Genomic DNA, 56,849 nt, shown 5'->3' with positions numbered 1-56,849 from the left:
GGCCACGGCGGCACCGTCGGCGAGTGCCGCGGCCTGGGCCGCGGCGTGGTCGCGGTAGCGGCCGGGCGGGGGCAGCTCCGCGCCCGCGTACAGGGCGGCCAGGTCGCGCAGGTAGATGCCGTGGGAGACCTCGTCGGACACGAGGTGCGGCAGCGGTGCGAGCAGGACGTGTGTGTACTCGTCGAGGGAAAGCAGCAACGCCCGGTGCGGTGCCGAGGCACCGACGTCGGCCGGGGTCGCCATGAGCGCGGCGGCCCGCGCCCCCGCCTCGGTCAGGTCGGAGATCGGTTCGACCGTCAGCTGTGCCCGCTCCGGCGGGCGGACCACCATCAGCGTGCTCGGCGAGAACACGAAGTGGGTGCGCAGCATCTCGTGCCTGGCGACCAGCGCGTCGAGTGCGGTGCGCAGTGCCGCGATGTCGACCGGCCCGGTGATCCGGGCGGCGACGAGGTCGACGTGCGGGGACAGCCCGTCCTTCGCCGCCGCGGCGGCGAGCATCTGCGACTGTGACGGCGCCGGGGTGGCCGGCACGCCGCCGAGGACGCGCAGCAGCCGGTCGCGCAGTTCCGCACGATCCTCGGCCGCGGTCACGACTTCCCCCGCCACGGCCGGGTCACGGCGTCGAGGCGCTGCGCCATCGTGTCGGTGAGCCGCACGCCGAGGCCCCGTGCGGCCTCCTCGGCCTGACGCCGGTCGTGCACACCGACGATGGGCACGGCGCCCTGGTGCCGCAACCACGCCAGCGCGACGCCCGCCGGAGTGGTCGCGAGCCGGTCGGCGTACCGGATCAGGAGCTGGATCACCGGATCCGCTTGGCGCAGCACCTGTTCGTTGAGCGGTCTGCGGCCGGGCATGACGTCACCCGCCCGGTAGCGCCCGGACAGCAGGCCCTGACCGAGGGCACTGTGCGCGAGCAGGACGATGCCCTCGGCCTGGCAGACGTCGGCGACCCCGTCGCGCTCGACGCGGCGGTCGCAGAGGTTGTACCTGGCCTGGTGCGTGCTCACCCGCTCGCCGTGCTCGGCCAGTTCGGCGACGGTCGCGCACAGGCCGGCCGCGGACAGGTTGGACGTGCCGATGGACTCGACGAGCCCGGCGCGACGGGCCGCGGCGAGGTACCCGGCCCAGCGGCGCAGGAGCGGGGCCGGTGGCTCGTGGTGGATCTGGTAGAGGTGGACACGGTCGGTGCGTAGCCTGCGACCGCTGCGTGCGACCGCGCGCAGGAACTGGCTTTTGGTCAGGCGCCACGGGTAGGGGAAGAACTTCGTCGAGACGACCGCGGTCCCGTCCGCGAACTCGCCGAGCAGCCGTTCGGCGTGCCCGCCGCTGTAGACCTCGGCGGTGTCATAGCACCGCACGCCGTGCGCGCCGAGCGCCTCGACCGCGGCGCGCAGGTCGGCGTCGCAGAACCGCGACCCGTACCCCCAGGTACGGCGGTTGCCCCACGACCAGCACCCGGCGACGAGCGGAACCGAGGACACCTCGGCGGTGAAAGTGGTCGTCTCCATCCGCTCAGCCATGACGCTCCCAGAAGGCCGGGTCGGGCTTGGGCAGTGCCGTGATCCTCGGTACCGCTGAGGTCGCCAGCACGACCAGGGACAGCGGCAGCGCGAGCAGGAAGACCACGAGTGCGGTACCAGGACCCCACGCGTTGCCCGCCGCGCCGCCGAGAAGCGCGCCGATCGGAACGGCACCGAGCACGAAGACCCAGCTGCCCGCCATCACCCGGCCAAGGAGGTGTTGCGGCGTGACCGACTGGCGGATGCTGAGCGACTGCACGCTGTAGGCGGCGATGGAGAAGCACCAGGCGACGAACACGGCGGTGCACAGCGCGACCGAGCCGAAGCCCGCGTCGCCGGGCAGGACCAGCGCGAACGGCAGGATCGTACCCGCGGCCTGCATGAGGGTCATGGCCCGGCCGATGCCGAGTGCCGACGCGAACCTCGACGACGCGAAGCTGCCCAGGATCGCGCCGACGCTGCCACAACCGAGCACCACCCCGATCTGGGTGACGGACATGCCAAGGTTGTTGGCGGCGTGCACGAGGAACACGGTGGTCGCGGCCGAGTCCAGGAGGTTGTACGTCGTCGCGGTGGCGATCGTGGCGCGCAGCACCGGGTGTGCCATGACCACACGAAGGCCCACCGTGATCTCGCGCAGCAGGTGACGCTCGGCCCGGTCGCGCACCGTCTCGACCACCCGGATGCTCATCAGGGTGATCGTGGCGACGAGGAAGCTGAGCGCGTCGATGACCAGCACCCACCCGAGGCCGACCCATCCGAGCATCACCCCGGCGATGCCAGGGCCCGCTGACTCGGCGATCGACTGGGCACCGAACAACCTGCCGTTGGCCCTGGCGAGGTCCCCGTCCTCCACGACCGAGGGGACCAGCGCGGGGTAGCCGACCTCACCGAACTGTGCGAGCACACCGAGCACCGCAACCCCGGCGACGAGCACGAACAGCCCGGCCTCACCGCTGAACGCGACGATGGCGAGCAGAGCGAGCACGGCCGCCTGCGCCGTGTTGACCGCGATGAGCACCGGCCTGCGCCGCAGTCGGTCGGTCCACACTCCGATGAGCGGCATCGCGACCATGACCGGCGCGAACGCGGCGGCGCGCAGCAGGCCGATCTGGCCGGAGGTGGCTTGCAGCGCACTGAGCGCGTACAACGGCAGCGCCAGCTTGGTGACCTCGCTGCCGACCTGGCTCACCAGCTGCCCGGACCAGAGCAGCCGCAGGTTGGTCACGGCACGCCGCGAATCAGCGGGGGCGGTCGTCATGTGCCTCCTAGCGGAAGTCCGGGGGGTGGCGGGCAGGCGACAGCCGACCCGCCACCGGCGAGTGCGCGGGGCGCCCCGGCTCACTCACGGGAGCTCGTCAGGTGACGAGCCCGGCTCACTCGTCCTCCTCCTCGAAGGCGGCGAGCACGGCCTCGGCCTCCTCACCATCGAGAATGGAGTCGTGGAACGTCTCGACTGGCATGTCTGATTCACCTCCCTCCGCTGTTTTTGGGCAGGCAACTACCGTGTGCCGATTTTCGACACACGGAGAACGTGGTTATCGGTCGAATTGCGACCCAGCCAATGGCCGCCCATCGGCTCCCATCTTGCGGATGTCAAAGCCGGACAACAACCCGAAAATTATGTGACGTGGATCACGTTGACTCTTTTCGCAGTCTGTCTATCCTCGGGTAATAGCTTTCGCGAAGGGTGCGGGCAGCGCGTTGACATGCGGTTACAGTCCCCCTTGCGCCGCCGCCGATTCCCGGCATGCGCCATACGCAACGCATGCCCGTCGCGCAAATCGCACCATTTCCCTCACAACAGGCGATTCAACACTTTCTTAATCGCAGTGCATGAGCATTTGACTAACACCGTTTTTACGCGAACCGGTTCCTGTTTCATACGATCAGCGGGTTGACACGTGAGACCAGGGAATCAACGCACATCGCCACCGAATCCGGGCAGGACAATCTGCTCCGCCCGGAGCAACCGGCTCCGCCATCAGGTGCAGCGATCATCGGGCGATACGCCGCACGAATGGGCCAACGTCAGCCCGGAGAACGAATCCGGGACGGCGTGCCGCGCTGCCCCACAGCGGTCACACTTCGACATGGCACGCCTCATCGGCACCGTCGTGACTCAGGGATCTTGACCGCCAATCTCTGATCCCGCACGCGGGCGACGCGTCGCCCGCCACCCCCGAAACCGTCACGCTCGCTCGCATCGGTTACATGCCGACGGAACCCTCCTCGGCCCACACGCAACTACCCTCACGGAACACCAACTCGATGCCCTGCTCGCCGCCACCGACCTGCCCACACACCACGAGCAACTACCGCAGAGGCGATCGCGCGTACAGACCGGCAGCCACCCGGTACTGCGCCGCCAGCGACGTGCGGCCCGCTACAGCACCAACGCTGGTCCTGACCGATTCGTTCGCGACTACAGAGAGTTACACGAGGCCAGTCCTGTCACCAGCCAGTGATCCAGGGTGCAGGCTCGGCGTTCCAGCCCCCCAACCTGGGCGATCGGTTCGCTATCTGCGATCCAGTCGCGTGACAGTACTTGTCACGGCAGAATCTCAGACCGCGACGAAGGCTCCTACCGCTGTGGTCCGTGCGTTCGTTCCCGCCGCCGAGGGCGAACCACAACCTCCGTTCATCATTCGAGAGACAACAACTGGAGCACGATCACCGCGTCTTCGGAGACTGGTCCCCGGCATCACCATCGTTGTCGGTCGGGGGTATTTTGCTAAAAGAAATCAGCTTCTGTGGGTCTACATGTCAGACCGCCGCGACCTGGAAACACAGCTCGGCATGGATCTAATCCATTACCACGAGACTCACGGCAACTACGTGTTGCTCCAATATAAGAGGATGCGCGCAGAGAACGGTGAAGAATGGGCCTATCGTCCGGATGAGCAGGCCGTCAAGCAACTAGCGCATGAAAGAGGTCGACGATGAATGCGATACCTAAATGACACCACGTTCACTGACCTCCTCAAGGACGGCTGGATCGGCACCAGTGGTGTAGCGAGTGATTACGTCAGACAACGAATAGAAGAGATCGAGAACACCGACCGCGCGCTTGTCGTGGCAGTACGCCGGGCGGGCTGAACGGCATTCCTCGCAAGGTCATCGCCGCCGAGGTGGTGGCAGTCGACAGGACGCACCGGGTGCCCCGGTTCGACTCAGCAACCCGGCGGTGGCCATTCGCCCCAATACGTCCCGTGCTCGGCTGTGGTCAGGCCGTAGTCTTCGGCCAACGTGTCCCGAACCATCAAGCAGGTCGACGTGATCGGTTTCGTGGTACGTACACCCGGGAACCATCACGTACAGCGACACGGCCGACACCAGGCAGCAAAACCCTTACACGTCAAGAACTTCATACAGAATCTCGCCAACCGGATCACTGCACTGTCCCGATCAGACGCACCACGACCCGGCGGACGGCCCACTACCCGACCGCCGCATGGTGGGTAGACAGGTTGCTCGCCCCGCACATTCCATGCGCAGGTCATGCATTCCCTCGCGGTCGACGACACCGCATCGGGGTGAGGATCAGGTTCCCTCGCACCGCGTGGTCCTCATTTGTGCCTGTAAACTGCCGTTGACAGTCGCAATCGCGGTCGACCATGCTGCACGACGCCCACCAGTACCGATGGGTCCATGACCAGGATGAAGGCCCTCGTCACCGAATGCGCAGAACACTGACACTGTCCGTGCCGTACTGTCGTTGGCCGTCGGCTCGACGATCGTTTTCGCGCAGGTCTACACGTAACGAAGGCCTCCGTTCCACCGACTTGGCCTACGGCGTCAAGCGGGAGAAGTTCGCGAAACGGCCGCTCGACACGACCTGCGTGCGTAAGGTTTCAGCGGCAGGAAGTTCGCGGTGCTGAGCATTCCAACTCGTGTTCTGCCTCAGGACATCAAACGCGACGATCCACCCTGCCCTCTGTCCCTGGTAAGAGCGAGGTTCCACCGTGGTTGCACCGACTGAGGTAACGGACGGTCTGACGGCCGGGCAGCCATCGGTACTGCGTGAGTTCGACGACCGGGTGCGGGAAAACCCGCAGGCACCCGCCGTTCTCACCGCCACCGACTCGTTCAGCTACACGCACCTCAACGCCACCGCGGACGCGCTCGCCGGCCGGCTGGCCGCCATGGGCGCCGCGCGAGGCCGCATCGTCGCCGTGGTCGCCGACCTCTCCGCCACGCTCGTCGCCGGGGAACTGGCGGCGCTGAAGCTGGGTTGTTCCTTCCTGCCGATCCTGCCGACCGACCCGATCCCGCGCACCAGCGCGACACTGGCCGAAGCGGACGTCGTCGCCGTGGTCGCGGACCGGCACCTTGACCTGCCCCGCGTACTCGTGCCGGACCTCACCGAACGGCCGGCGAACGGCTTCACCCACGACGCCCATCCGGAGCAGATCGCGTACGTCATCTACACCTCGGGGTCGTCCGGGCGGCCGAAAGGTGTGCAGGTTCCGCACCGCGGGCTGAGCAATACGACGACGTGGTCCGCGCGCGCGTGGCGGCATGGACCGGGCGACCGGGTCGCGTTGTTCGCGAGCCCCGCGTTCGACTACAGCATTCTGGAGATCTGGCGGACCCTGGCCAGCGGTGGTGCGCTGGTCGTCCCAGGCCAGGACGACCGTGGCTCCATGACCGCGTTACGGGACTGGCTGATCCGCCGGAGTGTCACCCACTGCGCCGTGCCCACGGCGGTCGGCGAGGCTCTGGTCAAGCTGGACTGGCCCGCGGTCACCCCGGTTCGCGTGCTGCGCACCGGCGGTGACCGGCTGACCACGTTCACCCCGCCCGGGCTGCCGTTCCGGTTCGTCAACGAGTACGGACCCGCCGAGTGCAGCATCATGTCCACGTTCGCCGAGGTGCCTGCCGCGGACTCCGGTGACCGGTTGCCGTCGATCGGCTCCGCTGTGGACGGTACCGAGGTGCTCGTGCTCGACGAGCACCTCGACCCGGTGGAGGAAGGCGAGATCTACCTCGGCGGCCCCGGACTCGCCAGAGGGTACCTCGGCAGGCCGGGCCTGACCGCGCAACGGTTCGTGCCGGATCCGCGTGGCGGCGGCGCCCGGCTCTACCGGACCGGCGACCGGGCCGAGCTGCGCGAGGACGGACACCTCGGCTTCCTCGGCCGCGTCGACAACCAGGTGAAGATCCGCGGGTTCCGGATCGAGCTGGGCGAGATCGAGACCGTGCTCAACGGTCACCCGCAGGTGCGCAAGGCGGCTGTGCTGGTCCGCGACGATCAGCCTGGGGACAAGGAGCTGGTCGGATACGTCGCGCTCGAGCCGGGCGCCGAGCCGGACCTCGCCGCCTACCTGCGCGCCGCGTTGCCCGAGTACATGGTGCCTGCCCGCTATGTGGTGCTGGACGAGCTGCCGGTGACCGTGAACGGCAAGGTGGATCGCAAGGCACTGCCCGCGCCGCCGAGGACCGGCGACGACGTGACCGCTGCCAGTACCCCCACCGAACACGCGCTGATTCGATTATGGTGCGCGGAGCTGGGGGAAGGCATCCTCGGCGTGCACGATGACTTCGTCGCGCTCGGCGGCCAGTCGCTGATGGCGATGCGCATCGCGACCCGGATCGAGCAGGAGCTGGGCAAGCCCGTCCGCGCGCACCACATCCTGAGCAGTCGGACCGTTGCCGCTCTGGCCGAGGTCGTCGACGGTCTGCCTCGCACCACTGTCACCGCTACCCCGGTCGCGGACGACCAGGTCGTGTCCTCCGCACAGCTTCGACTCTGGTTCACCGAACAACTGCAACCGGGCACGGCACGCAACACCGAGGCGATGGTCTTCGGGCTCACCGGGCCACTGGACCGTGCCACGCTGGCGGCGGTGGTGCGCGAGATCGTGCGCCGCCACGTTCCGTTGCGCACCGGATTCACCACCCGCGATGGTCGCCCGGTGCCGCTCGTCGTCGACGACGTGCACCCCGACCTTCCCTACGTCGACCTGCTCGCCGCGCCATCGACCGCGCGGGACGAGATGATCACGTCGTTCGCCGGCACCACGTTCGACCTCGGCCTGCCGCCCTTGATCAAGTTCGGCTTGCTGCGGTTGGCAGAGGACAGGCACGAGTTGCTGTGCGCCGTGCACCACATCGCTTTCGACGGATGGTCCGCGCGGGTGGTGGTGCACGAGCTCGCGGAGCTGTACGGAGCGTTCGCGGCCGGGCGCCCGTCGCCGCTGCCGCCGGTCGACGTGTCCTACCAGGACATCGCACGCCGCTACGCCGGGCGCGCGGAGACAACGCTGCACGAGGGTCTCGCCTACTGGCAGCGGCTTCTCGAGCCACCACCCTCGGCGCAGACGTTGCCGGTGGACCGGCCTCGACCGGTCGAACGCGGCAACACCGGCGCCCGTATGGACCGCGTAGTGCCCGCTGACCTGTGGGAGGCCATCGAACGGCTCAGCCGCGCACGGGGCGCGACGAACTTCATGGTGCTCTTCACCGTGTTCCAGGCGGTCCTGCGGCGCTACACCGGCCAGGACGACCTGGTGACGGCGATTGCCTCGGCCGGCCGGGAAGACCCGGATTCGGCTCCGCTGGTGGGCTTTTTCGTGAACACCCTGCCGATTCGCACCGACCTGTCCGCCGATCCGTCGTTCGACGAGTTACTCGGCCGGGTCCGGGACGTGCTGCTCGCGGCGACCCGGCACAGCGAGGTGCCGTTGGAGCGCATCGTCGAACGCGTCGGCGCCGACCGTGACCTGAGCACGCACCCGTTGTTCCAGACCATGTTCGTCGTGCAGGACACGGTGACGCCGGTGACGGCGGGCGAGCTGACGGTCAGCCTCGGCCCAGGAGCCGACAACGGCATGGCCAAGCTCGACCTGCTGATGAACGTCAACTTCCCCTACGGCAGGCCGACGTTGACCGCCGAGTACGCCACGGAGTTGTTCGACCCGGCCACGGCAGAACGGATCCTCGCGCACTACGAGGCCGCGTTGCGCGCGGTGACCGAAGACCCCGGTGTGCGGCTGTCGCAGCTCCCCCTCGGTCACGACGAGCTCGGTTTCCTTGTCCCGCAACCGGTCGAGTGCCTGCACACGCTCGTGGCGCGGCAGGTGACGAGCACCCCGGATGCCGTCGCGGTGGAATGCGACGGGGTCAGGCTCACCTACGCCGAGCTGGACCGGCGGGCGAACGCCGTCGCGCACCGGCTGACCGGCCTTGGCGTCGGACCCGACGTGCCGGTCGCCATCCATGTCCAGCGCACCCTCGATCTGGTCGCCGGTATCCTCGGTGTGCTCAAGGCGGGTGGCGCCTACCTGCCGTTGAGCACCACGGACCCGCACGCGCGACAGTCGATGATCCTGGCCGACGGGCACGCGACCGTGCTGCTGACCGACGGCTCGCACCACGACGGGATCACCCCGGCACTGTCCCATGTGGTCCACATGGACGATGTGCCAGCCGGCGTGGACCGGCCGCCGTCGGTCGCCGTGGACGCCGAGAACCTGGCCTGCCTGCTGTACACCTCGGGCTCCACCGGCAAGCCAAAGGGCTGCGCGATGCCGCACCGAGCGCTGGTGAACCTGCTGAACTGGCAGGCCACCGACGGCGGACTTGGCGCACCCGCGCGGGTTCTGCAGTTCACCCCCCTGACCTTCGACGTGTCCATTCAGGAGATCTTCTGCACGCTCGCGGCCGGTGGCACGGTGGTGATGGTCGACGACCAGGTGCGCCGGGATCCGGTGACGTTGCTGGACTTCCTGTGCTCGGCTCGGATCGAGCGGTTGTTCCAGCCGTTCGTCGCACTCAACGAACTCGCCGTGACCAGCACGCGCACCGCGAAGGTGCCGACCGACTTGCGGGACGTGATCACCGCGGGCGAGCAGCTGCAGGTCAACGACCACCTCGTCGCGATGTTCCGTGCCATGCCGGAGGCCAGGCTGCACAACCATTACGGCCCCACCGAGACGCATGTCGTGGTCGCACACACCCTGACGGAGGATCCGGCCGCCTGGCCGCCGCTGCCGCCGATCGGCACCCCCGTGGCCGGCGTGCGCGTGAAGGTCCTCGACGCCAACGGCGCTGTCGTGCCGACCGGGGTCGTCGGCGAACTCTGCGTCGGCGGACACGCGGTCTCCCGAGGGTATCTGCGCCGCCCGGGCCAGACGGCGCAGCGGTTCGTGCCCGATATCGACGGGGAACGGCTCTACCGCACCGGCGATCTCGCGCGCTGCGACGCCGACGGCGTGCTCTGGTTCGTCGGCCGCGCCGACGACCAGGTCAAGATCCGCGGCCATCGTGTCGAACTCGGTGAGATCGAGGTGGCGTTGACCGAGCACCCGGCAGTCGAGGCGGCGGCCGCGGTGTACGACCGGGAGACGGGCAGGCTGACCGGCTACGTGCTCGCCGAGGAGTCGGCCGGGTTGGTCGCGTCGGTACGGGAACTGCTGACCGAGCGGCTACCCGCGTACATGGTGCCGTCGGTGATCATGCCGGTGACCACCCTTCCGCGTGGCGCAACGGGGAAGCTCGACCGAGGGAGCCTCCCCGCTCCCGTCGTGGCGACCACGGCGACGCCACCGAGGACCGCACTGGAGGCGGTCGCGGTCGCCGCGTTCGCCGAAGCGCTGGACCTCGACGCGGTCGGCGTCGACGACGACTTCTTCGACCTCGGCGGGCATTCCCTGGTCGCCACCAGGCTCGTGGCGATGCTCGAGGAGGCACTCGGCGTCGCGGTGCCGGTGCGAGCACTGTTCACCCACCACACCCCGGGTGAGCTGGCGGCGTGGTTGCGCGGGAAACACGGGACCACTGTGGAGACGGCGGCGGCGGCACTGGTCGGCGCGAGCGCGGGAGAACTGGCATGAGTGTGGAAGACGGCGTCACCCCGATCAACCTGTCCGCGTTACGCAGGACGCTGGTGTCGAAAACCCCTGCGGCCAACCGGATCCCGCGGCGTGGTGGCACCGGCCCCGCGCCGATGTCGTTCGCGCAGCAGCGGATGTGGTACCTGGAGCAGCAGTCGCCCGGGTCCACGCGGTACCTGCTGCCGCTGGTGTACCGGCTCCGAGGCCCGCTCGACGTCGACGCGTTGCGGCGTGCGCTGACCACGCTCGCCGCCCGGCACGACAGCCTGCGCACCATCTACACCGGCGACGACGGTGGCGACGACGCGGGCAGACAGATCGTCGCCGAGCCAGGCGACGTGCCGTTGCCGGTCGACCAGGTGCGTCCGGAGGAGCTGTCCGCGCGGCTCGCCGAGGAACTGGCCCGCCCGATGGACCTGACCACCGCCCCGCCGATGCGGGCGAGGTTGTTCCGGCTCGACCCGGTGGACCACGTGCTCGCGATGAGCGTGCACCACATCGCCACGGACGCGCGGTCGATGGACATCCTGATCACCGAGCTGGGCGCCATCTACCGCGGCGACCGGGTGCTCGCCGCGCCCGCGCTGCGGTACGCGGATTTCGCGGTGTGGCAACGGGAACGGTTCGCGGGCCCCGAGCGGGACCGGCAGCTGGCGTACTGGCGCGAGACCCTCGACGGTGTGCCGACCGTGCTCGACCTGCCGACCACCCGGGTGCGCCCGGCGACCCAGTCCGACGCGGGCGCCATCCTGTCGGTTGACCTGCCGATCCCCGATGGGCTCGCGGACCTGTGCAAGCGGCACACGGCGAGCAGGGCGATGGTGTTGTTCGCCGCGTTCCAGGTGGTGCTCGGCCGCTACACCGGCCGGACCGATCTGCTCACCGGCATCCCGATCGCCAACCGGCAACGGCAGGAGACCACGGGACTGGTCGGGCTTTTCCTGAACACGCTGGCCATCCGGACCTCCCTTGCCGGCGGGCCGGACTTCGGCACCGTCGTGGACCGGGTGCGCGAGGCGATGCTGGGTGCCTTCGAGCACCAGGACCTGCCGTTCGAGCACGTCGTCGAGGCGGTCCGGCCGCGGCGTCAGCCGGGCAGGAGCCCGTTGGTCCAGGTGCGCTTCGCCTATGAGGAGGGCGAAGCGCCACTGCCCGACTTCGGCGACGTCGCGGCCGAGACGGTGGCCACCGAGGACCACACCACGAAGGCCGACCTCACCCTCATCATCCGTGGTGGGCAGACGTGGTGGCAGTACAGCACCGACCTGTTCGACGAGGCGACGATCCGCGGGCTGGCAGGGCACTTCGGCACGCTCCTGTGCGCCGCGGTCGCCGGGCCGGACCGGCCGGTGCACACACTCCCGATGGTCGCCGACGACGAGGTGACGCCCGGCATCGGCGCACCGGAGCCGCCGGACTCGCCGTCGCTGACCGAGTTGTTCGCGGCCGCGGTGGCCCGGGTGCCGGACGAGGTCGCGGTGACCGAGGGCGACCGCGCGCTGACCTACGCGGAACTGGCCGTCGCGACCGACGAGTGGGCGAGGGCGATCCGTGCCAGGGGCGTCGGCCGGGGCGATGTGGTCGCCCTGTGCCTCGACCGCGGGATCGACCAGGTGGTCGCGATGCTCGCGGTGGCCCGCACCGGCGCGGCGTACCTGCCGTTGGACCCGGCCCATCCCGCCGAACGGCTGCGCTGGGTCGGAGAGGACTGCGCGCCCGCGCTGGTTCTGGCGGGTCAGCGCGCCACTTCCGTCTTCGCGGGCGCGGTCGTCGATGTCGACGACCCTGGCTGGCCCGGTGCCGCCGAACCGTTCGAGCCGCCCGTCACCGGCCCTGAGGACCTGGTGTACGTGATCTACACGTCCGGGTCGACCGGCAAGCCGAAAGGTGTGCTGGTCACCCAGCGCGGCGTCGCCAACTACATCGGCTGGGCGCGGGGCAACTACCCGCTCGACGGCGGCTCGCCGGTGCACTCGTCGGCGGCGTTCGACATCACGGTGACGAGCCTGCTGGTGCCGTTGCTCGCCGGGCACGGGGTGCACCTGCTGCCCGATGGCCGGGACGGCACGGCGGCGCTCGGTGAGCTGCTGGCGCAGCGGCGGGAACCGTACGGCCTGATGAAGATCACGCCCGCGCACCTGGACCTGCTCGCCGGACAGCTGGACCCGGCGCGGGCGGCCGGACGGGTACGGGCGATCGTGGTCGGCGGCGAACAGCTGACCGCCGAGCGACTGCGGTTCTGGCGTGCACACGCACCGGAAACGAAGCTGTACAACCACTACGGCCCAACGGAAACCGTCGTCGGCTGCGCCGGTTACACGGTGCCCGCCGACTTCCCGGACGCGGGGCCGGTGCCGATCGGCAGGCCGATCACCGGTGCACGGCTGTACGTGCTGGACGGTGCGTTGCAGCCGTTGCCCGCCGGGGTGCCGGGAGAGTTGTACGTCGGTGGCGCGGGCGTGGCCCGGGGTTACCTGAACCGGCCGGGCCTGACCGCACAGCGGTTCGTGCCCGACCCGTTCGCCGGTGACGGGCGGCGCATGTACGCGACCGGGGACCTGGTGCGCAGGCGACCGGACGGGACGCTGGAGTACCTGGGCCGCATCGACCGTCAGGTCAAGCTGAACGGGTACCGGATCGAACTCGGCGAGATCGAGCACGCGCTGACCGCGCAGCCGTCGGTGACCGCGACCGTGGTGCGGGTCCGCGAGGACGAACCCGGCGATCGCCGTCTGGTCGCGTACGTCGTGTCGTCCGGCTCGGAAACCGTGCTGCGGGAGGCACTTGCCTCGACACTGCCCATGTACATGGTGCCCGCGAACTTCGTGTTCCTCGACGCGCTGCCGCTGACCGCGAACGGCAAGGTCGACTACCATGGCCTGCCGACGCCGGAGGAACGGGTGTCCGCGACTCCCCCGGCTGGCCGGGTCGCGGAGATGATCACCCGGATCTGGCGCGAGTTGCTCGGTCACGGCAACTTCGGTCCGCACGACAACTTCTTCGACGTCGGTGGGCATTCGTTGCTGTTGTTGAAGATGCACCGGTTGCTGAAGGCGGAGTTCGGCGACCGGCTGAGCGTGACGAACCTGTTCCAGTACACGACGGTCGGCGCGCTGGCCGGGTTCCTTGACGAGCCGGCGCCCCCGCCCGCGGCCGGTCTCACCGAGGTGATCTCGCGGATCTGGTGTCAGCTGCTCGGCCGGGATCAGGTCGGCCCGCACGACAACTTCTTCGACGTCGGCGGGCATTCGTTGCTGCTGTTGAAGATGCACCGGCTCCTCAAGGAGGAGGTCGGCGACCGGTTCACGGTCACCGACCTGTTCCGGTACACGACGGTCAGCGCGCTGGCCGCCTTCCTCGGCGAGCCGGCACCCGCCCCGAAAACCGCGCAGGTAGCGACACCGCCGGCCACGGTCGGCACCGGCGACATCGCCATCATCGGGATGGCCTGCCGCTTCCCCGGCGCCACCAACCCGGACGAGTTCTGGGACAACATCGCCGGTGGCACCGACCTGGTCCGCCGGTTCGGCATCGACGAGATGATCGCCGACGGCGCCGACCCTGCCGCGGTCACCGACCCGGACTACGTCGCAGCGGGCACCGTGCTCGACGGGATCGACCGGTTCGACGCCGCCTTCTTCGGGATGAGCCCGCGCGAGGCCGAGATCCTCGACCCGCAACACCGGTTCTTCCTCGAATGCTGTTGGGAGGCACTGGAAACCGCTGCCTACGCGCCGGAACAGAGCGGTCGCAAGGTCGGGGTGTTCGCGGGCGTGAGCCGCAGCGTCTACCTGACCGAGAACATCGCCTCCGCGCCGGAGATCGCCCGCGCGGTCGGTGACTACCAGCTGCAACTGGCCACCGACAAGGACTTCCTGCCGATCCGGGTGTCCTACAAGCTCAACCTGCGTGGCCCGAGCATCAACGTCAACACCGCGTGCTCCACCGGTCTGGTCGCGGTGCACATGGCCCGCCGCGCCCTGATCGCGGGCGAGTGCGAGGTCGCCATCGCGGGCGGGGCCAGCATCGACCCGCAGCAGCGCCGCGGCTACCGGTACGACCCTGGTGGTGTCGTGTCGCCGGACGGTCACTGCCGGCCCTTCGACGCCGACGCGCGCGGCACCATCGGCTCCAGCGGCGTCGGGGCGGTCGTGCTGAAGCGGCTGGCCGACGCCCTTCGTGACGGTGACCCCATCCGTGCGGTCATCCGTGGCTCCGCGGTGAACAACGACGGCGCCGCCCGTGCCGGGTTCAGCGCACCCGGCGTCGAAGGTCAGGTCGAGGTGATCGGCGACGCGCTGGCCGACGCCGGGGTCCCGGCCCGCTCGATCGGGTACGTCGAGGCCCACGGCACCGGTACCGCGCTCGGCGACCCCATCGAGGTCAGCGCACTGACCCAGGCATACCGGACAAGCACCGAGGACACGGAGTTCTGTGTGCTCGGCTCGGTCAAGGGCAGCATCGGGCACACCAACGCCGCCGCGGGCATCGCCGGGTTGATCAAGACCGTCCTCGCCATCGAGCACCGGGTGCTCCCGCCCAGCGTCAACCTGGTGACGCCCAACCCGGCCGCCGACTTCGCGGCAAGCCCGTTCCGGTTCACCACCGCGCCCGTGCCGTGGGTCGCGGACGGGCCGCTGCGGGCCGGGGTCAGCGCCTTCGGCATGGGTGGCACCAACGCCCACGTGATCGTCGAGCAGGCGCCGAGGACAGAGCCGCGACAGCGGTCCGGCCGACCGCAACTGCTTGTGCTGTCCGCCAAGACGACGAGCGCGCTGGACGCGATGTCGGCCAGGCTGGCCGACCATCTCGCGACGACGTCGACCGACCTCGCGGACGTCGCCGCGACGCTGCGGCAAGGCCGGACCCGCCTGCCATGGCGCCGGTTCGTCACCGGCGGCCGTGAGTCCGCGGTGGACGCCCTGCGCGGGCTCGACGACGCCCGCACCGGCGCCGACCGGGACGTCGCGTTCGTGTTCCCCGGTCAGGGCGCGCAGTACCGCGGCATGGGCGCCGGGCTGTACCGCGAACCCGGCGAGTTCCGGGACGTCGTGGACACCTGCGCCACGACCCTGCGACCACTGCTCGGCGTCGACCTTCGCGACGCCATCCACTCCGACGGCCGGCCCGTCGACGAACACAGTCTCGACCTCGACGAGACCTGGCTGACCCAGCCCGCGTTGTTCGTCACCGAGTACGCGCTGGCCCGCGAACTGATCGCGCGCGGCGTGACCCCGGTGGCCTACGCCGGGCACAGCATCGGCGAGTACGTCGCGGCGTGCCTGGCGGGGGTGTTCTCGCTGGAGGACGCCCTGCGCCTGGTCACGGCCCGCGGCAGGCTGATGCAGGATCTGCCTGGCGGAGCGATGCTCGCGGTCGCGCTGCCCGAGCGCGACGTCGTCGACCTGCTCGGTCCGGACGTGTCGCTGGCGGCGGTGAACGGTCCGTCGGCGTGCGTGCTCGCCGGCCCGCGCGCCGCACTGGACACCGTCGCGCGGCGACTGAAGGACCGCGACACGGCCTGCCGGTGGCTGCGTACCTCGCACGCGTTCCACTCGGCAATGGTCGAACCGGCGGCGGCGGGCCTGCTGGCCGAGGCACGCCGGGTGACCTGGCACGCACCTCGGCGGCCGTACCTGTCCAACACCACGGGCACGTGGATCACAGAACAACAGGCCACCGACCCGCACTACTGGGCGGCACACCTACGTGAACCGGTCCGCTTCGCCGACTGCGCGACCGAACTCGTGCGGGCCGGGCTGATCGCGGCCGAGGTCGGCCCCGGCACCACGCTGAGCAAGCTGATCCGGCGCGGCGGCGGCGACGCGGTGCCGACGATGCGCGCGAACGCCACCGAGACCGACGACACCACCACGTTGCTGTCGGGCATCGGCGGGCTCTGGGTGGCAGGCGCGACCGTCGACTGGGCCGCGTTCGGCGCTGGCGCACCAGGGCGGCGCGTACCGCTGCCGACCTACCCGTTCGAGCGCGAGCGGTTCTGGATCGCGGCGGGCGCGTCCCGTTCGGCCAGCACCCTGGATGCCGGAGTGCCGGTGACGCGCGGGACCGGGCTGACCGATGACGAGTCGCGCATCGCCGCCGTCTGGACGGAACTGCTCGGCGTCCGGGACGTCAAGCCGACGGCCGGCTTCTTCGAGCTGGGTGGCGATTCGCTGCTCGCCACCCAGTTGGTGGCCCGGCTGCGGGCCCGGTTCGGCATGACCGTGCCGCTCGAGGCGGTGTTCGAGCACCCGACCCTGCGCGGTATGACCGCGGCGGCGACACAGGACCACCCGGCGGCCGCACCCGCGCAGGCGCGACGTACGGGCCCCCTGCCGGCGACGCCGGTGCAGCGGCGGATGTGGTTCCTCGACCAGGCACACGGGCAGCCGGCCGCCTACACCGTGCTGAACGCCATGGACGTGCGCGGCGACCTCGACGTGACCGCACTGCACAACGCGTTGCGTGACGTCGTGCAACGGCACGAGGCACTGCGCACGGTGTTCCCCGCGCCCGACGGCGAACCACTGCAGGTGATCCGCGAGGAGATGCCGGTCGACCTGGCCGTCACAGAGGTCCCCGAGGCACGGATCGACGACGTGCTGCGGGCGGGTGCGCGCGAACCGTTCGACCTCACCGAGGGGCCACTGTTCCGGTTCAGCCTGCTGCGGGTGGCCGACGGGCACCACGTACTCGCGTTGTGCCTGCACCACATCGTGTGCGACAGCTGGTCGTTCTCGGTGCTGCACGCCGATCTCGGCGCGCTGTACGACGCCTACCGCGCCGGTCGGCCGTCGCCGCTGACGACCCCGCCGGTGCAGTACGCCGACTGCGCGGAGTCCGACTACCTGGTGTCCGATCTGGACTACTGGCGCAAGCAGCTGACCGGTGCGCCATCGGCTCTCGACCTGCCGGCGACCGGCGCCCGGCCGCCGGTGCAGACCTTCGACGGCGCCATCGTCACCCGCGTGCTGGACCCGGAACTGACGGGCAGGCTCCGCACGCTCGCGAGCGGCCACGGCGCCACCATGTACATGACCGTGCTCACCGCGCTCCAGACGGTGCTCTACCGGTACACCGGCGAGACCGACATCTGCGTCGGCTCCCCCGTGGCCGGGCGCACCCGGGACGAGCAGGCACGCGCGATCGGCTGCTTCCTGAACACGCTCGTGCTGCGCAACCAGGTCGACGGCTCCGCGACGTTCACCGACCACCTGGCCGCGGTGCGGGCCACCGCACTCGGCGCGTTCGCCCACCAGGCGGCGCCGTTCCAGCGGATCGTCGAGGAACTCGACCCCCGCAAGGACCCCAGCCGCAACCCACTGTTCCAGGTGCTGTTCAACCTGCTCAACACTCCTGGCGATGGGCTGGCGCTCACCGGGGCGTCGACCACGCACCGGACCGTGCACCTCGGGGTGTCGCAGCTGGACCTGAGCCTGATCGTCGTCGACACCCACGGCGGGTTGGAGTGCCGTCTGGAGTACAACACCGACCTGTTCGCCGCCCCGACCGCGGCCAGGATGCTCGGCCACCTGGAGCGGGTGCTGACGGCCGTCACCGACGACCCGGCGAGCACGCTCGACGACATCGACCTGCTCACCGAGGCCGAGTCGCGGCCGGTGGCGAGCGCCGAGGAGCACTCGCCACCGGACCTCCCGATCCACGAACTGGTGCGGCGCCAGGCGCTCGCGACCCCGGACCAGGTCGCGGTGACCTGCGAATCGACGTCGTTGACCTACCGCGAGCTCGACGACCGCGCCGAACGCGTCGCCGCGTCGCTTTCCGCCGTGGGCGTCGGGCCGGAGTCACTGGTCGCGGTCGCGCTGGAGCGATCGGTGGCGTTGCCGGTCGCGTTGCTCGCCGTGCTCAAGGCCGGTGCCGCGTACCTGCCGCTGGACGTGGACTACCCCGCCGAGCGGCAACGGCACGTACTGGCCGACTCCGGCACCGCCGTGCTGTTGACCGAGCGGAAGGTGGCCGCGAAGTACCGCGAGTTCGACGTGCGGGTCCTGCTCACCGATGACGAGCACACCGCACCGGCGGCCGAACCGCCCACCGTGGGCGGTGACGACCTCGCGTACGTGATCTACACGTCTGGCTCGACCGGTGTGCCGAAGGGCGTACGGGTCCAGCACGGGTCGGTCGTCAACTTCCTGCACGGCATGCGTGACAGGTTGGGCATCGGCCCTTCCGACTCGCTGGTCGCGGTGACCACGGTCGCGTTCGACATCTCCGTGCTGGAACTGTTCCTGCCGCTGATCTGCGGCGCGCGGGTCGTGCTGGCCACTCGCGAGGTCGCCCACGACCCGGCGGACCTGGCGGCGTTACTGGTCGCGGAGCACGCGACCGTGTTGCAGGCGACGCCGGCGACCTGGCAGTTGCTGGTGTCCGACGGCTGGGCGGGGCTGGCCTGCCTCACCGCCGTGTGCGGCGGTGAGGCGTTGCCTGCCGCGCTCGCACGGCAGCTTGTCCCGTTGGTGGGCAGGCTGTACAACCTCTACGGCCCGACCGAGGCGACGATCTGGGCGACCATGGCCGAGATCGGCCATGGTGCCGACCCGATCACCATCGGCAGGCCCCTGTCCGGGGTGACCGCGGCGGTGCTCGACAAGCGGCTGCGCCCGGTACCGGTCGGCGTGCCGGGCGAGCTGTACCTGGGTGGCGCCTGCCTCGCGCGGGACTACCTCGGCAGGCCGGCCGAGACGGCGAGGAAGTTCGTGCCGGATCCGTCCGGCGCCCCTGGCAGCCGTCGTTACCGCACCGGTGACCTCGCCCGGTTCCGCGATGACGGCAGCCTGGAGTTCCTGGGGCGCGACGACAACCAGGTGAAGGTGCGTGGCCACCGGATCGAGCTCGGCGAGATCGAGTCAAGGCTCGCCGGGCACGCGGCAGTCGGCCAGGCGGTCGTGGTGGTGCGTGGCGATGGCGCGGACAAGGCGATCGTCGCGTACGTGACACCGGCACCCGGCGCGGACGAACCGGAGACCGGGCAGTGGCGTGCGCACCTGCGCGCCGGCCTGCCCGACTACATGCTGCCATCGGCCTTCGTCACGCTGCCGTCCTTCCCGTTGACCCCCAACGGAAAGGTGGACCGCAAGGCGCTGCCGGCACCACCGAGGCCGACGGCGGAGCCGTCCGGCGCCGGGCCGAGGGACGCCTTCGAGACGATGCTCGTGCGACGCTGGTCGGAGCTGCTCGGCGTGCCGTCGATCGGGATCGACGACGACTTCTTCGAACTCGGTGGCGACTCCTTCAAGGCGCTGCGCGCGGTGCGTGATCTCGGCGTGCCCGCGACGGTGATGGACCTGTTCACCAACCCGACGGTCCGTGCGTTCAGCGCGCACGTCGGCGGCGCCACGCCGAGGGCACGAGGCGTGCTGCACGAGCTCACCAGCCCGCGGCAGGCCGAGCTGTCGATCGTCGCCGTGCCGCTGGCGGCCGGCGGCGCGTTGAACTACAAGGAACTCGCGACGGCGCTGCCGAAACGCCTCTCGCTGTTCGCGATCGAGCCCCCCGGCCACGACCTGAGCAACCAGACCGAGGCGGTCATTCCCTTCGACGACCTGGTCGAGCGGGTGGTCGACGAGGTGAAAACCAAGGTCACCGGGCCCATGGCGCTCTACGGCCACTGCATGGGCGGCGCCATGACCATGGCGATCGCCCGGCGACTCGAGGACGAGGGCGTCGACCTGGTGCGCGTGTACATCGGCGGGCACTTCCCGGCGCCGAGGATGCCGGGCAAGGTCCACCAGTTCCTGCGCAAGCTCATGCCGATGCAGAAGTTCATGTCCAAGCGGCGGGCGATGGAGTTCCTGCGGGCGACGGGGTTGTTCACCGAGGTACTCGACCAGCAGGACCAGGACTTCCTGATGCGCGTGTTCGCCGAGGACACCCAGGCGGGCGAGGACTTCTACACCGACGCGTTCCACGGCGGCGGCTTCCGCAAGCTGAACGCGCCGATCGTGGTCGTGGTCGGCGACGGCGACCGGGCCACCGAGCTGTACCAGGAACGCACGTCGGAATGGACGCACTTCTCGGATTCGGTGTCCCTGCATGTGATCCCGAACGCCGGGCACTACTTCCACCAGCACCAGGCCGGCCAGCTCGCGGCGCTGATCGACGAAGGTCCTGGCGCCCCGGTCGGGCCGCCGCCACCGGCGGACATGCGGGCTTTCCTGCTCGTGGCGCTCGGCCAGTTCGCGTCGCTCATCGGGTCCGGGCTGACCACCTTCGCGCTCGGCGTGTGGGTATACCAGCAGACCGGGTCGGTGTCGCTCTTCGCGCTGGTGAGCGTCATGGCGTTGCTGCCTGCGGTGGCGCTGGCCCCGATCACCGGGGCCGTGGCCGACCGGTTCGACCGGCGCAAGATCATGATCGCGGCCGACTGCCTTTCCGCGGTGACCTCGCTGTCCCTGGTCGGTCTGTTGTGGACGGACACGTTGCGGAACTGGCAGATCTATCCGCTGGTCGCGCTGGGCGCGGTGGCCGTGGCGTTCCAGCAACCGGCGTACCGGGCCGCGGTCAGCCAGCTGGTGCCGAAGCGGTACTACGGCAAGGCGAACGGCCTCGCCCAGCTGGGTGGCGCGACCGGGAACGTGCTCGCGCCGATGCTCGGTGGCGCGCTCGCGGTCGGCATCGGGCTGACCGGGATCGTCGTCATCGACCTGCTGACCTTCGGCTTCGCAATGGTCACGCTGGTCATGGTCCGGTTCCCGAACCGGATGTTCCGCAAGCGGGACGAGCCGTTCGGCAAGGAGGTCACCGGCGGCTGGCGTTACCTGCTGGCAAGGCCGGGCCTGCTCGGCATCATCGTGTTCACCTCGGTGCTGAACTTCATGTTCGCCATCGTCAACGTGGTGGCCACCCCGCTGGTGCTGGAACTCGGGTCGGTGCCCATGCTCGGCCTGGTCATGTCGGCGGGCGGCGTCGGCCTGGTGGCAGGCAGTGTGGTGATGAGCGTGTGGGGCGGCTTCCGGCGGCGCACCACGGGCATTCTCGGCTGCTTCGGTCTGATCGGCGGGTCGATGGTCGTACTCGGGCTCGCCCCGCACCCGGTGTTCCCCGCCCTTGGCCTCTTCGGCATGGGGTTCGGCACCGCGGTGCTCAACGTCCACTGGGCGGCCATCGTGCAGACGAAGGTCGGCATCGACCTGCAGGGCCGGGTGTTCGCGGCGAACATGATGATCAGCTGGCTGATGGTCCCGGTCGGCTTCGTGCTTGCCGGGCCACTGATCTCCGGGGTTTTCGAGCCACTCGCGCAGGCCTCGGGGCTCCCGGGCCGGGGCATGGCGTGGCTCGTGATGACCGCCGGCGTGCTTGCCGGGCTGACCGGTGTCGCCGCGTGGCGCAACCGCCGGGTGCGGTTGCTGGAGGACGAACTACCGGACGCGATCCCCGATCCGGTGGTGCTCAAGGACAAGGACCTGATCCAACAAAGGGTGACAGCATGAATTCTGACCGGTTCACCGTGGTGATCAACCACGAGGAGCAGTACTCGATCTGGCCCGACGGCCGGGAACTGCCGGGCGGCTGGCGGGCAGCGGGCATGACCGGCACCGAACAGGAGTGCGTGGACTACATCGACGAGGTGTGGACGGACATGCGCCCGCTGAGCCTGCGCAAGCACCAGGACGCGTCATGAGCTGGGCTCCGTTGGTGATCACGCCGGACTCGGTGGAACAGCAGGCGACCGAGGCGGGCCTGCTGGCGGCGGTGGCCGAGACGGACGTGATCGACAAGCTGATCCTCGAGCACAAGGCGCTGGTGTGCCGCGGGTTCGGGCTCGGCGCCGATCGGCTGGACGAGGTGATCGACCGACTGTTGTCCACGCGGCTGGCCTACGTGCACGGCAACTCACCGCGTACGAAGGTCGGGAGCAACCTGTACACCTCGACCGAGTACCCGGCCGAGTTCACCATCTCGATGCACAACGAACTGTCCTACTCGCACGCCTGGCCGGCACGGCTTCTGTTCTACTGCCAGCAGGCCGCACCGGCCGGTGGGGCGACCCCCGTGGTCGACGCGGCGGCATGGCTGGCGTCGCTGGACCCTGAGGTACGCGACGCGTACCGGGGCGGCGTGCGATACATGCAGAACATGCACGGCGGGCGCGGGTTCGGCAAGAGCTGGCAGGACACCTTCGAAACCGGCGACCGGACCACCGTCGAGGCGTTCCTGACCGACGCCGGCGCGTCGTGGGAATGGAAGGCCGACGGCGGACTGCGCGTGATCCAGGTCCGGCCGTCGACCACCACGCACCCGGTGACCGGCGACGAGGTCTGGTTCAACCAGTCCGACCAGTGGCACCCGGCCGCGCTGGACGACGAGGTGGGCATCGCCCTGCGCGACGCGCTACCCGAGGACGAACTTCCGCAGTCGGTGACGTTCGCCGACGGCGCCCCGATCCCGGCCGAGTACGTGACGCAGGTCCGCGACCGAGGCCTGGCACTCGCGGTGGACGTCGACTGGCAGGAGGGCGACCTGCTTGTGATCGACAACGTGCTGGTCGCACACGGCCGCCGCCCGTTCACCGGCCCTCGGCGGGTGCTGGTAGCGATGTCGGCATGACGGCGGCCACATTCGACCTCAGCCGGGTACACGGGGTGAACCCGCACGAGACAAAGTTCCTGTACGAGGAGATCTTCGGCGCGCGGGCGTACCTGCGTGGTGGCCTGTCGATCCCGCCGGGCGCCGTGGTGGTGGATGCCGGCGCGAACATCGGCATGTTCACGTTGTTCGCGCACGCCGAAGCGCCGGACGCGACCGTGCTGGCGTTCGAGCCGTTACTACCGCTGGCAGAGAAGCTGCGGCAGAACATCGCCGAGTTCGGCGTGCCTGCCGAGGTCTTCTCGTGTGGCCTGTCCGATGCCGAGCGTGACGTCTCGTTCACTTACTATCCGGGCTACACCACGATGTCGACACTGAGCGCCTACGCGGACCCGGACGGGGACAAGGAAGCCGTCCGCCGCCAGGTCCGGTCGCAGCCAGGGATCGACCCGGACATGGTGGAACACCTGGACGAGATCCTGGCCTTTCGGCTCCGGCCGGTCACCCATCCTGGCCGGTTACGCAGGCTGTCATCGGTCATCGACGAGCGTGGGATCGACCGTGTGGACCTGCTCAAGATCGACGTCCAGCGCGCCGAACTGGACGTGCTACGCGGCATCGACGAAAGGCACTGGGGACTGGTGAGGCAGGTAGCCATGGAGGTGCACGACGCACCAGGCACGGAAACCGCCGGCCACCTCGACGAAGCAATGGAGACCCTGACACGACACGGTTTCCGGGTCAGCACGCACGATGCCCTGTCCGACCGGTACACCGTGTCCGCGCACCGATGAAGACCGGGAGGCAGAGAAAACACGGCGGGCGCCGCGGTCTCGACCGGGCAACCACACAACAGACCACACCGGGTCGGGGCGCCGACGTCGACGGCGGGTGAGGGCACTACGCCCGCAGCGGAATCAGTTCAGGCGCCCGGCAACGCGTTCTACTGTGGCGCCCATGACGATCACCGGAGTCGCGGCCGGCGTTCCCTACACCGCTCTGCCACCTGATGGCGCCGGCCCCGCACCGCTGGTACTGACCTGGCACATGCTGGACGCGCCCCGCACGGACGCTGCCTTCGCGGCGGCGCTGCCCATGACCGGCGTGCCCGCCTGGCGGGTGCATCTCGGCCTGCCGATGTGCGGCACCCGCATGGTCGACGGTTCGATGACCGCGGTGGTCGACCTGGCCAGGCAGGACACCCTCCGCGCCTTCGGCGACGGGTTGACCGGCCGGGCGGTGGCGGAGTTCCCTTCGGCACTGGCGGCCCTGCGCTCGACCTTCCCCATCACGGACGCGCCGCCCGGGATCGTCGGCGCCTCCCTCGGCGGCCTCGTCGCACTGCGGGTCCTGGTCGGCGACATCCCGGTCGCCGCGGCGGCACTGGTCAACCCGGCCATCAGAGCCCGAAGCCTGGTCGACCTCATCGACACGAACCTGGGCCGAACCTACCGGTGGGACCCCGACACGACGGCATTGGCCGACAGCCTGGACTTCGTGGCACGGGCGAAGGAACTCAGGACACCGCTGCTGGTCGTCACGGGCCAGGACGACCACCCCGCCTTCCACGAGGACGCACGCGCTCTGGCCGAGCGCGCCCCCCACGCGGAGCTGGTCAGCGTGCCGGGTCTTGCCCACCCGCTGGCCGACGAACCAGGAATGGCACCGGCACCGCAACGACCGACGACGACGCTGGTCGACGACGCGCTGACGGACTGGTTCACCCGCCACCTGGCGCCCTGACCAGCGTCCTGACTCACCCCGGCTGGCTCGACCCGCACTGTTGTGCTGGCTCACGGTGGCCGCGTCATGCGGTGGCGGGTAGCCAGGCCCGTGCGGCGGCGGTGAGTGTGGCGGTGCCCAGGTCGAGGGTGGGGCTGATGACCGGGGCGAACAGGGGCGAGTGGTTGGCCGGCTGCTTCGCCACTCGTGCGAATATCTCCTCCTGCGAGGTGGCGCCATCGAACGCCGCCGGGTCCGCGCCGCCGAGCAGCCAGTACACCAGGGGCACGCCGGCCGAGGTGGCGAATACGCCGACGTCCTCGCTGCCGGTGCCCACGCCCGGATCGACTACGCTCGGCACGGCCGTGGCGAGCGCGGCGCGGGTCCGTTCGACCGCGTCCGGGTCGTTGACCGCGGCGGGGAAGCCCGACTCCACGGTCATCTCGGGTGGTTTCGGCGCATCGGCGGCGGCCGCCTCGCCTCGCGCGATGCGTTCGATGGCGGCGAGGGTGCGTTCCCGCACGGCCGGGTCGTAGGTCCGGATGTTGAGCAGCAGCTCTGCGTCGTCGGGGATGATGTTGGCGACCGTGCCGGCGTGGATCGCGCCGACGGTGACCACGACGGTGTCGGCCGCCGCGGTCTCGCGCGACACGATGGTCTGGAGCCGCATGACGACCGCCGCGGCCATCACCACCGGGTCCACCGCGGCTTCCGGGCGGGAGCCGTGCCCGCCCCGGCCGTGCAGGGTGAGCCGTACCGAGTCGGAGGCGGCGAACGCCGGGCCGGCACGCAGGCCGACGACGCCGGCCGGGATGGGGGCGACGTGCTGGCCCAGCACCACGTCGGGGCGGCCGAAGCGGGTGAACAGGTTGTCGTCGACCATCGCGTCGGCCCCGCTGCCGAGTTCCTCGGCAGGCTGGAAGACCGCGATCACGGTGCCCTTCCACGTCGTCCGGTCGGCCGACAGTTTCCGCGCCGCTCCGACGAGACACGTCACGTGTACGTCGTGCCCACACGCGTGCGCGACCGGGGTGCCGTCGACGACGACCGTGCTGGCATAGGGCAGACCGGTCTTCTCCGCCATCGGCAGCGCGTCCATGTCCGCCCGCAGCAAGGCCGTCGGGCCGGGACCGTTGCGCAGCACACCGACCACGCCGGTACCGCCGACACCCTCCCCGACCTCGAACCCGGCGGCACGCAGCTCCCGTGCCGCCACACCGGCGGTGCGCTTCTCGGTGAACCCGAGTTCGGGATGCTGGTGCAGGTCCCGGTAAAGATCGGCCAAGTCCATGACCTCCACTATCGGCACCCGAGCACCGACCCGCAACCTGGCGGTGTGGACGGACCATGACCATCCATTCAGGACGGTTCACAGCACTCCCCGTTCGTGGTCTCGTTCCCGCTCCGCCGTCGCCTCTTCGAGTGGAATCGCCGCTCCTCCGCTGCGGCTCGACCGGTTCGGGATGAGTCTGGTCCCTACAGCGCCCATACCGGGAGGACGCGCGACATGCGTAGGTTGATTCGGGTCGTGGCGTGCGGCGTCTGTGCCGGCGTCCTGCTCAGCGGGTGCACATCGGGCGACTCGGACAACTCATCGCGGAACACCGCCACCGGCGTACCGGTGGGTGCTGCCGCGACCGCGGAGACCTTCGAGGAGGTGGTGCGTGACGTACTGCCCTCGATAGCGCAGATCAACACCGCCGGCGGCCTCGGTTCCGGTGTGGTGTACGACGACGACGGGCACATCGTCACCAACGCGCACGTGGTGGGGGCGGAGACCACCTTCACCGTCACCTTCGCGACCGGCGGCAACCCGGTCACCGCGAGTCTGGTGGCCACGTACCAGCCGGACGACCTCGCGGTGATCAAAGTGGACGGTGACCTACCCGTCGAACCCGCGAGCTTCGGCGACTCGGGAGATCTCGCCGTCGGCGAGCTTGTGCTCGCCATGGGCAGCCCGCTCGGCCTCTCGGCCAGTGTGACCAACGGTATCGTGTCCGCGCTCGGCCGGACCGTCACCGAACCGGCCACGACGACCGCGCCCGCCACCACGATCGCGGACATGATCCAGACCTCGGCGGCGATCAACCCCGGCAACAGTGGCGGCGCGCTGGTGGACATGGACAAGGAGGTGATCGGCATCCCGACGTTGGCCGCCACCGACGAGGAACTGGGCGGGGCCGCGCCGGGCATCGGGTTCGCGATCTCCAGCGACACCGTCAAGCGGATCGTCGACCAGATCGTGCGGGACGGGCGGGTGACCGACTCCGGCCGGGCAGCACTCGACATCGTCGTCAGGACCGTGGCCGACGGGGAGTCCAACCTGATCGGCGTCGGCGTCGTGGAAACCATCCAGGGTGGGGCGGCCGCCGATGCCGGCATCCAGGCAGGCGACGTGATCACGAAGATCAACGACACCGACACGCCGACCGTCACAAAGCTGAACGAGGTGCTCGCCTCGCTGTCCCCCGGTGACGAGGTCACCGTGACGTTCAGGCGCGGCGGCGACACCGAGACCGTGCGAGTCACACTCGGCCAACGGTGAGCGGTGCGGCCAACGCCGGACACGCCACAGTGGACAGTCTGGTCGCCGCAGGCGGGGCATGAGCCACTGCCGCCCGGTCGTCCGCGAGATGCAGGAATTGCTGATGACGCCGGACGCCGCCCGAATGATGCTCGCATTCTTCCAACCTGGTTGAGGGTGACCCGAACACGACCAGGCAACCGTTCACCGTGCTCGCCAGCGGCGTGTGAGAGGCCGGGTGCGGCACATGGACATCAGGACGGTTGGACCTTCTGAACGCCGCCCCGCACGAACAACACGGCTTCCCCGACGACCGGAACCTTCTGTTTCTGGACATGGTGAGGTCGACGCGGTATCTTCGCGCTAAATGTTAACGTGAACATTCACTGCGAGGAACGACAATGGTGTCGAGTCCGACCACCGGCCGCTCCCGCGAACCGAGTCGGCGACTTGATCGGCGTGGGTGGATCTTCGTCGGACCATTTCTGGTGGTGTTCGCGCTAACGTTTCTCGCGCCAATCGGGTACGCCATTCAGCTCAGCCTGTTCCAGGACCAGGCCTTTTTCGGCGACACGACCTTCGTCGGCCTGGACAACTACGTGCGGCTCTTCTCCGACACCCGGTTCTGGAGTGGCTTCTTCCGGGTGCTGATCTTCCTCGCCGTTCAGGTGCCGATCATGCTGGTGCTCGCGTTGATCGCGGCGCTGGCCATCGACAGCGCCCGGCTGCACGCGACCGGCTTCTTCCGGATCGTGATCTTCCTGCCCTACGCGGTACCGGCGGTGGTCGCCACCCTGATGTGGGGCTACATCTACGGAACCAACTTCGGGCTCGCCGCCGACCTCAACGGCCTGTTCGGCACCGACGCGATCCGGCCCCTGTCCCTGACCTGGGCACTCCCCTCGATCGGCAACATCGTCACCTGGGAGTTCGTTGGCTACAACATGATCATTCTCTACTCAGCGCTGCGGGTCGTCCCTGGCGAGTTGTACGAGGCCGCCGCCATCGACGGCGCCGGGCCGTTCCGGACGATCTTCAGCATCAAACTGCCCGCCCTGCGCGGCGCCATCGTGATCGCGACCATCTTCTCGATCATCGGCAGCTTCCAGCTGTTCAACGAGCCGAACATCCTGCGCGCGCTGATACCCAACGTGCTCACGACCGACTACACGCCGAACATGTACGCCTATTACCTGTCCTTCGGCGGTCAGCAGTACAACTACGCGGCCACCGTCGCGATCGTGATGGGTGTCATCACCGCGGTCATCGCGTACGTGGTGCAGTTGCGCGGCGCGCGGAAAGGCATGTGATGCGACGGACAGCGGCGCGCGGGAACCTGGTGGCCGGCAAGTCGATGGTGTTGACCGTCGTCGCCTCGGTCTATCTCGTCTACACACTGGTTCCGCTGGTCTGGCTGGTCATCAACGCGACCAAGTCCCAGGCGGCCCTGTTCGACTCGCCCGGCTTGTGGTTCGGGGGCTCGTTCGCACTGTTCGCCAACATCGCCGAGACGTTCACCTACGACAACGGCATCTTCCTGCGGTGGCTGGGAAACACGCTGCTCTACGTGGTGGCCGGCGCGGGTGGGGCGACCCTGCTGGCCACCGCCGCCGGATACGGGCTCGCCAAGTACAGGTTCTCCGGGCGCCGCGCGGTGTTCGCCGTCATCCTCGGCGCGATCGCGGTTCCCGGCACCGCGCTGGCCGTGCCGACGTTCCTGATGTTCAGCGCGATGGGGATGACCAACACCCCGTGGGCGGTGATCATCCCGTCGCTGGTGAGCCCGTTCGGTCTCTACCTGATCTGGGTCTACGCCACCGACGCGGTGCCCGACGAGTTGGTCGAGGCGGCGCGGATCGACGGTGCCGGCGAGATCCGGATCTTCTTCTCCGTGGGATTGCGGCTCCTCGTCCCCGGCATCGTGACCGTCGCGTTGTTCACTGTCGTGTCCACTTGGAACAACTACTTCCTGCCGCTGATCATGCTCAACGAGCCGAGGTGGTTTCCGCTGACCGTGGGGCTGAACCAGTGGAGCGGCCAGGGCCGGGGTGCCGGCGCGGAGCCGATCTACCACCTCGTGATCACCGGCTCGCTGCTCACGATCGTTCCGCTCATTGCCGCTTTCCTGCTCCTGCAACGGTTCTGGCAGGATGGGCTGAGCGCGGGCAGCGTCAAGCAGTAACACTCGCACACTGTCGCGAAAGGAACTCTCATGTCTCGAACCTGGCGCCGCGCCAAGGTGACCGCGGCCGTGGCGACCTCGCTGGCCGTGCTGCTCGCGGGGTGTTCGGCCGACGAGGACGCATCCGGCGGCGACGCCTCTCCCGAGGCGCTGGACGCGGCGCTGGAGAAGGGCGGCACGATCACCTACTGGAGCTGGACACCGTCGGGTAAGGAGCAGGCCGCCGCGTTCGAGAAGGAGTACCCGAACGTCGACGTCGAGTTCGTGAACGTCGGGACCGGTGAGGACCACTACACGGCCCTGCAGAACGCGGTCAAGGCTGGACGCGGCGGCCCGGACGTCGCACAGATCGAGTACCGCGCGCTGCCCCAGTTCGCCCTGCAGGAGTCGCTGGCCGACCTCTCCGGGTACGGCTTCGAGGAGTTCGAGGACGACTACACGTCCTCCACCTGGGAATCGGTCCACGTCGGCGAGAGCATCTACGGCCTGCCCCAGGACTCCGGCCCCATGGCCCTGTTCTACAACAAGGAGGTCTTCACCCAGCACGGCCTCACTGTGCCGAGGACCTGGGACGACTATGTCGCCACGGCACGGAAGCTGCACGCAGCGGACCCGGCCAAGTTCATCGCCTCCGACGCCGGGGACGCCGGTTTCACCACCAGCCTGATCTGGCAGGCCGGCGGCCGGCCGTTCCGGACCGAGGGTGACCGCGACGTCAGCGTGAACCTGCAGGACGAAGGCACGCGGAAGTGGACCGCCGTGTGGAACCAGCTCATCGAGGGCAGGCTGGTGACGAACATAACGGGGTGGACCGACGAGTGGTACCGGGCGCTGGGTGACGGGACCATCGCCACGGTGGTGGCCGGCGCGTGGATGCCGGGCATCCTGATGGAGTCGGTGCAGGCCGCCGCCGGCAAGTGGGCCGTGGCCCCGATCCCGACCTACGACGGCGAGCCGACCACCGCCGAGCACGGCGGCAGCACCCAGTCGGTGCTCAAGCAGAGCGCCAACCCGGACCTGGCCGCGGCGTTCGTTCGCTGGCTCGACCACGAGCAGAGCAGCATCGACGTCTTCCTGGCCAGCGGCGGCTTCCCCGCCACCAAGGTGGACCTCGAGTCGAGCGAGTTCCGGGAGTTCTCCTCGCCCTACTTCGGCGGGCAGAAGATCAACGAGGTGCTGACCACCGCCGCCACCCAGGTGTCGGCCGGCTGGGAGTACCTGCCCTACCAGCTCTACGCCGAAACCATCTTCAGCGACACCGCGGGCCAGGCGTACGTGAACAACACCGACCTCGACGCCGGGCTCCGCACCTGGCAGGACGCCCTCGTGGAGTACGGCAACCAGCAGGGCTTCTCCGTCAACGGAGGTTGACCGGCCGTGCGGACCGTCGGCTGGGAGAAGTGTCCACCGCCGCTTCGGGGGGACCTCGCCTGCGCCGTCCTGAGCGGGTTTCCAGCTCTCACAGGCCGGGGCGTCCGCTCGCCGCGGCCATCCGCACCGCGATGTCGATGATCATGTCTTCCTGGCCGCCGACATAGCCTGCCTCGCCGGCGCGGCGGAGGATCTCGTGGGCGGGCACGCCCTAGCGTTCCTCCGCGCGTTCGGCGTCGCGCAGGAACGACGAGTAGACACCGGCGTAGCCCTGCCCGATCGCGGCGCGTTCTGCCCACGGGAGCCGGGGGATGAACGGGAGCGCGACGTCGGCGGCCGCGGCGAGGAGTGCCGGCAGGTCAAGTCCGGTGGGTACACCCATCTTCGCGAAGGCGGCGGCCAGCACCTCGGTCGGCGAGTTGCCCGCGCCTGCGCCCGACAGCAGGAGCACCGCGATCCGTGCTCGCCTCGCCGTCTCGGCCGCGGCGGCGACCAGATCCACGTCCGGCACGGCCGAGAACCCATAGTTGAACGACGAGCCACCGAGGCCGTCGCCGTGAGTCACCTCGATGACCTCCACGCCGGCGTCGTCGAGCGCGGTGACCACGGCACGCACCTGGTCGATCGTGAACCGGTGCGCCATGGCGTGGCTGCCGTCGCGCAGTGTCGTGTCGGTGATGCGCACGGCCTCGGTCATCGGGTCACGCCATCAGTTCGCCCGCACGCGCCGCGGCGGCCGTCATGATGTCCAGGTTCCCCGCCCACGGCGTCAACGCGTTCGGCACGTCGCCACCGAGCGCGACGGCGCTGCGCTGCGCGATCCGGCGGCAGGCGGCATCGAGACCGCTCATCCCGTCGGACCTCGCGCTCGTGCTGATCTGCTTCCTCTTCGGCTTCCTCGCTATCTCATGCGACACCCTGGGTGGACAAGGCACCGGCGATCACACGCGACATCGGTGCCGTGTCGTCGAAACCCACGCACGGGAGGGACTTACGCGCCTCGGGAGCAACGGGAACGCGTAGTGCGCCCGGACGCCGCGCCTGATACCCGGGGAAACAGCGGCCCGGCTGCCACCCGCGACGCGGTGCATGAGCACCACACGCCCGAAACCGGTCATCGTGCGGTGCCGCATTCGTCGGCAGACGCTGGTGATGCCCGCGCCCCGATGCGGCGGGCCACCCGTCAAGTGGCCCGCCGCGGTGCGCGACGCCTGACTCGCGGCGGTCAGAAGCCGCAGTAGTCGTCGCTGCCGTAGCCGTCCAGGAGGTTGTCGCGGACCCAGCCACGGACCCCGGTGCGCTGGTTGCGCAGGTAGGTCCACGTGTAGCCGTCGTTGCCCTCCGTCCAGCAGAAGTAGAGGGCGTCGTCGGTCGGCTGGAGCACCCCCAGGATGGTGCAGTTGGTGGACGTGCCGCTGCGCTGGTTGGCCGCGCCGCCCGACGGCGCGTCCGCGTCCACCCGGTTATCGCGGTTCGGGCCGATCGTCCCGCACGACGCGTGCATCGCGCCGACCTCGCTCGGCGGCGCCTTCGGGACCGCGCTCGCAGGTGCCGCCAACGTGATTCCCGACAGGACGGACGCGGCGACGGCCGTCATCACAAGAGTTTTCCTCATGATTTCTCCCCAGAATTTGCGATCTCTTTGCCCCCGTCCGTTGATCGAATTCTCCGGACGGACACCGCAAAAGAATGCGCGAAATCTTCCGGACCGGCAAGGGCTTCCGCTAACATGGGACGCGGGGATAGTTCAATCGGCCTGAACTGCATATATGTCGCCCCGCCGGGACGGGGTGGGGATGTTCTCGCCGATGGGACGATACGAGGGGGAATGATGACAATCAATGTCGATGCACAGCGGTTCGCGGCTTTCCTGAGAACCTTGAAGACTCGCAGGGGCAGGAGTTACGAGGCCCTCGCGAAACGAAGCAGGGTCAGCAGCTCTGCACTGCACCGCTACTGCTCGGGCGCCAGCGTCCCGGCCGATTTCGACCCGCTCCGGCACTTCGCCATGGAATGCGGAGCCTCGCAGGGGGAACTGCGCGAACTGCACCGGTTGTGGACCCTCGCCGACGCCGTGCGACGGCACCACCCTGCGTCGGAGGCACCGGGCGCACCGGCGCCGCAGGCGTCCCAGCGGCGGACTCTGGTCGCCGTGACCGCGCTCGCCGCCGTCGCGGGAGCCGCCGCGTGGCAGGCCGCCTGGCAGGCCTCGGTCAGGGCGACGCGGCGACACCGCTGAGACACGGCGGACAGACCAAGGCCACCTCACACGGCGGTGGCGTTGGTGTCCCGCGACCGTCCGGCCCTACCGGATCGTGGGACGTCGCGTGGCCGGCCGGAGCGGAGCCCTTCAGTCCGCCCCGGCCGGCCACCTTCTGGATGCCCCGCGAAGAACCTGCCGATCGGACCAGCGCGGCGAGCCCACGGCCGAGCACGATCTGTTCGAGACTTTCGCACGCCAGGCGCGCGCCGCCGCGGCCGCCAACGGAGCCGTCACGATTCTGGTGTCACACCGTTCTCCACAGTCAGCATGGCCCACACCGTGCTCACCCCTTCACCGCCCCCGTCAGGCCGCTGATGATGCGGCGTTCGAAGACGGAGAAGAAGACGAGTGCGGGGATCATCGACAACGAGACGAACGCCAGCACGCGCGCGGTGTCCACAGAGTACTGCGATGCGAACGCCTGCACTCCCAGCGGCAGGGTGTACAAGCCGTTGTCGCTGAGCAGGAACAGTGGCAGCAGATAGCTGTTCCAGCTCGCTACGAAGGCCAGGATCCCTACGGTTATTACGCCGGGCAGGGACAGCGGGACCACCATCCGGACGAAGAAGCCGAGTCGGCTCGCCCCGTCGATGAGCGCGGCCTCCTCCAGCTCCTTCGGGATGGCTCGCAGGAACGGCACGAGGATGATCACGCTGGTCGGCATGGCGAACGCGATCTGCGGCAGGATGACCCCGGCCAGGGTGTCGGTCAGTCCGAGGTCACGCACCATGATGTAGAGCGGGGTGATCGCCACCGTGACGGGAAACATGAGTCCCGCGGCGAAAAGCGAGTACATCAGGTGCTTGGCCTTGAACGGATAGCGGGCGATCACGAAGCTGGTCATGAGACCGAGCACGACGACGCCGACCGTGGTGCCCATCGCGGCGATCACCGAGTTGATGAGCTGCTGCCAGAAGACCTCGCCGGCCAGTAGCCCAGTGTAGTTGCCGACCTCCCAGGGGTCCGGTAGACCGGCCGGCGACTGGATGATCTGGGAGTTCGTCCGGAACCCGCCCAGAATGATGTAGACGGCGGGCGCCAGACACAGGCCGACCAGGGTGAACGCGACCAGGTAGGCGGTCAGGCTCGCTCGCCCGGTCACCACCGTCCCGTCCCCGCGAGTGGTCCTGCCGGATGCGACAGCAGTGGACATCAGGCCACACCTTCAGTCAGCGCGCCCTCGGTGTCGCGGCGCAGCACGAACCGCTGGTAGATGAGCGCGATCACGAGCGAGATCACGAAGATCACCACGGCGACGGCGCTGCCGTAGCCGTACTCGCCGGAAGTCCGGCCATTGGCCACCATGTAGGTCGCCATCGTCGAGGTCCCGGCGGTGTCGGCCACGTACTGACCCCAGATCACGAATACCAGGTCGAAAACCTGCAGCGAGCCGATGATGGACAGGAATGCCCAGATCCTGATGGTCGGACCGAGCAGCGGCAGCGTGATGTGCCACTGCGTCTGCCAGTACGACGCACCGTCGATCGCGGCCGCTTCGCGCAGCTCGTCGGGGATCCCTTGCAGGCCGGCGAGCATGAGGATGACCGCGAACCCGATGTACTTCCACACCAGGATCAGCATCAGCGACCAGATCGCGACGTCCGGGTCGGCGAGCCAGTCCGTCGTCAGGCCACTGAGCCCGATCCGGTCCAGCACGTCGTTGATCGCACCGGTGGGGTGCAGCATGAGGCTGAACCCGATCGCGACGATGACCTCCGAGATCACGTACGGGACGAAGATCAACACGCGGATGAGGGAACGCCCACGCATCTTCCGGTTCAGCAGCAGGGCGATCCCGATGGCCACCGGCCCCTGCAGGATCAGCGACATGACCAGGATGAACCCGTTGTGCGACATCGCATCGAGGAACGCGGTGTCGGTGAGGATCAGCTCGTAGTTGCGCAGGCCGACGAACTCGGTCGGGACCCCGTATCCGCTCCATTCGAAGAAGCCGTAGTACCCGGCCATGAAGACGGGCACGATCACGAACGTGACGAAGACGACGACCCCCGGGCCGGCGAGCAGCGCGATCTCCGCCCACCGCCGCCATGGCACGCGACGACGCCGAGCCGACCCGCGGGCCGGGGCATCGGCGCCGTCCCCGGCCCGCGCACTGTCCGGCACGTCGCGGTCTGCGTGCGCGGCTGTCTCCATGTGGTCGAGTCCCTATTTCCGGTCGGCTGCTTCGGTGATCGCCTTGACCAACCCCGCGGGATCCGTCTTCCCCGTCAGCAGCTCCACGACCGCCTGGTTCAGCACGGTGCCGACCTTCTGGCCATAGTTGGTGTCCAGGAAGTCCGACACGTAGGTCGCCTCGTTGAGGGCTTCGATCATCTGCTTGTCGTAGTCGTTCTTCACCACGTCCTGGGCGTCGACGTGCAGCGGTATCGAACCGAACGCGGTGTAGAAGCTCTCCTGGTTCTTCTCCGAGTTCATCAGCGCGAGGAAATCCCCGCACAGCGTCTTCGGCGCACTGGCCGAGCAGGAGAATCCGCCCTTGCCGCCCATGAGCGCGTTCACGTCGCCTTGGCCGGACGCCACCTGCGGGAACGGGAACCAACCGAGGTCGGGAAGCGGTTGCTTGTCCGGAGTGAGGTCCTTGACGACGCCGGGCTCCCAGTTGCCCATGAGTTCCATGGCCGCCTTGTGGTTGGCGAGCAGACCGGCCGAACTGCTGGCGCCCTGCTGCGCGGACGTGTTCAGGAAGCCTTCGTTGAACGGCTTGAGGGCAGCCAGGTCGACGATGTTCTTGGCCGCCTTCTCGTAGCACGGGTCGGAGAAGTCCAGCGACTCGTTCGTCGCCTCGAGGATGTCCGCCGAGCACTCGCGTAGCGCGAAGAAGTAGTACCAGTGGGCGGCGGGCCAGGCGTCCTTGCCGCCGAGCGCGATCGGGGTGATGCCTGCGCCCTTGAGCTTGTCGATCGCGCCTGCCAGCTCGTCGACCGTCTTCGGGATCTCGGTGATGCCTGCCGTCTCGAACAGATCCTTGCTGTACCAGATGCCACCGGGCTGCACCAGCTGCGGCGCGGCCAGCAGCTTGCCGTCGACGGTGAGCGCTTCGTACGGCGCGTCGCCAAGCTTCTCACGCAGCTCAGGGGAATCGGCCGAGCTGCCGGTGAGATCGAGGAGCTGCTTCGCCTCGGCCATGTCCCGCATCTTGCCGCCGCCGCGCTGCAGAAAGATGTCCGGTGCGTCACCGGAGTTCAGCGCCGTCTGGAGCTTTCCGTCCAGCTCCTCGTTCTGGATGTGCTGGGCCTTGACCGTGACGTTCTCGTGCGAGGCCTCGAACTCCTTGGCCACGCCGTCGAACCACGCCAGACCGGCCTCGCCGGTGTAGTTGGTCCAGACAGTGAGGGTGTACTGATCGCCTTCCTTGTAGTCGCTGGCTTCCGGCCCCGACGAACAGGCCGACAGCGCGAGGGCTGCCGCCATCGTGCCCGCCAGGACGCCCAGCGTCCTGGCGCGGTACCTGCGTGTCATCATTGACGACTCCTTTGGTTGATGCCGCATCGCGGCGGGTCAGGTGAGCTGGAGCTCGGCTGTGAGGTAGGAGTGCGGCGGCAACTCGACGAGCAGGCCGCGCGGATGCTCGCGCACACCGTCGAACGCGGCGGGTGCCACGGCGGACGGAGTTCGCGGGGTGTTGTGCGACGCGGGCGTCGATGCGGTGAGGATCCGCGCGCCGCGACACCGTGCCGTGCGCCCGCGCAGGTCGAGCACGATCTCGGCCGAGGAGTCGATGGCCAGATTGGCCAGCGAGACGAGCGCGCCGTCGCCCTTGGTCGACGCCGTGACCGAGACGAGGCCGAGATCCCGCCCGTCCGACTCGACGGTCGGCACATCGCGGAGGTGGACGTCCAGCGACGCCGCGTCATGGTGGCCCGTGCTCATCTCGAACACGTGGTAGGTGGGCGTGCGCACGAGCACGCCGGAATCCGGGTCGGTGAGCAGCACCGCCTGGAGCACGTTGATCGTCTGGGCGATGTTGGCCATGACCACCCGGTCGGCGTGCCGGTGAAAACCGGCGAAATGCACCGCGGCCACCAGGGCATCGCGCAACGTGTTCTGCTGGTACAGGAACCCCGGATCGGTGCCTGGCTCGACGTTCCACCAGGTGCCCCATTCGTCGACCACAAGCCCGACCTTGCGGTGCGGGTCGTAGCGGTCCATCACCGTGCTGTGCCGGGTGAGGTACTCCTCCATGAGTGAGGCGCGGGACAACGCGCCGTACCACTCGTCTTCGGTGAAGCGGGTCGCCGCGCCCTTGTCCGACCAGGAACCGGTCATCGTGTAGTAGTGCAGCGACAGCGCCTGAAACGGAGCCGATGGCGCGACCGGATCGGCGGCCAGGTCGTCGAACGAGCGCATCATGGTCTCGGTCCACTCGTAGTCGCCGTCGCTTGGGCCGACGGCGATCCGGTAGACCTTGTTGTCGCCCTGGTCACGCACGAACGTCGAGTAGTGGCGGGCCAGGGACGCGTACTGTTCCGCCCGCATGTTGCCGCCACACCCCCAGGCCTCGTTGCCGATTCCCCAGAACGGGACGCGCCACGGCTCGTCCCGCCCGTGTGCCCGGCGCAACGCGGCCATCGGCGAGTCGCCAGCACGAGTGAGGTATTCGACCCACTCGGCCATCTCCCGCACCGAGCCGGAGCCGACATTGCCTGACACGTACGGCTCCGCGCCCAACAGCTCACAGAGATCGAGGAACTCGTGGGTGCCGAAGGAGTTGTCCTCGACGACGTCGCCCCAATGGCTGTTCACCATCCTCGGCCGCCGCTCGCGCGGCCCGACGCCGTCGCGCCAGTGGTAGGTGTCGGCGAAGCAGCCCCCCGGCCACCGCAGGTTCGGGATCCGCAGTGCCCGCAAAGCGTCGACGACGTCCGCGCGGATGCCGCGGATGTTCGGAACTTTCGCGTCCTCGCCCACCCAGAAGCCGCCGTAGACGCACCTGCCGAGGTGCTCGGCGAAGTGGCCGTACACATGCCGGGAGATGACCGGACCAGGCATGTCCAGATTGATGATCGCCGTAGTCGTCATGTCGCCTTCCGGATGACGGTGTCCGCACGCGTGAATTACGAAACTTTCGTAGTTTATCGATATACTTTCGACCGGACAGCGTCGTGACTCGGCACCCCGTCGTCAAGGCGAACACGGCGCATCGTCGCCGTTTCGTGACTGTTCGACACACACCGATACCCAGGTCCCGCACCCGGGGCTGAGAGAGAGTGACCGCCATGGGACGACGCACCGTCACGATGAGCGACGTGGCACGCGAGGCCGGCGTGTCGGTGATGACCGTGTCGAACGTGCTCAACGACAGGTCGAACGTCGGGGCCGGCACTCGACTGCACGTACTGGGAGTCGTCGACCGGCTTGGCTACGAGATCAACCTGACCGCCCGGCGCCTTCGATCGGGGCGGACCGGCACGGTCGGCCTGATCGTGCCCAGGTTCGACTTGCACTACTACGGCGAGTTGGCGTCACTGATCTCGGACGCACTGGCGGTGGACCGCATGCACCTCGTCGTCGAACAGTCGGGCGCGAGCCGTGAACGCGAGCTCTCCGCGCTCTCACTCGCCCGGCTCCAGCAGTACGACGGTGTCCTGCTCGGCGCTGTCGGACTGGACATGGCCGACCTCGACCGGATCCATCCGGACCTGCCGATCGTGCTGTTCGGCGAGCAGGACGTGCCAGACCGCTACCACCGCGTCCAGATGGGCAACGTCGCCGGAGCGCGACTGGCCACCGAGCATCTGATCACCGGTGGCGCGAGACGAATCGCGGTGCTGGGCGGCAAACTCACCGCACCTCGCCAGGAGATGGCGACCTATCGCGCGAACGGCTGGTCCGGCGCGCTCGCCGACGCGGGCCTGGACCCCCGTCCCGACCTCGCGATTCCACTCCACGACTATTCGATCGCGGAGGCACGAGCCACGATCACCGAGGTGCTGGCCGCCGGACTGGCGATCGACGGCATCTTCGCCGTCACCGACGAGGTGGCGATCGGCGCCATGGCCGGCCTCCACGATGCCGGGTTGCGCGTTCCGGACGATGTCCAGCTCGTCGGGTTCGACAACCTGGACATCTCTGCGCACCTCGCCCCCGGCCTGACGACCATCGACCCCGATCGCCCGACAATGGTGGCCGAGGCGCTGCGCCTGCTGCGCAGGCAGCTCGAGGACAACAACGCCGCCCCGGAACACATCGTCAGCACCGTCTCGCTCGTGACCCGGGGCAGCACCGGAAACCGGACCCCCGTTCGGCGCCGAGGATCGCACTGACCACCAACTGCGCGCCGCACCAGAGCTCAGGTGGTGGCGATCAGTTGGGTGGCGGCGAGGTCGGCGTAGACGGGGTCCGTTGACACGAGCTGGGCGTGGGTGCCGACAGCGCGGACACGGCCTGCCTCCATCACGATGATCCGGTCGGCCATGGTCACCGTCGAGAGGCGATGGGCGACGACGAGCACGGTGGTCGTGCTGGCGATGTCGGCGATCGTGTCCCGCAGCGCGGCCTCGTTGACCGCGTCGAGCTGGGAGGTGACCTCGTCGAGCAGCAGCAGCCGCGGCTGGCGTAGCAACGCGCGGGCGATGGCCACGCGTTGGCGCTCGCCGCCGGAGAGTTTGACACCTCGGTGCCCGACCGCCGTGTCCAGTCCATCGGGCAGCTGGGCCACCATGGCGGTGAGCCGGGCGACGGCCAGGACCTCCGCGAGTTCGGTGCGGCAGGTGTCCGGCGCGCCGAAGAGCAGGTTCTCACGCAGAGTGCCGGCCAGCACGGGGGCGTCCTGTTCGACATACCCGATCGCGGCGCGCAGCTCGGCGAGTGGATGGTCCCGCACATCGGTTCCGTCGAACAGGACCCGTCCGGAGTCCGGGTCGTAGAACCGTTCGATCAGGGAGAACACGGTCGTCTTGCCGACACCGGAAGGGCCGACGAAGGCGGTCATGCCACCGGCCGGTATCCCGAAGCTCACGCCGTGATGCACTTCGCGAAGCTCAGGACGGTAGCGGAACCGCACCTGGTCGAAGACGACCGCCGCCGGCGCGGTGCAGGGTCGTGGCGGCGCCGAGGGAGGCGTGTGGGGTTCGGCGGGGAGGGCCTCGATCTCCCGGATGCGTGCGACCGCCGCGGCGGCGACCTGGTACTGGCTGGCCACGTGTGTCAGTTCCCGTATCGGTGGCATCAGGTAGTACAGGTAGAGCAGGAACGCGACCAACGTGGCGACGTCGATATCGCCGGAGGCGACGCGCACGCCGCCGACACCGAGCACCATGATGAAGGACAACTGGAGCGCCAGGCCGCCGGTGCTGCCTGCCACCGCGTGCCATTTCGCGGCCCGCGCCCCACCGATCCACGCGCCCAGCGCCGTGTCGTACAGCCGGTCACGTTCGCGTTCCTCTGCACCGGACGCCTTGATGGTGCGCAGGTTGCCCAGTGCGCGTTCCATCGCCGCGCTCATCGCACCGACCGACTCCTGTGTGTGCTTCGCGGCACTGGCGATGCGCGGTACGACGAAACCGAGGACCACCTGTGCCACGCAGAGCACGATCAGGGTCACCATGAGCAGCGTGGAGTCCAGTAGCGCCATCATGGTCATCGTGGCCAGCAGCGTCAGCACGCCCGTGATCCCGTAGACCACCGAGCGGGTGGTCACCTCGCGCAACAACGTGGTGTCGGCGGTGACCCTCGACATCAGGTCACCCGGCTCGGTGTGGTCCAGGGTGGGAATCCGCAGCCACAGCAGCCGCGACACCAACCGCCGCCGGGCGACGAGCACCACCGACTCAGCCGTGCGCTCCAGCACGTAGGTGCCGACCGCGCCGATCACCGCGTGGCCGAGCACCAGCGCGCCCATCACCACCAGCAGGCCGGTGACGACGCGCTCCGCCGTCAGCCCGTTGATCAGCTCCCGCACCACAAGGGGCAGTGCCAGCCCAGTCGCAGCCGTGGCCATGCTCAGCAGCCCACCGAACAGCAGGCTGGTCCTGAAGGGACGGATGTAGTCGAGCAGCACCCGCCACGCCGGTTCGTCCGTGCTCACCCACGGTCTCCGGTCGCCCGTTTCGTCACGAGGTGATCCTCGATGACGAGCGCGTCCAGCGGCATCGCGAGGAATGACATCAGCGCGTCGGCAGGCGTCTCGACCAGCGGCTCGTCACGCCGGTTGAAGGACGTGTTGAGCAGTACCGGAACTCCTGTCCGTTCCGCGAACCGGCACAGGAGCCGGTGGCAGACCTCGTCCTGTTCCCGGCTCACGGTCTGGACACGTGCGGTGCCGTCGACATGGGTCACGGCGGGGATGACGGCGCGCTGTTCGGGACGAACGGGGACCGCGAAGGTCATGAACGGGCTTGGCTGGTCCAGTTCGAAGAACTCCCCCACGCGTTCCTGGACCACCATCGGGGCCAGCGGACGGAACCACTCCCGGTCCTTGATGGCCGAGTTGACGTGGTCACGCATGTCCGGCCGTCGCGGATCGGCGAGGATGCTGCGGTGGCCCAGTGCCCTCGGGCCGAGCTCCGAACGACCCCGGTACCAGCCGATGACCTCCCCTCGGTCGAGCCGGTCGACGACCTCGGCGAGGAGAGCGTCCTGGTCGAGCCGGGAGAACCGCACCCGCGACCGGACCGCGTGCAACGCCTCGCCGACCATCGACGCCGGGTACTCCGGCCCGTAGTACGCCGTGTGCATGGTGGTGTCCACGGGCAGCCCGAGCCGCTTGATCTCCACCAGCACCTTGCCGATCGCCTGGCCGTCGTCGCCCGGCGCGGGTACGACGAAGACCTGGTCGAATCCGGCATGCCGCGCGACACGCCCATTGGCCACGCAGTTCAGCGCCACGCCGCCTGCCAGACAGAGCCGCGTGGCCCCGGTCAGACGGCCGGCCCGCACCGCAAGGCCCAGCACGATCTCCTCCAGGATCGTCTGGCCCGCGTAGGCCATGTCCATGTCCGCCTGGGTGACGGCATGCCGGGCGTCCCCCGGCGGGCCGCCGCGTGCCGCCACGAACTCGTCCCACACGGCCTGGTCCTCGGGTGTCACCGACTCCCACCCGAAGAACTCCCGGCCCAGTGTGTTGGCCAGGACGGCCCGCACGAACCTCGGTGCGACGCTGTAGGTCCCGTCCGCCTTGGTCGATGCGTATCTCCGCAGGAGGTCCAGCAGCGGGGACGGCCGACCGTAGGCCGCCAGTGCCATCGTCTTGCCCTCGGCATAGAGCTCCCGAATGCCCGCGAGTGCGCCGACCGCGGTGTAGAAATGGCCGATCGACTCCGCGGCGAACAGTCCTGACGACGGGTTCAGCTCCTCGACCAGCCGCAGGTCCGACCCGGTGCCGTGCCAGATCGTCGTGGTGGCCAGGTGCCCGTCCAGTTCACCCTGACCGTCCAGGACCAGTACCGCGGCCTCGTCGTAGCCGGACCCGAAGAACGTGCTGGCGGCGTGGTAAAAATGGTGGTCGGAAGCCACCAGTCCGGTCGAATTGTCGATATGATAGTCATGATCTCCGTTGAAGGATCCGGCATATCTGTCGATTTCGCCGAGATGCCGGTAGGCCAGCCCCGAGTTCCATTGGTGTTTGTACCGGTCGCCAACCCGCTCCGAGGCGAGGGCCACGATTTCCCCGTCGGTGGTCACCACGGCCACTCCGCCGTCGTGCCAGGTGCTCGCGTGACTGTGCACGACCGGGAGGATCCCGGTCGTGTCCCCCCGCCCTCCCGCCAGCGAACCGCGCACAGCATCATGGCCAAGATGCGCCATGCGCAACACCCCCGGCGGTCGATTCCAGACTCGGGAGTATATACAGGATCCATCGCCCGAGAAAGCGGACGCGGGAATCACAAGATCGATCCGCCACGGTCACCGACCGGGTAAATTCGGCGCGCAAGTCCCGCCCTTCCGAGCGCGCGGCAGTACCATTACGTCGGCCGGAGGAGTCACGAGAAGTCGTTCGCACCGGGGAGGCTGCGATGGACGCTGTCCCGTTCACGGACTCCACGTCATTGCTCGGTGATTCAGGCGCGTTGGCCGACCGCCTCGCCGAAAACGGTTATCTACATGTGCGCGGCCTGCTGCCTGCACACGAGGTCACCTCGGTGCGGGACAACATCTTGACGCTGGCCGGGGCCGCCGGCTGGCTCCTGCCCACCGACGGCCCTGGGCTCCCACTGGTGGATCGACGCACGTTCTCGTGCTGGCCCGCCCCTGACTACGTCGCGGTACACGACCAGATGTGGCGCGATCGCGAGTTCCACGCACTGATGCACGCCCCCGCGCTGCTGCGCCTGTTGTCGGGCCTGTACGACGAGCCGGTCCTGGTCCATCCCCGCAAGGTCCTGCGGGTCGTGCACCCGTGGGGCCCGGCCACACCCCCGGAGACCGGTTGGCACCAGGACTTTCCTGGCTCCCAGGGCTCGAAGCGGCAACTCACCGTCTGGACCCCGCTGGTGCCGGTCACTCCGGAGACCGGCGCGCTGGCGGTCCTGCCCGGCTCGCACCGCTCTGGACTGCTCCCGATGCGGCTCAGCAACAACGCGATGGTTGGCTGGGAAGCCGACGCCGACGCCTCCACGGTCCACACCGGACCCATGGCGCCTGGCGACGTCGTGATCTTCACCGCGTTCACGGTGCACAGCGGCAGCCGCAACGCCGGTCCCCGGCTGAGGATCTCGGCGGACTGCCGCTACCAGCCGAGGAGTGATCCGGTCTGCCCCGGCAGTCTCGAGTTCGAAGAAGGGAATTCGTGGGACGACATCTACCGCACCTGGCCGAACGGCGGGCAGGGTGATCCGCTCGCGTATTACTGGCGCCGGATGCCGCTCACCATCGTCGGCTACGACACCAGCCCGGACGTCGCGCGTGAGCAGGCGGTCATCACCGCGGCCGAGACCGGCGACCCCGACGCCCGGCGGGCCCTCGAGATGCTTGCCGTCTACAGCACCGATCAGGTGACCGCGGCGCGCGCCAGAGCGCTGTTGCCGACGCTGCCCGTAAAAGCCTCATGATCATAAATTCAGGACGTATTCCGGGGTGTAACAGGCCGGGCCGAACGGCCGATCTACACCTCGGCACGCCGAAATCGCCGAAGAGGGGAACAGAATGCTCAGCAACCAATCGGAACTGGTCTGGGACGGCAGGATTCATCTTGGCGACGAACCGGGCATTTATGGTGACACCCCGTACTCCGGCCTCGCACTCGAACTGCCGATCACCCTGGAGAAGACGGACCCTGCGGCGGCCGATGCCACGGCGTTGATCCTGCGCACCGAGAACGTCGAGACGTTCACCGGTTACCCTGGCCATCTGATCACCGTGACCGCCTTCGTGCCGGACCCGAACGAGCCCTTTCACTCGGTGGAGCAGGTCCTGGCGACCGAACGGATCACCAGCGCGGACCAGAACCGCAAGAAGGTGGAACTCGACCTCACCGGTCTGACATTTCCGGTCTTCGTCGGCGTCCGCGTCAGGATCGACACCGAGGTGCCCCCCGGTCTGTATGACGACTTCGTGGTCACCAAGCTCCGGAACAAGTCCACCAATTTCGGCATTGTCGCATCGTTCGGTTTCCACGCCTGATCCCGTCGCGAGTCACCGTTCGCGGCGGAGCAGGTAGATGTCCAGCACCCAGCCGGCTTCCTGTTTCGCGGCCGTGCGGGCGGTCTCGATCACGCGGAGGGTGTCGGCGAGTGGCCCGGCTGCCAGGCGTTCGCTCGGTGCGCCGAGGTTCGCGCCCCACCAGATGAGCCAGCCGGCCGGTTCGACGGCGCGGAGTTCGTCGAGAGAGCGGCTGAGCAGGACCGCGATGTTGGACTGTCCCTCCGCGATCGCCGCCGGGAGACGGCGACCGGTGGTGATGTGCAGTGGTTCGCCGATGCCGTGCGGCACGATGCGGTGGCGGGCGGCGAGCGCGGACAGGCTCGACACGCCCGGCACGACCGCCAGGGTGGCGTCGACGACGTCGACCACACGTGCCAGCACCCGGATCGTCGAGTCGTAGAGGGCTGGGTCGCCCCAGACCAGGAAGCCCGCGTCGCCATCGTGTTCGGCCAGCACGGCGGCGTAGCGGGCGGCTCGTGCCGCGTGCCAGTCGGTGACGGCCCGTTCGTAACCCGCCGCGGTCGCGGTGCCTGCGACCGTACGGTCCCGCTCGGCGTCCTCGACGACGACCAGCTTCGGGTCACCGATCAGGTGACGCGCGAGCAGTGCCGCGCGAGCGGCGGCGAGCGGGTCGCCGCCAGGGCGCCGCTTTTCGGTCACCACGAAGAAGTCGACGTCGTTCATCGCGCGGATCGCCTCGATGGTGACCTGGCCGGGGTCGCCGGGTCCGATCCCGATGAGGACCACGCGCCGCGTCACGTGCCCGCGCCGTCCTCGAGATCGCCCTCGATCGACAGGTAGACCGCCCGCATCTCGGCCAGCACCTCGGCATCCGGTTCGGCCCACAGTCCCCGGTCCGCCGCGTCGTGCAGCCGCTCCACGATGCCCCGCAGCGCCCACGGGTTGGCCCTGCGCATGAACTCCTGGTTGGTCTCGTCCAGCACGTACTCGCGCGCCAGCCGCTCGTACATCCAGTCGTGCACGACGCCGGTCGTTGCGTCGAAGCCGAACAGGTAGTCCACGGTCGCGGCCAGCTCGAACGCGCCCTTGTAGCCGTGCCGCTGCATCGCGCCGATCCAGCGCGGGTTCACCACCCGCGACCGGAAGACCCGGTTGGTCTCCTCCTGCAGTGTCCTGGTGCGGACCGCGTCCGGGCTCGTGGAGTCACCGACGTAGGCCAGCGGATCGGCGCCGGTCAGCGCGCGAACCGTCGCGATCATGCCGCCGTGGTACTGGAAGTAGTCGTCGGAGTCGGCGATGTCGTGTTCGCGGGTGTCGATGTTCTTCGCGGCGACCTGGATGCGCCGGTAGTTGGCACGCATGTCGTCGGCGGCCGGGCGACCGTCCATGCCACGACCGTAGGCGAAGCCGCCCCACGCGGTGTAGACCTCGGCGAGGTCGGCGTCGTCCCGCCAGGTGCCGGACTCGACGACCTGCAGGATGCCCGCGCCGTAGGAACCCGGTGCGGAGCCGAAGATCCGCGTGGTCGCCCGGCGCTCGTCACCGTGCTCGGCGAGGTCGGTCCGGACGTGGGCGCGGACGAAGTTCTGCTCCGCGGGCTCGTCGAGCGCGGCGACCAGCCGGACCGCGTCGTCCAGCATCCCGACCACGTGCGGGAAGGCGTCGCGGAAGAAGCCGGAGACACGCACCGTCACGTCGACGCGCGGGCGGCCCAGCTCGGCGAGCGGGACGACGGCGAGTTCGGTCACGCGGCGGGACGCCTCGTCCCACACCGGCCGGACCCCCAGCAGTGCCAGCACTTCGGCCACGTCGTCGCCCGAGGTCCGCATGGCCGAGGTACCCCACACGGAGAGGCCGACCGACGCGGGGTACGTGCCGGTCTCCTCGAGGTGGCGGGCCAGCAGCGAGTCAGCCATGGCGACACCGGTCTCGTAGGCCAGCCGCGACGGCACGGCGCGCGGGTCGACGGTGCAGAAGTTGCGGCCGGTCGGCAGGACGTTGACCAGCCCGCGCAGCGGCGAGCCGGACGGGCCCGCCGGGACGTAACCGCCGTCGAGTGCGTGCAGCACCGCGTCGAGTTCGTCAGTGGTGCGTGCCAGGCGCGGCACCACCTCGGTGGCCGCGAACACCAGTACCCGCACGACCTCGGGATCGTCGTGGAGCCCACCGGCGGCGGCCGGGTCCCAGCCCGCTGCCTCCATCGCCTCGACGAGCGCACGGGCCCGCGCCTCGACGGCATCCACCGCGCTGGTCCGCTCCGTGCCCTCCTTGAGCCCCAACGCCGTGCGCAACCCCGGCACGGCGGCGGTCTCCCCGCCCCAGACCTGGCCGGCACGCAGGATCGCGAGCACCAGGTCCACGCGCTGGGCGCCGGCCGGTGCCTGACCGAGGATGTGCAGGCCGTCGCGGATCTGCGCGTCCTTGACCTCGCACAGCCAGCCGTCAACGTGCAGGATGAAGTCGTCGAACTCCGTGTCGTCCGGGCGGTCCGCCAGCCCGAGGTCGCGGTGCATGTGCGCGGCCTGCATCAGCGTCCAGATCTCGGCGCGGACGGCGGGCAGTTTGGCCGGGTCCATCGCCGCGATGTTGGCGTGCTCGTCCAGCAGCTGTTCCAGGCGGGCGATGTCGCCGTAGCTCTCCGCGCGGGCCATCGGCGGCACCAGGTGGTCGACGATCGTGGCGTGGGCGCGGCGTTTGGCCTGCGCCCCCTCACCAGGGTCGTTCACCAGGAACGGGTACACGAGCGGAATGTTGCCGATGGCCGCGTCGCTGGCGCAGGCCGCCGACAGCGCGGCGTTCTTGCCTGGCAACCATTCCATCGAACCGTGCTTGCCGAGGTGCACGACCGCGTGCGCGCCGAAACCGTGCTCCAGCCAGCGGTACGCGGCCAGGTAGTGGTGGGACGGCGCCAAGGCGGGATCGTGGTAGATCGCGACCGGGTTCTCCCCGAACCCGCGTGGCGGCTGGATCAGCAGCACGATGTTGCCCGACCGGATGGTGGCGAGCACGATTTCGCCCGCGTCGTTGACGAACAGCGCGCCCGGCGGCGGCCCCCACGCCGAGGTGACCGAATCCCGCAGCGCGGGGTCGAGGTCGGCGAACCACCTGGCGTAGTCCCGCGCCGGGATGCGCACGTGCGCGTCGTCGAGCTGGCTCTGCGTCAGCCATTCCTCGTCCTGGCCGCCCGCCGCGATCAACGCGTGGATGAGGGCGTCGCCTGCCTCGGTGTCGTCGGCGGACTCGATGGCGCTGTCGATCACCGGCAGGTCGCCGAGGTCGTACCCGGCCGCACGCATGCGGCGCAGCAGCCGCACCGTCGAGACCGGGGTGTCCAGGCCGACCGCGTTGCCGACGCGGCTGTGCTTGGTCGGGTACGCGGAGAGCATCAGCGCGATCCGCCGCTGCGCCACCGGTGTGTGCCGCAGGCGCGCGTGCGCGACCGCGATGCCCGCGACGCGCGCGCAGCGCTCTGGGTCGGCCACGTAGCGCGGTAGCCCGTCGACGTCGATCTCCTTGAACGAGAACGGCACGGTGATGATGCGGCCGTCGAACTCGGGGATCGCGATCTGGCTCGCCGAGTCGAGCGGTGTCACCCCCTCGTCGGAGGCCAGCCACTCCGCGCGGCCCGCGGTCAGGCACAGGCCCTGCAGGACGGGGATGTCGAGCGCGCGGATGCGTGCCACGTCCCATGCTTCGTCGTCACCGCCCGCGCTCGCCCCGGACGGCGTGACACCACCAGCCGCGAGGACCGTGACCACCAGAGCGTCCAGCGTGCCGAGCGCCGCGTACAGCGCGTCCGGCGCGGACCGCAGCGAGGTGGAGAAGATCGGCACCCCGACAGCCGCCCCCGTCGCGTCGACCGCGTCGGCGAGTGCGTGCGCGAACCCGGTGTTGCCGCTGGTCTCGTGCGCCCGGTAGTAGAGGATCCCGATCCTGGGCAGGTCGTCCTGGACCGGCTCGCGGTCCGCGATCCCCCACAGGGGCACGGTCACCGGCGGTTCGAAGCCCTCGCCCGTGAGCAGCACGGTGTCGGACAGGAATGCGTGCAGCTGGGCCAGGTTGGCGGGGCCGCCTTCCGCGAGGTACCGGTGGGCGTCCGCGGCGATGCCGGCGGGCACGGTGGACAGGCGCATCAGCTCCGCGTCCGGGGTCTGCTCGCCACCGAGCACCACCATGGGCACGGCGCGCTCCCGCAGTGTGGTGAAGCCCTCGCGCCATGACTCGGGAGTGCCGAGCAGACGCACGACGACCACGTCGGCGTCGTCGACGACCGACGGCAGGTCGGCGAGGTCGAGGCGCGCCGGGTTCGCCCAGCGGTAGCGGGCGCCGGACCCGCGTGCTGACAACAGGTCGGTGTCGGAGGTGGAGAGCAACGCGACGACAGGCATGCGGTTTCCTCCTCGCGGGGTTCTCGCCCCGCACGGCAGGTGTGGCCGCGGTCGGTGTCTGGCTGCCCGGCTGGGATGAGCCGGTACACAGTGGCGGAACCGCCCCGGAGTCGCACCGGGTTCCCGAGTCCGCGGCCGCTGGACTCCGACCCCAGACTAGTGCCCCGTCAAGGCGAAGAGGGCACGCCAGCCGCGAGCACGCAGTCGCCGCAGTACCCGCCGCCGGGGATCCGGTAGTAGAGACAGCAGGAGGACCGGACGAAGTCCTCGCGCAGCTCACCGGTGCCCGCGAGCGGGCCTGCAAGCAGGCCCTCGGCGGCGGCGCGGGCGGCCGGGGCGAGGTCGGGGCGGGCGATGCCGACCATGCGTGCCGCGCCGAAGACGGCGGAGGTGATGTTGCCCGACAGGACCTGGCGGGACAGGGCGTACTGCTGGGCCAGTGCGTCCGCGAGCGATGTCAGCACGTCCGTGAGCAGGTCCGCCACCAGCGGTGCCGTCTCCGGACCGGTCAACGCGAGCTGCCAGGGTCCCTGCTCGACGGGCTGCCACCACGCGTCGTCGAGGGTGGGCCTTGGCAGCGGCACGCCGAGGACACCGGCGGCGAGCACCGGTGAGACCAGCCGCGCGAACAGCCCGAGCGACATCGTGGACGCCGCGACCCGTCGCTCGATGTCCACACCGGACAGTCGGGTGAGCGCGGCGCGGACGTGCTGAACGCGCTCCGCGAGCACCGCCGGGGCCAGCAGGTCGCGCAGCGGCCGCCAGGAACCAGGCCCGGCCTCGCGACACACCGAGAAGAACGGGCCGAGCCCGGTCAGTGCCGGGTCCGTTGCGTTTTCGTCGGCGGGCATGACGTCATGGTGGCACGCACCAGGTGGCACGATGGCCTGGTGGCCGCACGCACCCATGCCGACCGCTGCCCCGGGGTGTTCCGTCCCTGGGTGGCCGAGGACGGCGCGATCGTCCGGCTCCGCGTCCCCGGCGGCCGGCTCAGCGCCGACGCCCTGCTCCGGGTGGTCGACGCCGCGGAACGGTACGGCGACGGCACGGTGCTGCTCACCAAGCGGGCCAATCTCCAGCTGCGTGGCATCCAGCCGCGTGCCGTCGGCGGCGTCCCTCTCGGCCTGGTCGACGCGATCGCCGACGCGGGGCTGCTGCCGTCCCGCACGCACGAATTGGTCCGCAACATCCTCGTCTCGCCGCTGACCGGTCTGTTCGGCGGCCGGGTGGACCTGCGGCCGGTCGTCCATGCGCTCGACGATGCGCTGACGGCCGACCCGTCGCTGGCCTCGCTCGGCGGCCGGTTCCTGTTCGTGCTGGACGACGGCCGAGGCGACGTCGCCCGGCGCGACCTCGATCTCGGCCTGGTCGCGGTGGACGCGACACGGGCGCAGTTGCGTGCCGGGACGGCGGGGTGGGGTCCGGTCGTCCCGGTCGGCCGGGCGGCGGCGGACCTGGTCGACCTCGCAGGCGAGTTCATCCGGGTGCGCGGCCGTGGCCCGGGTGCCTGCTGGCACGTCGACGAGCTGTCCGACCCGGCGGCGGTGCTCAGGACCGGCGCCCCGCGCGACCCGGCGACCGCCGTCGAGTCCGGCCCGACGCCGCCCGGCCGGTACCTCGGGTCCGGCGGCCGGCCCGTCGAGGTGCTGGCCGTCCAGGACGGGCTGGTGCGGCGAGCGCTGGCCGAACGTCTCTCCGGTGCGGCGGGCCTCGTCGTCACCCCCTGGCGAACCATCGTGGTGGAGGAGCCCGCATGACGACCGGTGAGCTCGCGGCGCCCACGCCGCGCTACGGCTACATCCGTGACGGCGCGGCGATCTACGCCGAGTCGTTCGCCATCATCCGCGCGGAGACCGACCTGTCGCACCTGCCGGCCGACGCCGAGAAGCTGGCGGTGCGGATGGTGCACGCCACCGGCCAGACCGACCTGCCTGCCGCACTGGTCGTCCACCCGGGGCTGGTGTCGGCGGCGCGAGCCGCCTTGCTGGCCGGCGCGCCGATCCTCACCGACGCGCGCATGGTCGCCGCCGGGGTCACCAGGGCGCGGCTCCCCCGCGACAACGACGTCCGCTGCCTCCTCGGCGACGAGCGGGTACCGGACCTCGCCACGGCATGGGGCACGACCAGAAGCGCCGCCGCCGTTTCGTTGTGGGGCGACCGGCTAGCGGGCGCGGTCGTCGCGATCGGCAACGCGCCCACCGCGCTGTTCCACCTGCTGGAGCTCCTGGCCGACGGCGCTCCCCCACCGGCCGCGATCGTCGGCGTGCCGGTCGGTTTCGTCGGCGCCGCCGAGTCCAAGGAGGCACTCGCGTCGTTCGCGGCCGAACACGGGACCGACGTGCCGTTCCTCACCGTGCACGGCAGGCGCGGCGGTTCCGCACTCGCCGCCGCCGCGCTCAACGCACTCGCGCAGGAGCGGGAGTGACCACCCCGGGGCGGCTCTACGGCGTCGGGCTCGGGCCCGGCGATCCCGAACTGGTCACGATCAAGGCGGCCCGGATCATCGGGCGCGCCGACGTCATCGCCTACCACCAGGGGCCGAGGAAACGCTCCAACGCCCGGCGCATCGCCGACCCGTACGTCCGGTCCGGCGTCACAGAGGAGCTGCTGGAGTACCCGGTCACCACCGGCATCACCGACCACCCCGGCGGCTACGCGGGCGCCATGGCCGACTTCTACGAGGACTGCGCGCGGCGGCTGGCCGCGCACCTGGTGGCCGGCCGGGACGTGGTCGTGCTGGCCGAGGGCGATCCCCTGTTCTACGGCTCGTACATGTACGTGCACGACCGGCTGAAGGAGCGTTTCAGTACCGAGGTCGTGCCCGGCGTGCCCGCGTTCGGCGCCGCGACGGCCGCGCTGGGGACACCGCTGGCCAGGCAGACCGACGTGCTCACCGTGCTACAGGGGACCTTGCCGCGTCCAGAACTGGCCCGCAGGCTGGCGGACACCGACGCGGCGATCATCATGAAGCTCGGCAGGACCTTCCCCTCGGTGCGTGCCGCGCTGGCGGAGGCGGGCAGGCTGGCCGACGCCTGGTACGTAGAACGCGCGTCGATGACCGAGCAGCGGTGGCTCCCGGTGTCCGATGTGGACCCCGATGCGGTGCCGTACTTCTCGCTGGTCGTCGTGCCCGGCGACACGCACGCCGGGCGCCGCCGCTACGACGACCCCGATGCGGCGCCCCCACCCGCGCCGACCACCGCCGAGCTGGTGGTCGTCGGGCTCGGCCCCGGCGCCGACGAGTGGCTCACCCCGGAGGCCGCGACCGTGCTCGCCGAGGTCGACCACGTCGTCGGCTACGCGCCCTACGTCGACCGCGTGCCGCAGCGGCCGGGCCTGCGGCGGCACGCCTCCGGCAACACCGTCGAGCTGGCGCGGGCCAGGTTCGCGCTCGACCTTGCCGTGCGCGGTGAGCGGGTGGCCGTGGTGTCCGGCGGGGACGCCGGGGTGTTCGGCATGGCGTCGGCGGTGTTCGAGGCCGCGGAGGACCCGGCCTTCGCCGGCGTGCACGTCCGCGTCGTGCCGGGGGTCAGCGCGGTGCAGGCCGCGGCGGCGCGGGCGGGCGCCCCGATCGGCGCCGACTTCGCCGTGCTCAGCCTGTCCGACCGCCTCAAACCCTGGCCGGTCATCGAACGCCGCATCCGGGCCGTGGCGGAGGCCGACCTGGTGCTGGCGGTCTACAACCCGCGCTCCCGCACACGCACCACCCAGGTCGGCGACCTGCGTGACATCCTGCTGGCGCACCGCGACCCGGCCACCGTGGTCATCGTGGCCAGGGACATCGGCAGGCAGGGCGAGTCCCTCACCGTGACCACCCTCGCCGGTCTCGACCCGGAGTCGGTCGACATGCGCTGTCTGCTGATCGTCGGCGCCAGCAGCACGCGGGTCAGCCAGGCGGGCCGCGCGTGGACTCCCCGTTACGTCGAGGACTGACGCTAGAGGGCGCGCGATTAGGGTCGGTGGATGCCCGTCGCCATGCCCTATTCGCGCGCCCTCTTGGTCGCACGGTCCCTGGCCGGGTCGTAGAGGTAGGAATCGGCACCCGCCACGCCGACCGCGAGCGCGGGCCCGACCATGATCACCGCGGCCTGCCGCAGCGCCGCGGTCTCCACCTGGTCCGCGATGTCGGACAAGGTGCCGCGCAGTACCAGCTCGGCGGGCTGGGAAGCGTTGGCGACCACGACGACCGGGCAGTCCGGCCCGTAGAGCCCGGCCAGTTCCTCGGTCAGGATCCTGGTGCGGGTGATCGCCAGGTGCAGCACCAGGGTCGCGCCGGTCGCGGCGAAGGCCGCCAGGGTCTCTCCCGGCGGCATCGCGGTGGACCTGGCCCGGGTCCTGGTCAGCACGACCGACTGCGCCACCGAGGGCACGGTCAGCTCGTGCCCGATCCGTGCCGCCGCCGCCGCGTACGCGGGCACGCCCGGTGTCACGTCCCACGGCACGCCTGCATGGTCGAGGCGACGGGTCTGCTCGTACAGGGCCGAATACACCGACGGGTCACCGGAACACAGGCGAACCACGCGCAGCCCCGCCCGGTGTGAGGTGACCAGCTCGGCCACGATCTCGTCGAGGTCGAGGTGCTGGGTGTCGACCAGCCGAGCGCCGTCCCGGCAGTGGCCGAGCACCGCGCGGTCCAGGTACGTGCCAGGGTAGAGGCAGACATCGGCCGCCTTCAGCAACTCGACCGCGCGCAGTGTCAGCAGATCCGCGGCCCCTGGACCGGCACCGGCGAAGTGCACGACGTTCACGGTTTCGTCACCGCCAACTGCGTCACCGTCCGCGCGGGCGTCCAGCCGGTGAGCCCGCCGAGCGGGGCGGCGTGCTCGACGGAGATCCGGGTCAGCTCGCCACCGCGCTCGCGGTGGACGCCGGCGAGCACCGCCTCGGTCTCCAATGTGACCCCGTGCACGACGAGCCTGCCACCGGCCGAAAGCGCCGACCAGCAGGTGTCGAGCAGACCGGGGATGGTCGCGCCGCCCCCGACGAACACCGCGTCCGGGACGGGCAGCCCGGCCAGCGCGTCGGGTGCCGCGCCGGTGACCACGTCGAGGCCCGGTACCCCGAGGCGGCCGGCGTTGCGGGCGGCGCGGGCGGCGCGGGCGGCATCCCGCTCCACCGCGACGGCACGGCAGGTGGTGTGGGCACGCAGCCATTCGATGGCGACCGACCCGGCGCCCGCGCCGACGTCCCACAGCAGGTTTCCCGGTTGCGGCGCGAGCCGCGCCAGCGCGGCCGCCCTCAGATCCCGCTTGGTGAGCTGGCCGTCGTGCTCGAACGCGTCATCCGGCAGACCGGCGAGCAGACCGTGTGCGGGACCACCGGCACACGCGATCGCCAGCACGTGAAGAGCGGGCGCGTCCCCGGTCCAGTCGGCGGCGTCGCACTGGCGCACGGACTCGTCATCCGCGCCCAGGTTGGCGAGCACGGTGAACCTGCTCGCCCCGAAGCCTCGTTCGGTCAGCGCCAGCGCGACCCTGGCGGGGGTGTGCCGGTCCCGCGACAGCACGAGCAGCCGTCGGCCCCGCGCGAGGTGGCGCACCACCGCGCCGGGGTCGCGGACGACCTCGACCGTCTCGGCGGGCCAGCCCATCCTGGCGCGGGCGATGGCCACGGAGGAGACGGCCGGGACCACGATGACCGACTCCCGGCCGAGCAGGTCGAGCAACGTCGTCCCGATGCCCGCGACCAACGGGTCACCGGACGCGAGAGCCACCACCGGGGCCTGATCGGTCAGTTCGGCGAGCAGGCCGGGGAGCCGGTCACGCAGCGGCGACGGCCACACCACCCGTCGCTGGCCGTCGATGTCGGGGAGCAGCCCGAGCTGGCGGGGCGCACCGAGTACGACCTGGGCCGACCCCACCAGGTCGCGGGTCGGCTCCGCCAGCGAAGCCCAGCCGTCCGCGCCGATCCCGACCACGTGCAGCATCACGGCAGGACACGCTACAGGCGTCCTGGCGGCGGAGCGCACGTCCTTCCACCACCGCGCGCCGGGTTATGCTGCGAGGACAGGTCCGAGGTGCCCGTGCCGTGCCGGTCGAGTCGACCGCGCGGCGGGGATAATCGGGAAGCCGGTGAGAATCCGGCACAGGGCCCGCTGCGGTGACCCGGACGTCGAGCCGGGAAGTCCGAAGACCGGCCTCGGCGCCTGACGACGGACGCGGCCCCGCGTCCGTCGCTCGTTGGCACTGAGAGCGGGAGCCCCGAATGCCACAGCAGTACCCGTTGTCCGCTGTCGTCGGCTCCGACGACCTCGTTCTCGCCCTCCTCCTCGCGGCGGTCGCACCCGATATCGGTGGGGTGCTCGTGCGTGGCGAGAAGGGCACCGCGAAGACCACCGCCGTCCGTGCGCTCGCCGCGGTGCTGCCACCGATCGACGTGATCGCGGGCGATCGGTTCTCCACCGACCCGAACGATCCGGCGCCGGTGTCGCCGGACGGGCCCTTCCCCACCGGCGCACCCGTCGAGACCCGGCCGGTGCGGCTGGTCGAGCTGCCCGTCGGCGCGACGGAGGACCGGGTGCTCGGTTCGCTGCACCTCCAGCGCGTGCTGGCCGACGGCGTCGCCGAGTACGAGCCAGGCCTGCTGGCCGGCGCGCATCGCGGCATCCTGTACGTGGACGAGGTCAACCTGCTGCACGACCACCTCGTCGACGTGTTGCTCGACGCCGCGGCCACCGGTCGGGTCAGCATCGAGCGCGACGGCGTCTCGGTGGCGCACGACGCGCGGTTCGTCCTGATCGGCACCATGAACCCGGAGGAGGGCGAGCTCCGCCCGCAGCTGCTCGACCGCTTCGGCATGACCGTCGAGGTCGCCGCCTCCCGCGACCCCCGGCAGCGTGCCGAGGTGGTGCGCTCCCGCCTCCGGTACGACGCCGACCCCGACGCGTTCGTCGCGCGGTTCGCCGCCGACGAGGCACGCCTGCGGGACCGGATCGTGGCGGCCCGCGCGCTGCTGGGTGCCGTCGAGCTGGACGAGGCGACGCTGTTGCGGATCGCGGAGGTCTGCGCCGCGTTCGAGGTCGATGGGATGCGTGCGGACATCGTGATGGCGAGGGCCGCCACCGCGCACGCCGCGTGGGAGGGGCGCACCTCGATCACCTCGGCGGATCTCAAGGTCGCCGCGAGGCTCGCGCTGCCGCATCGCAGGCGCCGCAACCCGTTCGACGCGCCAGGTCTGGACGAGGACCACCTCGACCAGTTGCTCGACCAGCCAGAGCCGGACCCGGAGCCGGACCCGCCTGCCGGTGGGGACGATCCTGGTGGGCGCGACCGGGAAAGCCCGCCACCGGCCGACACCGAGGGACCGGCCACCAACGGTCAGCCGAGCCCCGGGCAGCCGGCCACCACCGCACCGGTCGGGGAGCCCTACCGCGCACGCCTGTTCACCGTCCCCGGCGTCGGCCGGGGCGAGGCCGGCAGGCGGTCCCCGGCCCGCACCGACACCGGCAGGCGGGTCGGTGCGGCACGCCCTGTCGGTCCGACCGGCACGATGGACCTGCTGGCGACGCTCCGCGCGGCGGCGCCGCACCAGCACCGGCGCGGCAGGCGCGTTGGCAGGCTCCTGCTGGCCGCCGAGGATCTGCGTGTCCCGGTCAAGCTGGGCCGCGAGTCGAACCAGGTGCTGTTCTGTGTCGACGCCTCTGGCTCCATGGCGGCCAGCAACCGGATGCGTGCGGTGAAGACCGCGATCCTGTCCCTGCTCACCGATGCCTACCAGCGCCGCGACAAGGTCGGCCTGGTCACGTTCCGCGGCGGGACGGCCGACCTCGTGCTGCCGCCGACCGGGTCGGTCGAGGTGGCCGTGACCCGCCTGCGGGAGCTGCCGGCGGGCGGGCGCACGCCCCTCGCCGAGGCACTGGGCCGGGTCGCCGAGGTCGTCCGCGTCGAGGCGGTGCGCGACCCGCGCCGCCGCCCGCTGCTGGTGCTGGTGACCGA

The 56,849-nt window shown here is 70.0% G+C and carries 35 protein-coding genes, 1 pseudogene and 2 riboswitches; of the genes and pseudogenes, 18 read left to right on the top strand and 18 right to left on the bottom strand.

Annotated features, from left to right (window positions below; genetic code table 11):
* The 3 genes from WBA97_RS36820 to WBA97_RS36810 all read right to left on the bottom strand — a co-directional run.
* Positions 1-591: condensation domain-containing protein (locus WBA97_RS36820; protein WP_424235649.1), on the bottom strand; the 591-nt coding region annotated here is incomplete at its 3' end.
* The gene (locus tag WBA97_RS36815; protein ID WP_424235648.1) at positions 588-1,520 is read right to left on the bottom strand and encodes an aldo/keto reductase; all 933 of its coding nucleotides are present in this window, start codon (positions 1,518-1,520) and stop codon (positions 588-590) included. The genes WBA97_RS36815 and WBA97_RS36820, both read right to left, overlap by 4 nt.
* Positions 1,513-2,781, bottom strand: coding sequence for an MFS transporter (locus tag WBA97_RS36810; RefSeq protein ID WP_424235647.1), 1,269 nt, complete (start codon positions 2,779-2,781; stop codon positions 1,513-1,515). The genes WBA97_RS36815 and WBA97_RS36810 overlap by 8 nt, the downstream gene beginning before the upstream one ends.
* Before the next feature lie 2,704 nt (positions 2,782-5,485).
* Between WBA97_RS36810 and WBA97_RS36805 the strand changes: the two genes are divergently transcribed.
* From WBA97_RS36805 to WBA97_RS36780, 6 genes are all read left to right on the top strand, one after another.
* The gene (locus WBA97_RS36805) at positions 5,486-10,357 is read left to right on the top strand and encodes an amino acid adenylation domain-containing protein (RefSeq protein ID WP_424235646.1); all 4,872 of its coding nucleotides are present in this window, start codon (positions 5,486-5,488) and stop codon (positions 10,355-10,357) included.
* Positions 10,354-21,807, top strand: coding sequence for an amino acid adenylation domain-containing protein (locus WBA97_RS36800; protein ID WP_424235645.1), 11,454 nt, complete (start codon positions 10,354-10,356; stop codon positions 21,805-21,807). Before WBA97_RS36805 ends, WBA97_RS36800 begins: the two co-directional genes overlap by 4 nt.
* Positions 21,804-21,998 carry an MbtH family protein gene (locus WBA97_RS36795; protein WP_424235644.1) on the top strand — a complete coding sequence of 65 codons (195 nt, stop codon included), beginning with the start codon at positions 21,804-21,806 and terminating at the stop codon, positions 21,996-21,998. Before WBA97_RS36800 ends, WBA97_RS36795 begins: the two co-directional genes overlap by 4 nt.
* Positions 21,995-22,924: a TauD/TfdA family dioxygenase gene (locus tag WBA97_RS36790; protein WP_424235643.1), complete on the top strand. Its 930-nt coding sequence runs from the start codon at positions 21,995-21,997 to the stop codon at positions 22,922-22,924. Before WBA97_RS36795 ends, WBA97_RS36790 begins: the two co-directional genes overlap by 4 nt.
* A complete protein-coding gene (locus WBA97_RS36785) occupies positions 22,921-23,697 on the top strand; it encodes an FkbM family methyltransferase (RefSeq protein ID WP_424235642.1) in 777 nt (258 codons plus the stop codon). Before WBA97_RS36790 ends, WBA97_RS36785 begins: the two co-directional genes overlap by 4 nt.
* A gap of 163 nt (positions 23,698-23,860) precedes the next feature.
* The gene (locus tag WBA97_RS36780) at positions 23,861-24,646 is read left to right on the top strand and encodes an alpha/beta hydrolase family protein (RefSeq protein ID WP_424235641.1); all 786 of its coding nucleotides are present in this window, start codon (positions 23,861-23,863) and stop codon (positions 24,644-24,646) included.
* 64 nt (positions 24,647-24,710) lie between these two features.
* On the opposite strand, the gene WBA97_RS36775 is transcribed toward WBA97_RS36780, so the two are convergent.
* Positions 24,711-25,916, bottom strand: a complete 1,206-nt coding sequence (locus tag WBA97_RS36775) for an amidohydrolase (protein ID WP_424235640.1) — start codon at positions 25,914-25,916, stop codon at positions 24,711-24,713.
* Positions 25,917-26,132: 216 nt separating this feature from the next.
* On the opposite strand from WBA97_RS36775, the gene WBA97_RS36770 reads away from it, so the two are divergent.
* The 4 genes from WBA97_RS36770 (at position 26,133) to WBA97_RS36755 (ending at position 30,702) form a co-directional block, all read left to right on the top strand.
* Complete coding sequence (locus WBA97_RS36770) at positions 26,133-27,170, top strand: S1C family serine protease (protein WP_424235639.1); 1,038 nt, start codon at positions 26,133-26,135, stop codon at positions 27,168-27,170.
* 470 nt (positions 27,171-27,640) lie between these two features.
* Positions 27,641-28,459, top strand: coding sequence for a carbohydrate ABC transporter permease (locus WBA97_RS36765; protein WP_424235638.1), 819 nt, complete (start codon positions 27,641-27,643; stop codon positions 28,457-28,459).
* On the top strand, positions 28,459-29,331 hold the full coding sequence (locus WBA97_RS36760; RefSeq protein ID WP_424235637.1) for a carbohydrate ABC transporter permease: 873 nt from the start codon (positions 28,459-28,461) through the stop codon (positions 29,329-29,331). Before WBA97_RS36765 ends, WBA97_RS36760 begins: the two co-directional genes overlap by 1 nt.
* A 30-nt stretch (positions 29,332-29,361) precedes the next feature.
* On the top strand, positions 29,362-30,702 hold the full coding sequence (locus WBA97_RS36755; RefSeq protein ID WP_424235636.1) for an ABC transporter substrate-binding protein: 1,341 nt from the start codon (positions 29,362-29,364) through the stop codon (positions 30,700-30,702).
* A gap of 88 nt (positions 30,703-30,790) precedes the next feature.
* Here WBA97_RS36755 and WBA97_RS36750 read toward each other — a convergent pair.
* The 3 genes and pseudogenes from WBA97_RS36750 to WBA97_RS36740 all read right to left on the bottom strand — a co-directional run bounded on the left by WBA97_RS36750 (position 30,791) and on the right by WBA97_RS36740 (position 32,317).
* Positions 30,791-31,399, bottom strand: a pseudogene (locus tag WBA97_RS36750) (hypothetical protein).
* A gap of 4 nt (positions 31,400-31,403) precedes the next feature.
* Positions 31,404-31,553, bottom strand: a complete 150-nt coding sequence (locus tag WBA97_RS36745) for a hypothetical protein (RefSeq protein ID WP_424235635.1) — start codon at positions 31,551-31,553, stop codon at positions 31,404-31,406.
* 374 nt (positions 31,554-31,927) lie between these two features.
* Positions 31,928-32,317 (bottom strand): SH3 domain-containing protein, encoded by a 390-nt coding sequence (locus WBA97_RS36740; RefSeq protein ID WP_424235634.1) that lies wholly within the window; start codon positions 32,315-32,317, stop codon positions 31,928-31,930.
* 114 nt (positions 32,318-32,431) lie between these two features.
* On the opposite strand from WBA97_RS36740, the gene WBA97_RS36735 reads away from it, so the two are divergent.
* The gene (locus tag WBA97_RS36735) at positions 32,432-32,941 is read left to right on the top strand and encodes a helix-turn-helix domain-containing protein (protein WP_424235633.1); all 510 of its coding nucleotides are present in this window, start codon (positions 32,432-32,434) and stop codon (positions 32,939-32,941) included.
* Between the two features lie 307 nt (positions 32,942-33,248).
* Here the strand turns inward: WBA97_RS36735 and WBA97_RS36730 are convergent, their stop codons facing one another.
* Genes WBA97_RS36730 through WBA97_RS36715 form a run of 4 tightly spaced genes read right to left on the bottom strand, consistent with a single transcriptional unit; the run spans position 33,249 to position 38,005 of the window.
* A complete protein-coding gene (locus tag WBA97_RS36730; protein ID WP_424235632.1) occupies positions 33,249-34,118 on the bottom strand; it encodes a carbohydrate ABC transporter permease in 870 nt (289 codons plus the stop codon).
* Positions 34,118-35,119, bottom strand: a complete 1,002-nt coding sequence (locus WBA97_RS36725; RefSeq protein ID WP_424235631.1) for a carbohydrate ABC transporter permease — start codon at positions 35,117-35,119, stop codon at positions 34,118-34,120. Before WBA97_RS36725 ends, WBA97_RS36730 begins: the two co-directional genes overlap by 1 nt.
* Positions 35,120-35,131: 12 nt before the next feature.
* Positions 35,132-36,448: an ABC transporter substrate-binding protein gene (locus tag WBA97_RS36720; RefSeq protein WP_424235630.1), complete on the bottom strand. Its 1,317-nt coding sequence runs from the start codon at positions 36,446-36,448 to the stop codon at positions 35,132-35,134.
* A gap of 36 nt (positions 36,449-36,484) precedes the next feature.
* Positions 36,485-38,005 carry an alpha-N-arabinofuranosidase gene (locus WBA97_RS36715; RefSeq protein WP_424235629.1) on the bottom strand — a complete coding sequence of 507 codons (1,521 nt, stop codon included), beginning with the start codon at positions 38,003-38,005 and terminating at the stop codon, positions 36,485-36,487.
* Positions 38,006-38,202: 197 nt separating this feature from the next.
* Here WBA97_RS36715 and WBA97_RS36710 point away from each other — a divergent pair, with 197 nt between their 5' ends.
* Positions 38,203-39,249: a LacI family DNA-binding transcriptional regulator gene (locus WBA97_RS36710; protein WP_424235628.1), complete on the top strand. Its 1,047-nt coding sequence runs from the start codon at positions 38,203-38,205 to the stop codon at positions 39,247-39,249.
* A 26-nt stretch (positions 39,250-39,275) separates the two neighbouring features.
* Here the strand turns inward: WBA97_RS36710 and WBA97_RS36705 are convergent, their stop codons facing one another.
* Both WBA97_RS36705 and WBA97_RS36700 read right to left on the bottom strand, forming a co-directional pair.
* Complete coding sequence (locus WBA97_RS36705; protein WP_424235627.1) at positions 39,276-41,012, bottom strand: ABC transporter ATP-binding protein; 1,737 nt, start codon at positions 41,010-41,012, stop codon at positions 39,276-39,278.
* Positions 41,009-42,652, bottom strand: coding sequence for a carbamoyltransferase family protein (locus tag WBA97_RS36700; RefSeq protein WP_424235626.1), 1,644 nt, complete (start codon positions 42,650-42,652; stop codon positions 41,009-41,011). Before WBA97_RS36700 ends, WBA97_RS36705 begins: the two co-directional genes overlap by 4 nt.
* 287 nt (positions 42,653-42,939) lie before the next feature.
* Between WBA97_RS36700 and WBA97_RS36695 the strand changes: the two genes are divergently transcribed.
* Together WBA97_RS36695 and WBA97_RS36690 are read left to right on the top strand one after the other, a co-directional pair.
* Complete coding sequence (locus WBA97_RS36695) at positions 42,940-43,974, top strand: phytanoyl-CoA dioxygenase family protein (RefSeq protein WP_424235625.1); 1,035 nt, start codon at positions 42,940-42,942, stop codon at positions 43,972-43,974.
* A gap of 94 nt (positions 43,975-44,068) precedes the next feature.
* A complete protein-coding gene (locus WBA97_RS36690) occupies positions 44,069-44,545 on the top strand; it encodes a hypothetical protein (RefSeq protein ID WP_424235624.1) in 477 nt (158 codons plus the stop codon).
* Positions 44,546-44,557: 12 nt separating this feature from the next.
* On the opposite strand, the gene cobF is transcribed toward WBA97_RS36690, so the two are convergent.
* The 3 genes from cobF to WBA97_RS36675 form a co-directional block, all read right to left on the bottom strand.
* Positions 44,558-45,325, bottom strand: a complete 768-nt coding sequence (cobF, locus tag WBA97_RS36685; protein WP_424235623.1) for a precorrin-6A synthase (deacetylating) — start codon at positions 45,323-45,325, stop codon at positions 44,558-44,560.
* Positions 45,322-48,915 carry a cobaltochelatase subunit CobN gene (gene cobN / locus WBA97_RS36680; RefSeq protein ID WP_424235622.1) on the bottom strand — a complete coding sequence of 1,198 codons (3,594 nt, stop codon included), beginning with the start codon at positions 48,913-48,915 and terminating at the stop codon, positions 45,322-45,324. The genes cobF and cobN overlap by 4 nt, the downstream gene beginning before the upstream one ends.
* Before the next feature lie 39 nt (positions 48,916-48,954).
* A riboswitch (cobalamin riboswitch) is annotated at positions 48,955-49,077 on the bottom strand.
* A 5-nt stretch (positions 49,078-49,082) separates the two neighbouring features.
* Positions 49,083-49,766, bottom strand: a complete 684-nt coding sequence (locus WBA97_RS36675) for a (2Fe-2S)-binding protein (RefSeq protein WP_424235621.1) — start codon at positions 49,764-49,766, stop codon at positions 49,083-49,085.
* A 39-nt stretch (positions 49,767-49,805) separates the two neighbouring features.
* On the opposite strand from WBA97_RS36675, the gene WBA97_RS36670 reads away from it, so the two are divergent.
* From WBA97_RS36670 to WBA97_RS36660, 3 genes are read left to right on the top strand one after another with little or no spacing between them, the layout of a single operon-like run.
* Positions 49,806-50,672 carry a sulfite reductase subunit beta gene (locus tag WBA97_RS36670; RefSeq protein WP_424235620.1) on the top strand — a complete coding sequence of 289 codons (867 nt, stop codon included), beginning with the start codon at positions 49,806-49,808 and terminating at the stop codon, positions 50,670-50,672.
* Complete coding sequence (locus WBA97_RS36665) at positions 50,669-51,340, top strand: precorrin-8X methylmutase (RefSeq protein WP_424235619.1); 672 nt, start codon at positions 50,669-50,671, stop codon at positions 51,338-51,340. The genes WBA97_RS36670 and WBA97_RS36665 overlap by 4 nt, the downstream gene beginning before the upstream one ends.
* Positions 51,337-52,848: a precorrin-2 C(20)-methyltransferase gene (locus WBA97_RS36660; protein ID WP_424235618.1), complete on the top strand. Its 1,512-nt coding sequence runs from the start codon at positions 51,337-51,339 to the stop codon at positions 52,846-52,848. The genes WBA97_RS36665 and WBA97_RS36660 overlap by 4 nt, the downstream gene beginning before the upstream one ends.
* Positions 52,849-52,895: 47 nt before the next feature.
* On the opposite strand, the gene WBA97_RS36655 is transcribed toward WBA97_RS36660, so the two are convergent.
* Complete coding sequence (locus WBA97_RS36655; RefSeq protein ID WP_424235617.1) at positions 52,896-53,663, bottom strand: cobalt-precorrin-4/precorrin-4 C(11)-methyltransferase; 768 nt, start codon at positions 53,661-53,663, stop codon at positions 52,896-52,898.
* Complete coding sequence (gene cbiE / locus WBA97_RS36650; protein WP_424235650.1) at positions 53,660-54,841, bottom strand: precorrin-6y C5,15-methyltransferase (decarboxylating) subunit CbiE; 1,182 nt, start codon at positions 54,839-54,841, stop codon at positions 53,660-53,662. Before cbiE ends, WBA97_RS36655 begins: the two co-directional genes overlap by 4 nt.
* A 72-nt stretch (positions 54,842-54,913) precedes the next feature.
* Positions 54,914-55,070: riboswitch (cobalamin riboswitch) on the top strand.
* 49 nt (positions 55,071-55,119) lie between these two features.
* On the opposite strand from cbiE, the gene WBA97_RS36645 reads away from it, so the two are divergent.
* On the top strand, positions 55,120-56,849 hold a 1,730-nt coding region (locus WBA97_RS36645; protein ID WP_424235616.1), incomplete at its 3' end, for a VWA domain-containing protein.

Source organism: Actinophytocola sp., assembly GCF_049647105.1.
Lineage (GTDB): Bacteria > Actinomycetota > Actinomycetes > Mycobacteriales > Pseudonocardiaceae > Actinophytocola.
The sequence above is the reverse complement of the archived record's forward strand: the minus strand, read 5'-3'. Positions and strand labels throughout refer to the sequence as shown.

Excerpts from the sequence above, each read along its gene's own strand:
- WBA97_RS36815 (WP_424235648.1), bottom strand. The coding sequence starts at position 1,520 with ATGGCTGAGCGGATGGAGACGACCACTTTCACCGCCGAGGTGTCCTCG.
- WBA97_RS36810 (WP_424235647.1), bottom strand. The coding sequence starts at position 2,781 with ATGACGACCGCCCCCGCTGATTCGCGGCGTGCCGTGACCAACCTGCGG.
- WBA97_RS36800 (WP_424235645.1), top strand. The coding sequence starts at position 10,354 with ATGAGTGTGGAAGACGGCGTCACCCCGATCAACCTGTCCGCGTTACGC.
- WBA97_RS36795 (WP_424235644.1), top strand. The coding sequence starts at position 21,804 with ATGAATTCTGACCGGTTCACCGTGGTGATCAACCACGAGGAGCAGTAC.
- WBA97_RS36790 (WP_424235643.1), top strand. The coding sequence starts at position 21,995 with ATGAGCTGGGCTCCGTTGGTGATCACGCCGGACTCGGTGGAACAGCAG.
- WBA97_RS36785 (WP_424235642.1), top strand. The coding sequence starts at position 22,921 with ATGACGGCGGCCACATTCGACCTCAGCCGGGTACACGGGGTGAACCCG.
- WBA97_RS36780 (WP_424235641.1), top strand. The coding sequence starts at position 23,861 with ATGACGATCACCGGAGTCGCGGCCGGCGTTCCCTACACCGCTCTGCCA.
- WBA97_RS36775 (WP_424235640.1), bottom strand. The coding sequence starts at position 25,916 with ATGGACTTGGCCGATCTTTACCGGGACCTGCACCAGCATCCCGAACTC.
- WBA97_RS36770 (WP_424235639.1), top strand. The coding sequence starts at position 26,133 with ATGCGTAGGTTGATTCGGGTCGTGGCGTGCGGCGTCTGTGCCGGCGTC.
- WBA97_RS36760 (WP_424235637.1), top strand. The coding sequence starts at position 28,459 with ATGCGACGGACAGCGGCGCGCGGGAACCTGGTGGCCGGCAAGTCGATG.
- WBA97_RS36755 (WP_424235636.1), top strand. The coding sequence starts at position 29,362 with ATGTCTCGAACCTGGCGCCGCGCCAAGGTGACCGCGGCCGTGGCGACC.
- WBA97_RS36745 (WP_424235635.1), bottom strand. The coding sequence starts at position 31,553 with ATGAGCGGTCTCGATGCCGCCTGCCGCCGGATCGCGCAGCGCAGCGCC.
- WBA97_RS36740 (WP_424235634.1), bottom strand. The coding sequence starts at position 32,317 with ATGAGGAAAACTCTTGTGATGACGGCCGTCGCCGCGTCCGTCCTGTCG.
- WBA97_RS36735 (WP_424235633.1), top strand. The coding sequence starts at position 32,432 with ATGGGACGCGGGGATAGTTCAATCGGCCTGAACTGCATATATGTCGCC.
- WBA97_RS36730 (WP_424235632.1), bottom strand. The coding sequence starts at position 34,118 with ATGTCCACTGCTGTCGCATCCGGCAGGACCACTCGCGGGGACGGGACG.
- WBA97_RS36725 (WP_424235631.1), bottom strand. The coding sequence starts at position 35,119 with ATGGAGACAGCCGCGCACGCAGACCGCGACGTGCCGGACAGTGCGCGG.
- WBA97_RS36720 (WP_424235630.1), bottom strand. The coding sequence starts at position 36,448 with ATGATGACACGCAGGTACCGCGCCAGGACGCTGGGCGTCCTGGCGGGC.
- WBA97_RS36715 (WP_424235629.1), bottom strand. The coding sequence starts at position 38,005 with ATGACGACTACGGCGATCATCAATCTGGACATGCCTGGTCCGGTCATC.
- WBA97_RS36710 (WP_424235628.1), top strand. The coding sequence starts at position 38,203 with ATGGGACGACGCACCGTCACGATGAGCGACGTGGCACGCGAGGCCGGC.
- WBA97_RS36695 (WP_424235625.1), top strand. The coding sequence starts at position 42,940 with ATGGACGCTGTCCCGTTCACGGACTCCACGTCATTGCTCGGTGATTCA.
- WBA97_RS36690 (WP_424235624.1), top strand. The coding sequence starts at position 44,069 with ATGCTCAGCAACCAATCGGAACTGGTCTGGGACGGCAGGATTCATCTT.
- cobN (WP_424235622.1), bottom strand. The coding sequence starts at position 48,915 with ATGCCTGTCGTCGCGTTGCTCTCCACCTCCGACACCGACCTGTTGTCA.
- WBA97_RS36675 (WP_424235621.1), bottom strand. The coding sequence starts at position 49,766 with ATGCCCGCCGACGAAAACGCAACGGACCCGGCACTGACCGGGCTCGGC.
- WBA97_RS36665 (WP_424235619.1), top strand. The coding sequence starts at position 50,669 with ATGACGACCGGTGAGCTCGCGGCGCCCACGCCGCGCTACGGCTACATC.
- cbiE (WP_424235650.1), bottom strand. The coding sequence starts at position 54,841 with ATGCTGCACGTGGTCGGGATCGGCGCGGACGGCTGGGCTTCGCTGGCG.